32 protein-coding genes and 1 tRNA gene are annotated in these 40,539 nt (G+C 54.7%); 23 read left to right on the top strand and 10 right to left on the bottom strand.

Going from position 1 to position 40,539, the window contains the following annotated elements; all coding sequences use genetic code 11:
• Nucleotides 1-113: 113 nt before the first annotated feature.
• Nucleotides 114-671, bottom strand: a complete 558-nt coding sequence (locus tag VKV29_RS03550) for a nitroreductase family protein (RefSeq protein ID WP_324199922.1) — start codon at nt 669-671, stop codon at nt 114-116.
• A 137-nt stretch (nt 672-808) separates the two neighbouring features.
• On the opposite strand from VKV29_RS03550, the gene VKV29_RS03545 reads away from it, so the two are divergent.
• A complete protein-coding gene (locus VKV29_RS03545; protein WP_324199921.1) occupies nt 809-2,134 on the top strand; it encodes a hypothetical protein in 1,326 nt (441 codons plus the stop codon).
• Between the two features lie 13 nt (nt 2,135-2,147).
• Here the strand turns inward: VKV29_RS03545 and VKV29_RS03540 are convergent, their stop codons facing one another.
• Complete coding sequence (locus VKV29_RS03540; RefSeq protein WP_324199920.1) at nt 2,148-3,047, bottom strand: prepilin-type N-terminal cleavage/methylation domain-containing protein; 900 nt, start codon at nt 3,045-3,047, stop codon at nt 2,148-2,150.
• A gap of 290 nt (nt 3,048-3,337) precedes the next feature.
• Nucleotides 3,338-4,846 (bottom strand): anthranilate synthase component I, encoded by a 1,509-nt coding sequence (gene trpE / locus VKV29_RS03535; protein ID WP_324199919.1) that lies wholly within the window; start codon nt 4,844-4,846, stop codon nt 3,338-3,340.
• Nucleotides 4,847-5,239: 393 nt separating this feature from the next.
• Between trpE and VKV29_RS03530 the strand changes: the two genes are divergently transcribed.
• The 11 genes from VKV29_RS03530 to leuS all read left to right on the top strand — a co-directional run bounded on the left by VKV29_RS03530 (nt 5,240) and on the right by leuS (nt 20,185).
• Complete coding sequence (locus tag VKV29_RS03530; RefSeq protein WP_324199918.1) at nt 5,240-5,482, top strand: hypothetical protein; 243 nt, start codon at nt 5,240-5,242, stop codon at nt 5,480-5,482.
• An 89-nt stretch (nt 5,483-5,571) separates the two neighbouring features.
• The gene (locus VKV29_RS03525) at nt 5,572-6,435 is read left to right on the top strand and encodes a DUF1559 domain-containing protein (RefSeq protein ID WP_324199917.1); all 864 of its coding nucleotides are present in this window, start codon (nt 5,572-5,574) and stop codon (nt 6,433-6,435) included.
• A 120-nt stretch (nt 6,436-6,555) separates the two neighbouring features.
• On the top strand, nt 6,556-7,779 hold the full coding sequence (locus VKV29_RS03520) for a tetratricopeptide repeat protein (protein ID WP_324199916.1): 1,224 nt from the start codon (nt 6,556-6,558) through the stop codon (nt 7,777-7,779).
• A 212-nt stretch (nt 7,780-7,991) separates the two neighbouring features.
• Nucleotides 7,992-9,488, top strand: a complete 1,497-nt coding sequence (locus VKV29_RS03515) for a CRTAC1 family protein (RefSeq protein WP_324199915.1) — start codon at nt 7,992-7,994, stop codon at nt 9,486-9,488.
• A 27-nt stretch (nt 9,489-9,515) separates the two neighbouring features.
• The gene (locus tag VKV29_RS03510) at nt 9,516-10,745 is read left to right on the top strand and encodes a tetratricopeptide repeat protein (protein WP_324199914.1); all 1,230 of its coding nucleotides are present in this window, start codon (nt 9,516-9,518) and stop codon (nt 10,743-10,745) included.
• A gap of 47 nt (nt 10,746-10,792) precedes the next feature.
• Nucleotides 10,793-12,076: a tetratricopeptide repeat protein gene (locus VKV29_RS03505; protein WP_324199913.1), complete on the top strand. Its 1,284-nt coding sequence runs from the start codon at nt 10,793-10,795 to the stop codon at nt 12,074-12,076.
• Between the two features lie 2 nt (nt 12,077-12,078).
• Nucleotides 12,079-13,734, top strand: a complete 1,656-nt coding sequence (locus VKV29_RS03500; RefSeq protein WP_324199912.1) for a CRTAC1 family protein — start codon at nt 12,079-12,081, stop codon at nt 13,732-13,734.
• A gap of 363 nt (nt 13,735-14,097) precedes the next feature.
• Nucleotides 14,098-14,832, top strand: a complete 735-nt coding sequence (locus VKV29_RS03495) for a basic secretory protein-like protein (protein WP_324199911.1) — start codon at nt 14,098-14,100, stop codon at nt 14,830-14,832.
• Between the two features lie 114 nt (nt 14,833-14,946).
• Nucleotides 14,947-17,028 carry an excinuclease ABC subunit UvrB gene (gene uvrB, locus VKV29_RS03490; protein ID WP_324199910.1) on the top strand — a complete coding sequence of 694 codons (2,082 nt, stop codon included), beginning with the start codon at nt 14,947-14,949 and terminating at the stop codon, nt 17,026-17,028.
• A 297-nt stretch (nt 17,029-17,325) separates the two neighbouring features.
• Nucleotides 17,326-17,478 (top strand): hypothetical protein, encoded by a 153-nt coding sequence (locus VKV29_RS03485; protein ID WP_324199909.1) that lies wholly within the window; start codon nt 17,326-17,328, stop codon nt 17,476-17,478.
• A gap of 49 nt (nt 17,479-17,527) precedes the next feature.
• Nucleotides 17,528-20,185 (top strand): leucine--tRNA ligase, encoded by a 2,658-nt coding sequence (gene leuS / locus VKV29_RS03480; RefSeq protein ID WP_324199908.1) that lies wholly within the window; start codon nt 17,528-17,530, stop codon nt 20,183-20,185.
• A gap of 29 nt (nt 20,186-20,214) precedes the next feature.
• Here the strand turns inward: leuS and VKV29_RS03475 are convergent, their stop codons facing one another.
• From VKV29_RS03475 to VKV29_RS03465, 3 genes are all read right to left on the bottom strand, one after another.
• Nucleotides 20,215-20,988 carry a class I SAM-dependent methyltransferase gene (locus VKV29_RS03475; protein ID WP_324199907.1) on the bottom strand — a complete coding sequence of 258 codons (774 nt, stop codon included), beginning with the start codon at nt 20,986-20,988 and terminating at the stop codon, nt 20,215-20,217.
• Nucleotides 20,989-21,028: 40 nt separating this feature from the next.
• Nucleotides 21,029-22,048: a PDDEXK nuclease domain-containing protein gene (locus VKV29_RS03470; protein ID WP_324199906.1), complete on the bottom strand. Its 1,020-nt coding sequence runs from the start codon at nt 22,046-22,048 to the stop codon at nt 21,029-21,031.
• 305 nt (nt 22,049-22,353) lie between these two features.
• Nucleotides 22,354-22,436, bottom strand: a tRNA-Leu gene (locus tag VKV29_RS03465).
• A gap of 100 nt (nt 22,437-22,536) precedes the next feature.
• On the opposite strand from VKV29_RS03465, the gene VKV29_RS03460 reads away from it, so the two are divergent.
• The 9 genes from VKV29_RS03460 to VKV29_RS03420 all read left to right on the top strand — a co-directional run bounded on the left by VKV29_RS03460 (nt 22,537) and on the right by VKV29_RS03420 (nt 31,599).
• Entirely contained in the window at nt 22,537-23,478 is a 942-nt protein-coding gene (locus tag VKV29_RS03460) for a 1-phosphofructokinase family hexose kinase (RefSeq protein ID WP_324199905.1), read from the top strand.
• A gap of 17 nt (nt 23,479-23,495) precedes the next feature.
• Nucleotides 23,496-23,969, top strand: a complete 474-nt coding sequence (locus VKV29_RS03455) for a twin-arginine translocase TatA/TatE family subunit (protein ID WP_324199904.1) — start codon at nt 23,496-23,498, stop codon at nt 23,967-23,969.
• 78 nt (nt 23,970-24,047) lie between these two features.
• Nucleotides 24,048-24,284: a twin-arginine translocase TatA/TatE family subunit gene (tatA, locus tag VKV29_RS03450; protein ID WP_324199903.1), complete on the top strand. Its 237-nt coding sequence runs from the start codon at nt 24,048-24,050 to the stop codon at nt 24,282-24,284.
• A gap of 52 nt (nt 24,285-24,336) precedes the next feature.
• The gene (gene secG, locus VKV29_RS03445) at nt 24,337-24,573 is read left to right on the top strand and encodes a preprotein translocase subunit SecG (protein WP_324199902.1); all 237 of its coding nucleotides are present in this window, start codon (nt 24,337-24,339) and stop codon (nt 24,571-24,573) included.
• 56 nt (nt 24,574-24,629) lie between these two features.
• Entirely contained in the window at nt 24,630-27,884 is a 3,255-nt protein-coding gene (locus tag VKV29_RS03440) for an FtsW/RodA/SpoVE family cell cycle protein (RefSeq protein WP_324199901.1), read from the top strand.
• Nucleotides 27,885-28,012: 128 nt separating this feature from the next.
• Entirely contained in the window at nt 28,013-29,074 is a 1,062-nt protein-coding gene (locus VKV29_RS03435; RefSeq protein ID WP_324199900.1) for a LacI family DNA-binding transcriptional regulator, read from the top strand.
• 11 nt (nt 29,075-29,085) lie between these two features.
• Complete coding sequence (locus tag VKV29_RS03430; RefSeq protein ID WP_324199899.1) at nt 29,086-29,277, top strand: hypothetical protein; 192 nt, start codon at nt 29,086-29,088, stop codon at nt 29,275-29,277.
• A 56-nt stretch (nt 29,278-29,333) separates the two neighbouring features.
• Entirely contained in the window at nt 29,334-30,176 is an 843-nt protein-coding gene (locus VKV29_RS03425) for a DUF1559 domain-containing protein (RefSeq protein WP_324199898.1), read from the top strand.
• A gap of 94 nt (nt 30,177-30,270) precedes the next feature.
• Nucleotides 30,271-31,599, top strand: a complete 1,329-nt coding sequence (locus VKV29_RS03420; protein ID WP_324199897.1) for a glucoamylase family protein — start codon at nt 30,271-30,273, stop codon at nt 31,597-31,599.
• A gap of 148 nt (nt 31,600-31,747) precedes the next feature.
• Here VKV29_RS03420 and VKV29_RS03415 read toward each other — a convergent pair whose 3' ends face one another.
• A complete protein-coding gene (locus VKV29_RS03415; protein WP_324199896.1) occupies nt 31,748-32,221 on the bottom strand; it encodes a hypothetical protein in 474 nt (157 codons plus the stop codon).
• 350 nt (nt 32,222-32,571) lie between these two features.
• On the opposite strand from VKV29_RS03415, the gene VKV29_RS03410 reads away from it, so the two are divergent.
• The gene (locus tag VKV29_RS03410; RefSeq protein ID WP_324199895.1) at nt 32,572-33,942 is read left to right on the top strand and encodes a putative glycoside hydrolase; all 1,371 of its coding nucleotides are present in this window, start codon (nt 32,572-32,574) and stop codon (nt 33,940-33,942) included.
• A gap of 2 nt (nt 33,943-33,944) precedes the next feature.
• Entirely contained in the window at nt 33,945-36,242 is a 2,298-nt protein-coding gene (locus tag VKV29_RS03405; RefSeq protein WP_324199894.1) for a GH116 family glycosyl-hydrolase, read from the top strand.
• A gap of 316 nt (nt 36,243-36,558) precedes the next feature.
• Here VKV29_RS03405 and nadB read toward each other — a convergent pair whose 3' ends face one another.
• From nadB to VKV29_RS03390, 3 genes are all read right to left on the bottom strand, one after another.
• Nucleotides 36,559-38,154: an L-aspartate oxidase gene (gene nadB, locus VKV29_RS03400; protein ID WP_324199893.1), complete on the bottom strand. Its 1,596-nt coding sequence runs from the start codon at nt 38,152-38,154 to the stop codon at nt 36,559-36,561.
• An 88-nt stretch (nt 38,155-38,242) separates the two neighbouring features.
• Nucleotides 38,243-39,178, bottom strand: coding sequence for a hydroxymethylbilane synthase (gene hemC, locus VKV29_RS03395; protein ID WP_324199892.1), 936 nt, complete (start codon nt 39,176-39,178; stop codon nt 38,243-38,245).
• 64 nt (nt 39,179-39,242) lie between these two features.
• Nucleotides 39,243-40,313 carry a M42 family metallopeptidase gene (locus tag VKV29_RS03390; protein ID WP_324199891.1) on the bottom strand — a complete coding sequence of 357 codons (1,071 nt, stop codon included), beginning with the start codon at nt 40,311-40,313 and terminating at the stop codon, nt 39,243-39,245.
• Between the last annotated feature and the right edge of the window lie 226 nt (nt 40,314-40,539).

Here is a 40,539-nt window from a genome sequence, read left to right as displayed (position 1 = left end):
CATAGCAGCAGCGCCCTAGATGCTCGGCAAAATGCCCATATAGACGCGGAGATATGGTGCCGATTGGGGAATCGGGCTTGATCGTGATACGCACCTCTTCCATTGTTAAATCCTCACCATCCGTTATAGTGTGTTAGCTCTGATAGCGGTTTGCGCGCACGCGGAGCCGTCTCTCGTTTCTGTAAGTCTTCCGGCAAATCCTCTAGGCGCCCGGGGTATCCAACAGCGATAACCACCACAACGCGGTAGGGTTCTGGCACGTTCATGGCAGCCCTCATGGCAACCTCATCCCAGCCGGCCATCGGATGCACGACCAGTCCCTCGGCCGTTCCCTGCAGCAACAGATTCTCTGCCGCCAACCCACAGTCAAAAAGGTAAAGCGGCTGCCCGTTAATGTCCCCATCATCTTGGGGATTGGCACAGATCAACAGCAGCAGGGGAGCACGGTTTGCCCATCGCTGATTGCCGGGGTGGAGCGCCTCACGAGCGCGTGCCAGCGCCTCCGGCGCATCAATCACCACAAAGCGCCATGGCTGCGAGTTGCCAGATGAGGGCGCCCAACGTGCTGCCTCTAGCAGTCTCTGCGTCACCTCACGGGGAACTGGCCGATTGGGGTCTATGGCGCGGGGGCTGCGGCGTTGTGCCAATAACGGGTGTATCTCTAACGGCATCCACGACTCCTGACGAAATAAGACGACACGCACAAGTTCCGAAAATAGTATACACCCTCTCCGTGTTTCTTGCGTAAAAAAGCAGGAATCCGAACGGCTCGTTAAGAAGTATGCTGGTATCAGGATCGAGGCAGGGAATGAGGACTAAACACGCAGCCATTCGGTCAGCAGTTCAGAACTCGGAGCTTGAGGCAAAAACGCAACTTCTTCAGCGGATCAAAGCCTGGAAGACCGAAGCCCAGCGCGCACGTTTGCGTTGGCTAGGCTATTTTGGCGCCCTCTTTTTACCTCTACCGCTCTCTGCCATCCTTCTAGAGCAATTGGGTGCCGTGCAGGGCATCTCCCTTACGGTCGTCCCGCTCGTTCTACAGGTGCTCGCCATTGGGCTGCTGCTTGGCCTCGAACTGCTAGCCTATAAAAACCGCCGTTTCACCCAGCGAGAGCTTACCCAACAACTCGCCCACCTCAGCGATGCCACGTTACTTCCCACTCTCATCCATTCTCTCGATTCCACCCACCCTAAGCTCAACCGCCTGCTCATACAAACCTTAAAGCGCTTTTTTGCAGATACCTCGCAAGAGCTTAGCGGGCTGGCTTCGGCTGACTGGGAGCAGTTGTGCAGCTATCTCTTGTCGTTGCTTGCTGAAGGCGAGTTCGAGATGGTGCACCTGATTCTTCAAAGGCTCCCCGTCCCCGCCAGCCCTCGTGTGGCAAGCGCCTTAGCCGACTTCGTCGCCTCCGACGCGCTTTGGCCGTTGGACATTCTATGGGAAGAGGCAAAAGAGTGCTTGCATCGTCTGCTTATCTCATTCGATTTTCGCTTCGGTCTGCCGATATCGGAGGCCGTAGACCAGTGGATTCAACAGCTTCCATCGCCCTATTTCGATAATATGCTCTTCGCCCCAACCTACTCCGTCTACTCCCTACAGGCCGATGCCGTGATCGAGCCGCGCCATATGGGCCTTGCCTACTTAGCTATCGGCAAACTGCTGCCGCAGCTCTCTCCGGCAAGGTTTCAGCAGCTTTCTAAGCAAGATCGGGCAACACTTTACTGGAATCTGCTGGGAGAGCCGGTAACCTCTCAAGAAGCCTCGCTGCATCTCGCACGCCTCGGACCGCAGTATGCGCACGCCGTGCTGGATAAGATAGCTCAGGTCGGGGATACAGACGCTCTACCCTATTTGAAGCGTTTCGTACAGCACGGGATACTACAAGAATGGGTTCCCCATGAGATACGGTCAGAAGCTCATCGCGTTCTCTTACACGTTGAAGAGTGTGCGAAGCAGGAAGAGGTGGAACGCTCCCTTCTAAGGGCAAGCGCGGCGCCATCTCCTCCCACTGAGGAGATGCTGAGACCTGCGCATGAGCCGGCTCGGCGTCCTCTCGATGAAGCCCTGTTGCTGCGCAGGGTTGGTTTTGACGCCGAAACCAGCGAGCAAAACCGCACCGAGGAAAAACTCTAGGCGGGTTTCGGCACTACGGCGGCGGGTTAGGCAATGGGTTGCGCACAAGGTGATCGGGGTACTCATCTACTCGGGCGCGTCCCCACCGCATCCATTTTACGTGACCGTCGAAATAGATGTAGTTGGAGCCTCCATTATGGCGGTCATACTTAATCCAGCCTTGGTCGCCGTATTTTCCACTACCCCATCGCACCAACGCGGCCTCTCCAACCCACGTATCGTAGTCGTCTTGAGGCACATAGCCGTAGTCGGGATTGTCCGGGGCATCAAGCGCCGTGGAGTTACGTTCTGAGAACATAATGATGTTTGGGTTGGGCAGGGCATCTATCACGGCCTCCGTGGCGAAGCCGGGGAGAACGCCCTCCATTGCATACCGGCAAGATTTATGCGTGAAGATGGAGTTCAGTAGGTAACTCCACATACACAGATGATGAAGCTCCGCTTGGCACTGCTCCCCGTTTGGTGCGGCCTGGCATTCGGTACCTAAAACGGTGATGCCGCCGTTATACGCCTGCAGGTTCGTCGCCAAAATTTGAGACCGTGGCTCCGGATCGGAGGGGCAAAACCCGATAAGCCGTCCCTTCATATAGGGTTGAAAGAAGATCATCCAAGGTTTTTCGGCGTTACTGTTTCCCTGCCCGCCTCCGATACATCCGTCCACCGTCGGCGGCAGATTAGGCACCTGTGTGCCGTCATCTAGCACCCACTCCTCATGGTGATGAAAAAGGGCGCCATCCCAATCGTCCATATACATATGCGCCGCCATAGCGATCTGCTTCTCGTTGGAAAGGCAGGCCGTTTGGCGGGCGCTCTCACGCGCCTTAGCAAACACGGGAAACAGAATGGCCGCCAAAATAGCGATTATTGCTATTACGATAAGCAACTCGATTAGCGTGAAGCCTTCTCTCTTCAACAGCGTTACTCCTTTTGCCCATAGGGAAGAGATTTGAGAGAAATTATACCGAACATCGGTATTTTAGTTACCCGCCCATCATGAAATTCGGTTCTAGAGGCAGTTTGAAGATCAGGTCGGCTTCGTTCGCCCCCAACTCGGAAGGTGCCCCTCTCCCCATTGGGGATGGGGTTGGGGTGAGGGGCTACAGAGGCTGTTAGTCTCGCGGTTCTAGAGCCAATTCCTAAAGCAAGTCGACTTTGTTGGCCCCCCTATCCCTTCCTTTCCCCCGATTCGGCCTGTAGACCCACCTATTCGAGGCCATCCTCGGCCATCTCGATTGCGGCTACCAGCGCTTTCGCCTTGTTTACGCTCTCCTGGTACTCCAACGCGGGCACCGAATCGGCCACCAGTCCCCCGCCCGACTGAATATAGGCCACCTGTCCATCGGTCAACATGGTGCGGATCGTAATGGCCATATCCATATCGCCGCTGTAGCTAAAGTAGCCCAAAGCACCGGCGTAGAATCCTCGCCGTGTCCACTCCTGCTCATCTATAATCTCCATCGCACGTACTTTGGGGGCACCAGAGACCGTTCCGGCCGGGAAACAGGCACGTAGTACATCGTACACGCTTTTGTCGGGAGCCAGCTTGCCCACCACATTGCTCACAATATGCATCACATGCGAGTAGCGCTCGATCACCATCAACTCGTCCACCCGCACACTTCCGAAAACGCAGACTCGTCCGATATCGTTGCGCCCCAGATCGACCAGCATAATATGCTCCGCGCGCTCTTTCTCATCCGCCAGCAACTCCGCCTCCAATCGCGCATCCTCTTCGGGAGTTTTGCCACGGGGACGGGTGCCCGCAATCGGGCGCACACACACGGTGTCGCCATGCACATTCACCAAAATCTCCGGCGAGGCCCCGATCAGTTTGCGTTTGCCGAGGTCGAAATAGCACATATAGGGTGAGGGGTTAATGGAGCGAAGCGCCCGGTAGAGATCGAACGGTCGGGCAGAGAAAGGAACCTTAAACCGTTGCGAAAGCACGATCTGAAACGCATCGCCGGCCAGGATATACTGCCGACATCGTTCCACGGCTGCCTCGAACTCCTCCCGCGGGGTACAAGGTTCAACCACCACCTTTTGATGGGAGGCACGTGGTGGCGGAGGCGTATAAGGCGCCTGCAGACGTGTCACCAGAGAATCGATCTTGGCCATAGCCGCGTCATAGGCTGTATCGGGGTCGTCGTCCACGTGAGCGTTGCACAGCACGAGGATACGATGCCGCACGTGGTCAAAGATCACCAGGGTATCGGTGAATAGGAAGCAGGCATCGTCCACCTGAAGCTCATCGGGGTTCGTATCGGGCAGCTTCTCAAAGAAGCGAACGAGGTCGTAGCTAAAAAAACCGACGGCGCCCCCGCAGAATCGCGGGAGGTCGGACGTAGGAACAAACCGATAGCGCCCCATCAGGTCTTGAAGAACATGGAGTGGGTCTTGACCTTCCTCAAGCGCGAACCGGCGCTCGTGACCTTCTTCAAGCAGTATCACCTGCCGGTTCTTGGTGCGCAGCACAAGGCCGGGGTTCACCCCTAGGTAGGAGTAGCGAGCCAAGCGCTCCCCCCCCTCAACGCTCTCCAACAAAAAAGCACGCGGGTTTTCCCCCTCCTCTCCTAGTTCGGCAACAAGACGTTCAAAAGCAGAGACGGGCGTGAGTCTATCGGCGAGTATCTCCCGATAGACGGGTATCAGATTTCCTTTCTGCGCCAACGTGCGAAACGTCTCACGGTCGGGACGAACATGGGTAGGCATGGGCAGGGTCTATTTCCTTCTTATCTTCCTTACGCAATGAGAGCATGAGAATATTGTACTCTTTTTTTACGGGCATCCCAAAAGGGGATCACGGAGGCACCCCCTATGGGCTACTCTAAAACAAGGATGGCCCGGGGAGAGCCAAGAACAATATGGAGAAAATTGTGACCTAAGCTTGCGCTAACTGTCCTCACAGAGCAGGATTTCTATTCTTTTCTGTCGAAACTCTATTTGCGTATTTGAGCAGAGTGTGATATAATGAAAGTGTAGGCGAATGGCTATGCTTCGCACATGCAGAGCACAATATCCCTATTTGGCTTTGCAAGAAGCAGGCTTAACCTATATTTCTCATGTAGACGGAGAGGTCTGCAAGATTTCAAAGGGAGGAGTGATGTGAACAAAGAAGTAAGTCCGGCCATGATTGTCGGAGCCATCGTGGTGCTCGTGCTGGTTTTGGTTTTCCTCGGATGGCGTTACCTTCGAGGGCCAGCAGCGCGTTCAGGAAGCAATCCCTATGCACATATGCCTGCGAATATCAAAAATCCAGGAGCACCAACCTATCAAAACGGGCCGCCTAGTGAAAGCGGCGCACCCGGCGGTTCTCCTTACGCAAACATGTCTTCAGGCGGAAAATAGTAGAGGTGAGGTAAGCCTCTCCTCAAAGGCTATTTTTAACGCAACGAACCACAACTATACCACAAAATCTCAATAGAAGGAGCTGCACTATGCAACAAACAAAATCAAATTTGAACAGAGGGTTTACTCTGATCGAACTTCTCGTGGTTATCGCCATTATCGCGATTCTCGCGGCGATACTCTTCCCCGTTTTCGCCCAAGCACGTGAGAAGGCACGCGCTATCTCCTGCGCTAGTAACCTCAAACAGCTAGGGCTTGCCTTCAAGATGTACACCACCGACTATGATGAGCACTATCCATTCGGTGGTTGGCGACCCACTGATCCCACCAACGGACAACAAGATGGGACATGGGAGTGGCAAAATACGGTTGCACCCTACATAAAAAATAAAGGGCTTTATCGCTGTCCCGACTCGACCGATATGGATGAGAATCCAAACAACCCAACCGATTGGGCATGGAATCGTAATCCAGTTAGCTACCTATACAATAATCAGTGGGGCCGGAATCGCCAGCCACTTTCCGAGGCAGCTGCAGTAGCTCCAGCGGACACTTGGCTGGTACTCGATGGACACTCCGACTGGGGATGCGCTCAGACACATAATAATGCTTGTGGAGGTACTGACTGGCTGGGACGACCTCACACAGTCTGGAATATGGAAGATACCACCTTTGGGTCGGATGCTTCTCTCGTCACCGGTTGGCTCAGCTGGCAGGGCTTCACATGGGGTCTTCCTCGACACCAGCAACGTGCGAATGTCTGCTACTCTGATGGACACGTTAAGTCTATTACAATAACGCCTCAAGATCCGGCCTCTATGAGCGTTCAACAAGGCAATACCCTCTATCGCTCACCTGATAACTGCAGCGGTTGGTTCCAACAGACCTATCCCTATAACAAAGTGGCCATTCCGGAGCAGAATAACCCGGGTTGGAAATGGTGCGTCAGCTAACAAAAGTGCGTGTTAGCTAATTCAGATGGGGGAGGCTATTGATGGAATACCCATCAATAGCTTCCCAACTTTTTGGAATAGGTTTAGATTTGGTTTAGGATGCTTATAGCGGAAGATAAAATGAAGCGAAGATATGTTGTATTTGGAATAACGAGTTGCATGCTTATCGTTGTAAGTCTCCTTATTCGAGACAGTCGGTGGGCAGAAGAACGTATGCTGAAACCGCTTTCAGCAGAAGACCTGGCTTACGCTGTTCATGATCGCCCGAACGATCCGCTGGCTTTCCTCTACTACGGTTCGGCTCTCTTGAAAGCCGGTGATCTGACAGACGCTGCCTATGCGTTCACAAGAGCGACGAAACTCGATCCAAAACTCTATGAGGCCTATCTCGGACTAGGCAGCATTCAACTTCGCCTAAGGGATTATGTAGCTGCACAATCCTCTTTTCAGAAAGCCTCACAACTACGGCCGCATCAGATTGCGGCTTACCTCGGTTTAGCACAAGCCTATTATTTGAACGGTTTGCCAGAACACGCTACGGGGCCCCTTAAGAAGATTGTTGCCCTACAACCTAAAAACGATCTTGCTTGGTATACCCTTGGACAGATGTATGGAGATGCTCACGAACCCGATCAGGCGTTGCTAGCTATGCAACGTGCTGTCGCACTCAAACCCCATAACCCTGAGTACCGCATTGCTTTGGCAGAAGTTCTAATACACTATGCCCGCTACACCGATGCGGAACAACAGCTCGTACAGGCCATTCGTGACGATTACAATAATGCTTACGCACACTACCTGCTTGGATACGTGTTTGAACAGCAAGGAGATAATCCCCAACTCAGAGGCCAGGCAGAACAAGAGTTTCTTAATGCACTTGCCCGCAAGCCCGAAATGGAAGCTGCCTACTTCGATCTCGGGCAACTCTATGAACGCGATGGAGACTATAAACCTGCCATCACAAACTATCGTAAGGCATTTCACCTTAACCCTTCCGATGCCCAAGCGCTCTATCATCTAGGTCTCTGCCTCGTTCAATCAGGCAAAATTAAAGAAGGTCAGCAACTTATTAATGGCGCTCAAGCGCTTAGCCACGCCCAGCGAGAAATAGACTATATGCAAAAGCGCATTATTGCAGACCCACGCAATCCCGATCTTCGCCTGCGTATGGCGCGTATCTACAAAAAATATGGAAATTATTCAGAAGCGCTGCAACAATACCAAGTCTATAGCGCGCTTCGCCCGCCGGATCGGCGAATCGAAAAAGAGATCGCCGCCTGCTACACGAGTCTCAAAAAAGCAAGTTTGCCCAAAACATCCGTCAGCCATATAGTTCAACCATGAGTCGACTCTATCTCAATCGTCGGGAACTTCTACTCTCTGCAATTGGAGCTATAAGCTTTACGGGAGGATGTGGCCCCCGAAATCAAGCCAGCCTCCTAAAATCCTCTGGTGCTAGTACTTCTCTAACCCCTAGTGATCCGCCTTGGTTTGAGGATCGCACACTCCAAAGCGGTATTACTTTCCAACTTGGCCATCTTCCCCATCCAAGTCCGTTGAATATTCTTCAAACGATTGGAGCTGGATGTGCCCTTTTTGATTTCGATGGAGATGGCCATCTCGATCTGTTGCTTATAGGCCAAATAGGAACACGTACACCAAGCTGTGCCCTATACCATAACAATGGGGACGGCACTTTCGCCGATATTACGCAAGGCAGCGGGCTAGAAAAACCCGGCTTCTACCTAGGATGCGCTATAGGAGATTTCGATAACGATGGTCGCCCCGACATCCTCCTAACCGGTTATGGTGTGTTAAAACTTTTCCGCAATGTAGGGAATGGGAAGTTCGAGGATATCTCCAAAGATGCAGGTCTCTCCTCTCCTTCACCAACCTCCTGGCATACAAGTGCAATTTTCTTTGATTTCAATCGAGATGGTCACGTAGATTTCTACGTGGGGCGCTACGTTATCTTCAATTCGAAAACCATTCAGCTTTGCAACTATGGAAAATATAAGTCCTCCTGTGGCCCAATCTTCTATGATCCCGATTTCGGAAGTCTCTACCATAATGACGGCAAAGGGCATTTCACCGATGTGACACATGAGCTTGGGCTCGACAACGCCCATGGAAAGTGCTTAGGAGTCGCAATGGCCGATGTCAACGGCGACGGATGGCCCGACCTCTATTTAGCTAACGATGAAATGCCCGGAGATCTTCTCATCAATGAAAAAGGGAGGGCATTTCGGAATGAAGGACTGCTGCGTGGAGTGGCACTAAACGGCGCAGGCGAGATGCAAGGGGGTATGGGGGTAGACTTTGGTGATTATGATAACGATGGTCTCCTCGATCTTTTCGTTGCTACTTTCGAGGGAGAGCCGGATAGCCTCTATCATGCAACTCGCTCGGGCATCTTCGAGTATGCTTCCATTAACGCAGGTATCGATCAAGCAACTCGAAACATGGTTGGGTTTGGAACAAAGTTTATAGACATAAACAACAATGGATGGCTAGATATTGTAATTGCCAATGGTCATATTCATGACAACGAGGACCTTCTAGATAAGTTCAATCATTATCCCCAGCCCATGCAACTTTTCATGAACCAAGGTGGTCATCTCTTTATGGAGATGTCTCAACATGCAGGGCCTGCCTTCACCACCCCTATGGTCGGACGCGGGTTAGCCATAGGCGATATTAACAATGATGGCCTCCTCGATATTGTGGCCACAGATTTAGAAGGACGGCCCCGCCTCCTCATCAATCAAACCCCTAGAGCGGGTAACTGGCTCCGACTTACACTAGAAGGACGCACAAGTAATCGTATGGCATTAGGTGCATATGTCACTTTAACGGCAGCTGGCCAGACATGGACGCGCCAGTGTACCACCGGAGGAAGCTTCTTTTCGGCAAGCGATCCACGAATTCATTTTGGACTAGGCTCCGTCAAAGAGGTCGAGAAAGTTGAAGTGCTCTGGCCAAGTGGCAAAAAGACAGTCGTCCATTCGCCTCCGATCAACAAAGATATTAAGGTTGTAGAATCAGACGAGTGAAGAGAATCACATCAGGAGATCGAAATCGTGAAGCGTTCATGGGATATCATCCAAATCGTGCGTCCAATCACGATCGGCTTGCTAATTGGGGCAGGAATCCTCCTTTTCATTATAGAGAACAACGCCGCCCGAAACGCTTGGCTAGAAAATGCCTCTACTCCCGAATTGGAAGCACAAGCTGCTAATCATCCCGATGATGATCTGCTTGTACGCACACTTTGCTACCGTCTTGTCGGAGAAGGAAAAGCACCAAAAGCTACAGTACTTATGGAGCATCTTGTTGCGCGTCACCCGTCTTCAGCGGAAGATTGGTTTGGTCTGGGACGCTGTGCCGCTAACGCAAATCAGATTGTTCGTGCATATCAGGCCTATCGAAGGGCCTACATGTTAGATCATCATAACGCGCAAGCACTCGTTTTGGTTGGGCAGATCGAAACGAGAGCTGGCCTCTATGCAGATGGCCTTAGGGATATTGAAAAAGCAATGGCCATTGATCCTAAACTTAACTTCGATCACGGCGCCTACATCACCTGCCTTATACGTTACCAGCGCTGGCAAGAAGCCTGGCAACAACTTTTAGCCGCCCTAAACCAAAACCCTATGGAAACAGAACTCTATTCGGATCTCGTGGAGATCGCACCCCATGTAGGAGGATTAGCTAAGGCTGAAGAGCTTCTGCGACGACGCATTGATATGACACCCGCCTACGATACGCCGAAAATTCACGGTCTTCTCGCCTTGATTCTCCTTAAGGAAGCACACTCGCCAAACGACCTTCTTAATGCTGCCAAAGAGGCACAAAAAGAGAGTTGGTCACCGTTGAGATGCCAGGCCGGTGCGGAAATTTTTCTTGCCTGTCATGATCTCACTCACGCACAAAAGCTCGTAGAGGAAGGATTAAATATCAATCCCCTAGACACCGATCTACTTCGTATTTTGCAGACGATATATCTCATGGAACACCGAGCTATAGCGGCTCAGGACGTGGAGAAGAAAATAGCAGTCAGCCAAAATATGACACCTGAAATTATTCATCTACAGGAGCTGTTCATGAAAAATCCTGACAACCCTGCCATAGCGCTCCAACTCGCCAGAGCACTCATGCAACATGGTAACTATGCTTCTGCAGCAGAAGCTTATCTGCAAGTTCTCCACTACGATCCAAACAATCAAGAGGCATCTCACCAACTGTCCTTCTGTCGTCAAAAAGCTATAGAGGCCCTAGATGTAACCGTTCGGACGAAGAACATCACCTAACAAGGACACTACTTGTATAGCCTAAGCTCGAAATGATGAGAGGTATAATGCGAACCACTTCAACAGACGAAATAGCGGTAACAGATGACCTAGCGTCTACAGAAAAGGAGAAACCACCTTATCCTAGCATACCTAGAGCGCTTCAAATTGCGCTCCTAGTCAGCGTTCTTGGCGTCCTTGCTGCCGGACTTACTTGGTGGTTTGGCCCATGGAGCCATAAATTCCATATCCGCCATATGGGCTTTTTAGAGCTTCATTGGTACACCGAAAGCCATCCTAAAGACGGCTATGCCTGGAGAGAGCTTGGACTTCGACTGGCCCGCGACGGCGATGCGCAATTGGCCGAGCCTGCTCTCATACAGGCCACCCTCCTTAACCCAAACGATCCGGAACCACCCACGGCCTTAGCGGAGATATACATCGCCAAAAAACACTATAAAGAGGCTTTTGAGCTTCTTAAATCGGTCACGAGTCGTTTCCCAAACTACGAGCTTGCTCACGTGGACTTAGGGCGCATCTATACCCATAAAGCTTCCTATCTCCATGCCGCCGATGAGTTCCAAACCGCTGTCAAGCTCGATCCAAAAGACGCGGTGGCGTGGCGTGAGCTTGGCATCTGTTACTTACAGATGCAGCAATCGGCCAACGCCGAGCAAGCCGTACAACGTGCCCTCCAGCTCGATCCTAAAAATCCCGACTATCTCGCCTTGGCAAGTAGTGTGGATGCGGCGGTGGGCAAGATAGATCGAGCCGTGGCCGAGGCCCGCCAGGCGGCCCTTCTTGCCCCCCAAAACCTGCCTATCCAGTCTAACTTGGTGACCATCCTTCTCCAAAGTCCGCGCAACCCCTCCGACATCGCCTTAGCGGCTCAGACGTTGGACTATATAAGACAACATGCCCCCACCGCACCGCTTTTGCCCTACCAGGAGGGCCTGCTGGCGGAACAACAGGGGCACTGGCAAGAGGCCGTACACGACTTTGAACAGGCTATCCAACTTAACCCTTCCTATGATGCCGGCTACTATGCTCTTGGTCAGGCCTTCCAGCATATTGGGCGTACGGCAGATGCCGCAAAGCTGTTCGCCCTCTACCAAAAACGTCAAGACCTACGTAGGCGCATAGAAGCCCTTCAGATCGAGTTGGGAAGCAATACGAATAATCCCAAACTCTACGTCCAACTTGCTAAACTGCAACTCCAGTTACCCGACCTTGCCGGAGCTATCGAAAGCCTTCAGAATGCCCATGAGTTAGCGCCAAACGATCCCACGATCACGGCTCACCTTCAACAACTTCAGCAGATACAAAACGCCCAGGCACCTGTGGGGCCTTAGCTATGAAACATCGTATCTCGCGTCGGCTATTCCTCCTTTCTGGTCTGCTAACCGGCTGTGGAATACATCGTTCTGTATCCTCGCCACCGGAGGACCCCACTCCTATCTCGTCCCTCAAAAACACACAGTCTCCCCCCGGATCTGCCATTCGCCTCGCCGATGTTACCGAACAAGCCGGCATTCACTTCTCCCTTGGTCATGGCGGCCGTAGCCCGTTAACCATCTTAGAAACGGCCGGCGGCGGCTGCGCCTTTCTAGACTATGATGCCGATGGATGGTCAGATATTCTGCTTGTCGGCCCCTATAATCTCGCTCTCTATCGCAATCGGCGGGACGGGACTTTTGAGGATGTTACGGCGCAGAGCGGGCTTGATCCGCACCGTTATTGGATGGGCTGTGCTGTAGGCGACTACGATGGAGACGGCCTACCGGATATCTTTCTCTCCGGCTATCACTGCTATGCGCTCTACCACAACGAAGGAAAAGGACGCTTTCGTGAGGTAACCGCCGAGAGCGGAATCGAAGGACTGGATTGGAGTATGAGCGCTGCCTTTGCCGACTTCACCGGCTCCGGTCGCCTCGACCTCTTCATTGGGCAGTATGTCCTTTTTAACCGCGATACCCCGCAAATCTGTACTGTCGGCAGGGCGCATTCAGCTTGCGGCCCGGAGATATATCAACCCCTATCTGGTCATCTGTTTTTAAATCTAGACGGGAGGCGCTTCCGGGCCATCCCATGGAAAGATACCGGTAAGACATGGGGCGTCCTTGCCTCTCGCCTTCTCGATGGCCCTCATCCCGACCTCTATCTCGCCAACGACATGATGCCGGGAGACCTGTGGACCAACCAAGAAGGTCACTGGCGTAATGTAGGGGCGCTTACCGGTACGGCCTATGATGCCCAAGGCAATCTACAAGGAGGGATGGGCGTCGACTCGGCCGATTATGATAACGATGGACGCCTCGATCTCATTGTTACCACCTATTTCGCACAGGCTACGTCGCTTTACCACAACGATGGAAACGGCCTCTTTCACGTAGTCAGCAGCCTCTGTGGCATAGGGCCCCCAACGATGCCCTACGTCAATTTCGGTACCTCTTTTGTGGACTTCGATAACGACGGTTGGCTCGATCTCATCATCACTAACGGCCATGTGCGGGACAACGTTCATAGCTTCGATGCAGCACAAACCTACGCGCAACCCATCCAGGTATTTCATAATCAGAACGCTTACTTCACCGATATATCTCAGGAGTGTGGCGTTGGTAACTTGCGGCTGGTAGGACGTGGTTTGACGATTGGAGACTACGATCACGATGGGCGCCAGGATGTGTTGATCTGTAACCTCGAAGGAAGATCGGTGTTGCTTAGAAACATCTCCGATGCCCATCACTGGCTTGAAGTGGTGCTAAGCCAACCCGGCATGAACAGAGCCGCACTAGGGGCGATGGTGACACTGGAAGCTCCTACCCTACGTCGTATTGCCGAGATTCGCACGAGTGGAAGCGTGCTCTCCGCGCGGGAACCCATCGCCCACTTTGGCCTTGGCAACTACTCTGGCCCGGTTACCCTACATATTCGCTGGCCTGATGGCAAAATGCAACGTACCTCCATCGAGCGCGTAGACCGAAGAGTCACCATCATTCGTTCCGTTTAGAGCGGGAACAACCCACTACCACCCTTTCGCTCCGGCAAGGGAAAAGGCGAATTCGGGGAGGGAAAGGCTGGCGTTTCTATCGAACCAGCCCTACTACTACCCCCAAATGGTGCCGGTTTCCGGCGATGCAACCGGTGGGATCATCGGTGCCGTTGTCTCGATGCTTATCCCCCTCTTCTCCTTCCCTATTATCTTCGGCCCATGTGCGATCTTTTGTGGGTACAAGGTACAACAGAACGGAAATAGAGGGCTTGGCACGGGGCTTATGGTGGCAAATGATAACCTTTTCGACCTCTTCAACCCTTATTTATTCTTTTTGGAGCGTGGTAAGATACACATATTTACCTTAGGAGAAAAAGAAACTTGCGACGATATCGGGCTGTTTTTATTGGATTGTGGCTTCTCTCCGCCCCTCTCCTGACCGCAGCACAACAGGCCCCTTCGGGCAGCGCCGAAACCCACCGCTCCCATAAAATTACGCTTCATGTCTCTGTAGATGCCTCCGAAGCGCCTGACCTCGGCCCGTGGCTGCAGCAGGCAAAAGACCTATGCGAAGCGTGGTATCCTAAAATCACCAAACTACTGGCAAGCCCCGGCTTCATACCGCCCGATAAGGTGACACTGCGGCTGCATATGATGAACGGCGTGGCCTACACCTCCGGCAATGTCATCACCATCTCTGCCGACTATGTGCGCCACCACCCGGACGATCTTGGCATGGTGATCCATGAACTGACTCACGTCGTGCAGTCCTACCCGCCCTCCAATGCCGGTTGGCTTGTGGAAGGAATCGCCGACTATGTACGTTTTTTCTTCTACGAGCCAAAAGCGCCCAGACCCTATATTGACCTTCAAAAAGCTACCTATCACGACGCTTACCGCACCACGGCAGCCTTTCTCGCGTGGGCTTCGGCACGCTACAACAAACATCTCGTGCAACAACTGAACCAAGCGCTGCGTGAAGGTAAGTTCGATATCTCCCTCTTCCAAAAATTGACCGGCAAAGATGCAGACACCCTTTGGAACGAGTTCATCGCCGACATCAAGGCGGGAAAAGCGAAGCCATTCGTTTCTAATGCCCCAGACATGGTAAAGTAGCCTTCTTCATACCCATCCACCTAGAGCCTATAGGCAAAGAGGAAACCAACCCTAGTATAATTATGTATAGGATATAAGGTTTGCCGCTTAAGCGACAGGAAGGAGAAAGAGACGATGGGTGGGTTTCAGCTTGTTTCCGAGTACGCGCCGGCCGGGGATCAACCGCAAGCCATCGAGCAACTCGTAGAGGGGCTGAATAGGGGCATGCGCTATCAAACCCTTTTGGGCGCTACGGGCACCGGCAAAACGTTTACCATCGCCAATGTCATTCAACGGGTACAACGCCCTACCCTCGTTATCGCCCACAATAAAACCTTAGCAGCCCAACTCTGCTCGGAGTTCCGCGAGTTCTTTCCGCATAACGCCGTCGAGTTCTTCGTCTCTTACTACGACTACTATCAGCCGGAAGCCTACATTCCGCAATCCGATACCTACATTGAAAAAGATGCGCAGATCAACGACGAAATAGACCGTCTGCGCCATTCCGCAACGCAAGCGGTGCTAGAACGCCGCGACGTTATTGTGGTGGCCTCTGTCTCCTGCATCTACGGTCTCGGTTCCCCGGACGAGTATCGCCAGATCATCCTCTCTTTCCGTGTCGGCGAGTGCATAGACCGCGACGTGGCCATTCGACGCCTCATTGATATGCAGTTTACGCGAAATAACCTCGAACTTACCCGTGCCACCTTCCGTGTACGTGGCGATACCCTCGAAATCCAACCCGCCGATGAAGAGATCATCATTCGCGTCTCCTTTTTCGGCGATGAGGTCGAGAAGATCGCCCTCGTAGACCCCGTAACGGGTGAGATCATAGGGACACGCGATGGGATCACCATCTTTCCGGCATCGCACTTCGTTACCTCGCGAGAACGCCTTGAAAAGGCCATCCACTCCATTGAAGAGGAGCTTGCCGAACGCATCGCATGGTTCAAGAGCCAAGGGAGACTGCTTGAAGCTCAGCGCATTGAGATGCGCACCAAATTCGACCTAGAGATGATTCGAGAGCTAGGCTACTGCTCCGGCATTGAAAACTACAGCCGCCACCTCGATGGCCGCGCGCCTGGCACCCCACCGAACACGCTTTTTAACTACTTCCCCGACGACTTTCTGCTCGTGATAGACGAAAGCCATCAGACCCTGCCTCAAATTCGCGGTATGTACAACGGCGATAAATCTCGCAAAGATGTGCTGATTGACTACGGTTTTCGCCTCCCTTCCGCTGCCGATAACCGCCCGCTAAAATGGCATGAGTTTGAAAGCCGTATTCATCAGGCCATCTTTGTGTCGGCAACCCCGGGTCCGTTTGAACGAGAACATAGCGAGCAGATCGTGGAGCAGATCATCCGCCCCACCGGCCTGGTAGACCCCGAAGTGATCGTGCGTCCCACACGGGGTCAAATTGATGACCTTATCGGAGAGATTCGCAAACGCGTAGCGCTCGGGGAGCGCGTGCTCGTAACCACCCTCACCAAACGCATGGCGGAAGACCTCACCCAGTATCTTGAAGACCTCAATATCAAGGTGAACTACCTTCACTCCGATATCAAAACGTTGGAGCGCAATGAGATATTGCGTAACCTCCGCCTCGGAGTTCACGATGTGGTGGTGGGCATCAACCTGCTTCGGGAAGGCCTAGACCTGCCGGAGGTCTCCCTTGTGGCCATTCTCGATGCCGATAAGGAAGGCTTCCTCCGAAGTGAAACCTCGCTTATCCAGACCATCGGCCGTGCCGCACGCAACGTGTCGGGCCAGGTGATCATGTATGCCGATAACATCACCGGCTCTATGGAGCGCGCTATCGTGGAGACGAACCGTCGCCGCCAAAAACAGCTTGCCTACAACGAGGCGCACGGCATTACCCCCCAAACCGTAAAGAAGGCCGTTCGTGAGCTTATTGCAGCCGAGCGATTGGCGGAAGAGAAAGCGGAGTACTCACATCAAAACGCCTTGAGCCGCCTCCAAAAGGAGGCCGACACCATGAGCCTGGAAGAGGTTGCAACGGTGATCGCTCAGCTTGAAAAAGAGATGAAGGAGGCCGCGCGCGCCCTTAATTTTGAGTATGCCGCGGAGCTTCGTGACGAGATCGCCGCGCTGAAAAAACTGCTGCCCGCTCAAAAACTCACCCAAGATACGCCCCAAAAAGAGCGTTCGCACCCTATTTCCTACCCACAAAATGGCCGGCGCCGCACTCGATAGGTCGATAGGTGGCTTAAACTTAGAGGTTTTGGTCTATGTGGCGAAGCTCGCTCAGAAGAACGCTTTATGCAGCCGCACTGATGGGTTGTGCCCTCTTGCTGTGAGGACATCTCACCATTCGTCCTTGTCGCAATCGCGTCAGGGCGGGCTTGACAGTCTCGGTCGCCTTGATGCGGACTTGTATGTGCAGGCCGGTGACCAAGTTGGGTACCGTTTGCTGTTCGACCGTTGGCCTTGAGGGGAAGGGCGCTCTACCCCAGAAAATCTTGCGATTTTCTGGGGACCCCTGTATCGTTTTTGAGGGGGAAGGTCTACGGGGAGAACTATGCATTCGGCATCGTAGATGTGAACGACCGCCCACGATGGGATTTAGCCACCGCCATGCACGAGGCGAACCTAGAGCTGAATAGAATGCGTAACGAAGCAAAAACCTCTGTCGCCGCCAAATAGTTTTCAAGCCGCTTGATAGACCGCTCTCAAGTCGCGTATAATAGACACTATGAGCGCAGAGAACAACAGTACCGGTCAGTACGATTTTCGAGCCATAGAGCGCAAGTGGCAGCAGCGCTGGGAAGAGGCCCAACTTTTCCGCGTTGAGATTCGCCACGACCGCCCCAAATTTTATGGCCTTGATATGTTTCCTTACCCGTCGGGTGCCGGCTTAAGCGTGGGACATTGCCGTAACTACATCCCCTTAGATGTCGCTTGCCGTCTCAAAGTGTTGCAGGGCTACAACGTGCTGCACCCCATGGGCTGGGATGCTTTCGGGCAACCTGCAGAAAACGAAGCCATTAAACGCGGCCGCAATCCCAAAGAGATGGTACAGGAATACGCGGCCAACTACCGCCGTCAATTAAAACTCGTCGGCATCTCCTACGACTGGAGCCGCGAAATCAACTCCAGCAGCCCGGAATACTACCGCTGGACGCAATGGATTTTTCTGCAACTCTATAAAAACAACTTGGCCTATCGTGCAAACGCCCCCGTCAACTGGTGCCCGCAATGCAAAACGGTGCTGGCCAACGAAGAGGTTGTGAACGGTCGCTGTTGGCGCTGTGGCAGCCTGGTGGAAAAACGCCAGGTGCCTCAGTGGTTCTTTCGCATCACCGCCTATGCCGAAAAGCTGCTCGAGGGGCTTCAGCGCGTGAACTGGCCCGAAGGGGTAAAAGCGCTGCAGGCTAATTGGATCGGGCGCAGCGAAGGGGCCGAAATCGTCTTCCCCGTGGAGGGACATCCGGAGACCATTCCCGTCTTCACAACACGCCCCGATACGCTGTGGGGCGCAACCTTTATGGTGTTGGCGCCGGAACATCCTCTTGTAGATAAACTCACTACACCCGAATATCGCGCCCAGGTAGAGGCCTATAAAGAACGCGCCCAGCGTACCTCCGAGATTGACCGTCAAAACGTCGAGCGGGCCAAAACAGGGGTCTTCATCGGGTCTTATTGCATCAACCCTATCAACGGCGAACGAATTCCCATCTACATTGCCGACTACGTGCTCATGGGTTACGGCACGGGGGCCATTATGGCCGTTCCCGCTCACGATCAACGCGACTTCGAGTTCGCAAAGCGTTACGGCCTGCCCATCAGGCTGGTCTATCGCATCAGCGAGGAGCAGACGGCGGAAACCTTGACGGAGGCCCTGCCCGACGGCGGTACGATGGTAAACACCGGCCCCTTTGAAGGTTCGCCTAATACCAAAGAGACGATTGCTCGCGTTATCGCCTACCTAGAAGAGAGGGGCATCGGCCGCGGCGTTGTTACCTACAGGCTCCGCGACTGGTTGATCTCGCGCCAGCGCTACTGGGGAGCGCCTATTCCCATTATCCACTGTCCCGCCTGTGGCGAGGTGCCCGTGCCGGAAGACCAGTTGCCGGTGCTGCTGCCTCCGGTGGAGCGCTACGAGCCGACCGGTACCGGCGAATCGCCACTGGCAGGCATACCGGAGTTTGTCAATACCACCTGCCCGCGTTGTAATGGGCCTGCCCGTCGAGAGACCGATACGATGGGCGGTTCGGCCTGCTCGTCCTGGTACTATCTGCGCTTCGCCGACCCGCATAACGATAAGGAGGCCTTTAGCCAAGAGGCCGTACGCTACTGGTTACCCGTCGATCTCTACGCCGGCGGCGCAGAACACGCCGTAGGCCATCTGCTCTACGCCCGTTTCTGGACAAAGGCGCTTCATGATATGGGCTACCTGCACTTCGACGAGCCGTTCCTCACCTACCGTAATCAAGGGGCCGTACTGGCTTACACTCCCGGTCGAGAGGTGGGAAAAGAGGAGAGCGGCGAAGAAGAAGAGATCGGCGCCGATGAACCCATCGAGAACTGGAAAGTCCTCAAGCCGGAAGAGCGTGAGACGATTCCGCCCGAAAAGTGGGTCTGGCGTTGGGTACGTATGAGCAAAAGCAAAGGGAACGTAGTAACGCCCGATGAGATGGCTGAGCGCTACGGAAGCGATAGCCTACGTCTCTTCCTGCTTTTTGTGGCCCCCTATGAGGAGAATGTGCAGTGGTCTGATAAGGGCATGGAGGGCGCCCATCGGTTCGTCAACCGCATTTGGCGCATCTGGAACGAGCTGCGCCCTCACTACCGCGCCGACTGGCGCCAACATATGCCACCATTAGGCGAGTTGTCTCCCGCCGATCGCGCTCTGCGTCGAAAACTGCACCAAACGATTCGGAAGGTTGAAAGCGATATCGAGCATTTTCGCTTTAACACGGCGGTGGCGGCCCTCATGGAGTACACCAATGAGCTTTCCGCCTACCGCAATGCGGTGGCGAACCGAGAGCCAACACCGGTACAAGCTTATCTTATATCGGAGGCTTTAGAGACCCTACCCATCCTCTTCTCTCCCATCACGCCCCATATGGCCGATGAATGGTGGGAACGTTTGGGGAAAGAGGGGTTTACCTTCAACCAATGCTGGCCCGAATACGACCCTGAAGTCGCCAAAGAAGAGCAGATCACAGTGGTGGTGCAGGTTAACGGAAAGATTCGTGACAAGCTGCAGGTCTCTCCCGAAACCCCCTCTGGCGAGCTAGAGCGACTCGCGCTCGCCTCGGCCCGCGTGCAGAACGAACTGAACGGGCGCGTTCCTCAAAAAGTGGTCGTGGTGCCGCAAAAGCTCGTCAACATCGTGGTAAGCAAATAGAACGTCATGGACAGGAGGCGTAGGCGGCTCTAGGAAACCTTCTGAACCATTATCCTATCTTCAAGCAGTTCAAAGCCATCAAAAGAGCCATAGGTCGCAAGCACCCAAGCACGTAGCTCCTTCATAACGGTATCGTGAACCTCATCGGGAACGCGCCATAAGCGCGACCAGATACGCTTCTGCAAGAAGTCAACGGTTTGGCCAATCGGGGCTTGCCACTGCCATTGCAGATGTTGGGTATCCAAAACATCAACGGTCTTTCCTTGTTCTTTCAGCCACCGTGCAATTTCACTTGAATGGGCACCCTGATAGCCTGGGATCTCAAAGCGTCCTCTAAGTAGCTCATGGTACTGATGATGGATACGCGAATGCCCGCCCTGGTTCCAAACGAGCAGCAAAACCCCGTTGGGCTTGAGCACGCGAAACGCCTCGTGCAGGGCCTGCTGCCAGTCTGGAATGAGATGAAGAATGTGGGCCATAAGAACGGCATCGAAAGCCTGATGGGTTAGCCCAAGGGAGGTGAGATCGGAACGAAGAAGACGAATGGGTAGCGAGGTAGATGGCATTTTAGAGCGCAGTCTGGTCAGCATCTGTTCGGAAATGTCTACCCCCACCACCCGCACTCCGTGTACGGCCAAAGGCAGTGCAAAGCGTCCTGTGCCGGTAGCAGCGTCGAGCAGCAGGCTTTGTGGGGAGAGAGACGCGGCGCGGCAGAGGAAGGCGGCAATGCGGGTAGCGGCATCTGCAGGCAGATAGCGACTGGCATCGTAATCTTCGGCAACACGATCAAAGTTGATCGGCATGTTGGTGAATCTCCGCAGAGTATTTGGAGAGGCTCCTCTTTTAGCCGTTTCGATCATCCATTAGAAGCCTTTCCAACTCACTCTGTAGCTGTGCTTTGTCGGGCAGATAGAGCTGATATTTACTCACGAAGAGCTGGTTGTTGACGTTCTCGGTGGCATATTCTACCAGAATGTGGTCTCGATAGGCTCCCAATACGATGCCAATAGGAGGGTTATCGCCCTCGACGTTTTCCTCTCTTGCAAAGTAGTTTAAGTACATGTTCATCTGCCCGATGTCGGCAGGCTCTATCTCACCGCTCTTGAGGTCAATAAGTACAAAACACTTCAGAATGCGGTGATAGAACACCAAATCCACGTAAAAATGCCGGTTCGCCAGTGTGATCTTATACTGCCTGCCCACAAAAGCAAAACCCTTACCCAGCTCCAAAAGGAACAGCTCGAGGTTCTGAATAAGCTTCTGTTCTAAATCGCCCTCCACATAGGGCTGTTGAGGCTGTATGCCTAGAAACTCGAACACATAAGGGTCTCGGATTAGGTCTTCTGGCTGTTGTACCTCACTACCTTTTTGGGCGATCTCTAACACCTCCGCCTTGTCCTTACTCAACGCCAAGCGATGGAAGAGCATGCTTTTCATTTGGCGCTTTAGCTCCCGCACGCTCCAGTTCTCCTTCTCGCATTGCCTGGCGTAGAAACTTATCTCCAGGTCGCTGTCGGCCTTCAGAATCTCAAAATAGTGGCTCCAGGTCAATTGGTGAGACAGTGTCTCACTTTTTGGGAAGGCGAGGTAAAATTTGCGCATATAGACTAGGTTAGATCGGCTGAACCCCTTACCGAACTCAAGGGTGAGGTCTTTAGAGAGACGGTCGAGAAGTTCGCTACCGTACTCGGCCTTGATATTTCCGTTCTGTTCAAACTCCACGATATAGCGTCCGATATGCCAATAGGTCTGCAGCAAAATCGTGTTAACCGCTCGGCCTGTCTGCTCTCTCCCTCGGCGTAACAACGTACCGATTTGCTGTTTAAGCTGCTGATAATGCGCCGGGACTATCTCGTTATCCATCTCTTTCCTTTCTGTGGCTTCGCACTGTAGAATGCAGAAAAGATGATCGTTTCGCCTACTCTAAGGCTTGCAATGTCCCATCGGGACTTACTTGGCATTGTGCCTGCTTCTGTAAGGGGTACATAAAGAAATAAAAGGTTCCCATAGTACTCTCTGCTTTCACGGCGGTAACAAACGCTAGCAAGAGAAAAGAGTATAGGGAAACGGCGAACAGAGTCGCCTCGTTAAGAGGCCGACACTTAGATACTACGGGAACGAAACAAGCCTAGGTGCAGCGGTTCGATGGAGTCACCAAACAAACTCAATGCCCAGGAGAGGAGTCGAACCTCCAAGCCCTTTCGGGCACTGGTACCTGAAACCAGCGTGTTTACCATTTCACCACCTGGGCACAAGATTAAGACGAGCACAACCGGAAGACGTTTTTAGTATAACCAGATAGGGTAAAATTTGTCAAGTGGAATATCGGTGGCCGGGAGGGCAAAGTCCGCTTGATTCTAACTGTAACGCTCAATCCCTGTGTGGATAAGACCTATTTAGTAGAGGACTTTGCCATCAATAAACTTAATCGGCCTTCGCAGGCGCTTACCGTGGCCGGCGGCAAAGGGCTGAACGTGGCCAGAGTCTACACACGCCTAGGCGGTCAGGCGCTCGCAACCGGCCTGTTAGGCGGGCACAACGGGCATATCGTTCAAACCGCCCTTGCGGGTGAAGGCATCGCCCACGATTTCGTAGAGATCAGTAAGGCGACCCGACTCTGCATCAAAGTCGTAGATCCTCTGCACAAAACAGAGACGGAGATCAACGAGGTAGGGTCTACCGTTTCCGAACCGGAGATGGTTCGTTTCATGGAACATTTTGAACGTCTCTTGGCTAGCCGCCCTTTTACGATGGTGGCCTTCTGCGGTAGCTTGCCGCCCGGCATAGAAGTCGGCTGGGTGAAAACGATTTTGAGGCGTGCTCAACAGGCCGGAGCCAAAACCGTACTGGATAGCAGTGGTGCAGCACTGCACGAAGGGGTTTCGGCCGGCCCCTGGCTGGTAAAGCCGAACCGCGTGGAACTGGAGGAGCTTTGGGGGCATTCGATATCGAGCGTGGAAACGGCTCGATGCGCGGCAAGTGCGCTGCGGAAGAGATACGAAGTTGAAGTTTTTCTGTGTACGTTAGGGGCAGACGGTGCTCTGTGGATTACGGAAAAGGAGGCCTATCAGGTAAAGGCCCCGCCGGTGAATGTGATGAGCGCCGTTGCTTCCGGCGACAGTTTTTTAGCCGGCCTGCTATTGGCCTTAGAAAAGGGCGATTCCGTCGAGAACGCTTTGCGCCTGGCTGCCGGGGCAGGAGCCGCCAACGCCGAGGTTTTAGGTGCCGGCTTCTGCGATGCAGCCACCGTGCAGCGACATGCCCAACAGGCGCAGGTTTTACGGCTAGCGTAGTGGGGAGATAAGGAAAGATGCTTGCATTTCTAGATAGTCCGGTACAACTTATTGCCGTAGCGGTTGTGCTGCTGATCGTTTTTGGGCCTAACAAGTTGCCGGAAATACTGGGGCAGCTCGGCAAGGCCATGCGCGAGTTCCGGCGCTATACCTCCGAGCTAAGCAACACGTTGAATACGAGCTACTACGATAGCTCTTACCAACCAACCCGATACGACAGCTATGGCAACCCCATTCCGGATCAACAGAATAACAACAACGGCTATTCTAGCTCCTCGTATCGGCCACCGTACGACGGAGTGAACATGTATTCGGCCTACAGCAACATCAATGAGCCGCCAAAAGGCGATGCTGCCGCGCCCGCGTTGGCGCCGACCGAAGAGGAGAACGGCTCTCAAGGGATCACGGAGGGCGCCATGGGACCTTCGTTGCAGGAAAACCCGCAGGTTGCTATTCGACCGGCGGAAGGAACGGTGCCGCGCAAGGAGTAGATCGGGTTTGTGGCCGAAATGTGCCAAAATTCCGTAAACAAAATAGGCTAAGAACGTTGTGAAGAGGGGAATAGAGAGATGATCGCCAATATCTTTACGAATGACTGGGGATGGCTTATCGTCCTGGTAGTCATTGTGGTACTCTTCGGAGGCTCCCGCATCCCAGAGTTGATGCGAAACTTGGGCAGGGGCAAGCGCGAGTTCGAGAAAGGTCTCCGCGGTGAAGATGAGGATGACGAGCTGCGCCGGGAGCGCGAGCGAGAAGCCGAAATCCGACGCCGCGTTGAAGAAGAGATGCGACGTGAGGGGCATTAAAGCCCTTTCCATACACCAAATAAAGCCTTCATAGGAGATTGAAGAAGAAAACATGGCCATTGTGCATGGTTTGTTGGGTGTGCTTATCTTTGTGCTCTCGGTGGCGCTCATCTACGTCATCACCATTCAGGAGAGCAAAATTGATGGACTGCAGGGCCAGATAGGCTCGGCCTCTGTCTCGACCTTCAAAGGGAAAGCCGGCAAAGAGGAACTGCTGAACTCGATAACGGCACGGCTGGCAGCGGTCTTGTGCATCTGCTTACTGTTGTATGCCATTCTTGGGCGTTAGCTCCAAGCCATAAGAAGGTAGAAGCCGCATCGGTGGCTCCGTAGGAACCGCTATATATGGAGGGGCAGCAGAGCAGACGCCGTCAACGCCTTATTGAGCGACGGCTTAGTCTATCGGCTTGTGCGCTGCTGCTCTGTGTTTTTCTTCTGGTGTTTTTTGCCCGTTGGCGTGCCGAGATTCCGGCCAACACTCTGCTCGTCAACCAGGTTAGCGCCGATACCCTGGCCTTGTCGTTGAACATAGACATCGGCATTGCCCAGCAGATCGTAGCCTATCGCGAGGCACACCGCGGGTTTTCGAGCGTGAATACGCTGCTGGGTATACCGCTTTTTCCAAAGAGCCAATGGCCCTCGTTAGAGGAACGCCTTTCTGCCTCCCACCTCGATTGGCATACGGCCAACCCCACACAGTTCGCCGCCGTGCTCCACATCCCCTTCTTCCAAGCGGAACGACTTGTAGCCTTTCGCGATTCCCTGCTTACCCAGCTCTCCCCAGAGCGCGTGAGACGCCTCACTCCTCCGTTTCTCATCGAAAAAGCTACTCTATTAGACCCCACCGTCAAGCCGCTTCTAAAAAACTACCTCGTAAGGCGTCCCTCCACCGTTTTTTGGCACTTCTGGATCGTGGCCGGGCTGCTCTGTCTCCTTCTCTTTCTTCTACCCCCTTGGCTACGTAATCGCGGTCGGGTGTTCGGCGATCCGTTCCTGGTACCTTTGGCCATACTTCTATCCGGCTTTGGAGTAGCCCTCCTGTTTAGCCTTCGCGATCCCTTGCGCGACTCGGAAGACTATCTGCATCACGCCTACGGCATCCTTTTGGGAACGGTTCTGTTGGTTCTTTGCGCTCGAATTGCGCCGGAGCGACGCCGCCAGTGGCTGCAGCGCTATCGGTATCTGTGGGGGCTTGGGGCGGCCCTATTGCTGCTGCTACTGTGGCTCTTCGGCCGGGGGCCGGGCGGAGTTAGAGTAACCTTGCTTGGGTTTCAGCCCGTGGAGATCGTGCGCCTGCTGGTCATCTTCTTTCTTGCAAGCTATCTGGGCGAACGCGCCATCGATCTGGCGGAAAAGACCTCTAAAAAAAGAGGCCGCCAACTCCCTTCGTTGGCCGACCTCGGCCCCGTTGTGGTGCTATTCGGATTCACGCTGGTTCTTTTCTTAGTTATCAAAGACCTCGGGCCGGGGCTTTTACTTTTCGGAGCCTTTATTCTCATGCTGATGCTAACCACCGGAAACAACGGCTATCTTTGGAGTGGCCTTATCCTCATGGGCATCGGCAGCTATATTGGCTACCATTTCCGCATTGGGGTTTTTCCGGTCAGGGTGGATATGTGGCTGCATCCCTGGAAAAACGCACACCCTCAAGGAATGCAGCTCGGCCAGGCACTGTGGGCTTTCGGCTCCGGCGGGTGGAGTGGCACCGGCTTGGGGCTTGGCATGCCGCGCGTTTTGCCTCGCGGGGAAGACGATCTGGCCTTCGTGGCCTGGAGCGAAGAGGCAGGCTTCATCGGGGCTTTCCTAGTGGTGCTGGTCTTTTATGCGCTCATTGCGCGAGGACTAGCCATCGCTCGCCAGGCCGCAAACTCCACCGATCGGGCGCTCGCCTGCGGCCTTACCGCGATTTTGATCATGCAGGTGCTGCTTATTTTAGGAGGAGTCACCGGCCTTACACCGCTCACGGGCATTTCGCTTCCCTTCCTCTGTTATGGCGATAGCGCCCTCCTTTCCAGCTTTGTCCTCATCGGGCTATTGTTGGGCATCTCGGCGACGCCTCGCCGTGTAGAGGAGGCCGAGCCTTTACGTCCTGCACTGCTTTCCGTTTCCAAAAAGCTGGAGCTTGGAGTTGCCTTTTTGCTACTTAGTGTCATCGGTTTGGGACGATTAGGGCAGACAATGGTGTTCCAGGCCGATCTGTTTGCTACTCACCCCATCTACACACCCGATCGAGATGGCGTGGTGCGCGCCCACTACAATCCACGCCTATTGGCCATCGCAGAGCGCATTCCGCGCGGCACCATCTACGACCGGCAAGGCCGTGTTTTGGCCACCTCTCGCCCCACCGAGATATTGAAGCTTGTGCCCGACCGACAGCGCGCCGCACAGCTGATTGCACAACACAGCCGCTTCTACCCGCTTGGGCCGTGTGCGGCTTCCCTCATCGGCGTGGTGAACCCGGCAATAGGAGGCCCATCCGGCCTTGAAAAGGCGTACGACACCGTGTTACGCGGCTATAACCACCTCTCAGACCTTATCCAAGACTATCGCGCAAAAGACCTTCCGGGCTATCGCCCCCGCAGAGGCGGCGATCTGTACCTCACCGTGGATGCGGCCCTGCAGAGCATCGCCTACAATGCACTTGCCGCCGTGGCCGATAAGTTGAGCGGTAAGGGGGCCTTGGTCGTATTACAGCCGACGACCGGTGATGTGCTCGCAGCCGTAACGCTTCCCTCGTTCAATCCCAACGCACTCACTCCCATCTCCTATCATCAGACGCTTGTCATGGGGAATGGAGGCCCCCTCTTCGATAGAGCGCTTGACGGCTTTTATCCACCGGGTTCCACATTAAAGGTCGCCACAGCGGCCTGCGCGTTGGATCATCTCCCAAACGCCCTTCACATCGCCGTGCCCTGCAACCGAGTGGCCACGATTCGGTGGCACGTGGGGAAGAAGGTGTATTCGCGAACCGTTCACGATGATCCGCACGACCCTGCTTTCGGCACCATCACCATGCCTGAGGCGTTTCGGGTGTCGTCCAACATCTATTTTGCCACATTGGCCACCCGCATCGGGCCGCAGATGTTTCACGATAGTTTGCAGGAGGATATGGGGTTCAGCCATGTGCCCCCATTGACCGATTTCTACGCCGATTTGGCCGACCTCGGCTACGGTCAGGGACGCATGTTGGCCTCTCCGATGGAGATGGCCGTACTAGCCGCCTCCGTGGCTAACGAGGGCAAGCGCATGAAACCTCGCCTGGTGGCAAGCCTGAAGACGTTTCAACCAGGAGAGCGACGTGAAGAGTTGCCCCCAATGCAGGTGGGGCAGGCCATGACCGCCCAGACCGCAGCCACTCTCCAAGGGTTAATGCGCGGAGTGGTGACAAACGGTACGGCAGCGGGAATTTTTAACGATATCGCCGAGCCGGTGGCAGGAAAGACCGGCACGGCCCAAACGGGTATTTTAGGCGCCAAGCCCCATTCTTGGTTCATCGGTTTTGTTCGTCCCTATGCTTTTGCCTGCGTGATCGAAAACGGTGGCTACGGTCGTTCGGCAGCGGCTGTTGTCTGTCACAACTTTCTACGCCGCCTCTATTAGGCCGTCTGGGGCCGTGGATAAATTTTTTTTGCAAAATGATGCCGAAAATGTTGACAACAGGAACGCCGGTATGTTATAATGCTGTTAGCTCAACCGGTTAAGCGACTTGGAGGGACGCTTAAAAAGCAATGGCACGACGAATTACGATGCAGGAGATAGCGGAGAAGGTAGGCCTCTCTAAATCTACCGTCTCCTATGTGCTTAACGGCCGCGGAGATGCCGTGCGCATTCCCAAGGAGACGCAAAAACGCGTCTTCGAGGTGGCACGCTCGTTGGGCTACCACCCAAACGCCTTGGCGCGCGGGCTTGCCCATCAACGAACCTACACCATAGCCGTAGTCATGCAGTATCCCCTCCTCTTCGCAGGCTGGTCGGGGTTCACCAATGAGCTGCTGCACGGGGTCACAGACGCCGCCATCACCTTGGAGTACGACCTCATGCTGCATACGCGCAAAACCACACCGGATTGGCAGTGGGAAGAGCAAGATACCGTCTCCTCCGAGGCCGCTCGTCTCATGGATGGTCGTGTGGATGGGGCGCTTTTGCTGCGGGATGTGGACGACCCGCTTGCCGAGATTCTCTATGCGCACAACTTCCCTGCCGTCCTCATGTTTACGCACACCACCAAGCCGCACATCTGGTACGTGGATTGCGATAACACAACGGGCGCCGTTTTAGCCGTCGAGCACCTGCTACGTTTAGGGCATCGCAGGATTCTTCATGTATCTGGATCGCCCCATTCCGGTGCCGCTCAAGAGCGCATCGAAGGCTACCGTTGCGCCATGGAACGGGCCGGCATAGCCATAAAAGAGGAGTGGATTCAAGAGGCAACATCGCCAACAGCCGACTTCTCGCAGATCGCCGCCCTCTTTCAGCTCTCTGCCCAAGAGCGGCCAACGGCAGTGTTCGCCTGGAGCGACGATGTGGCCGTACGTCTCATGCAGATTCTGCGTTCGTTGGGGCTACGGATACCTCAGGACGTGGCTATTGTGGGCTTCGACTCCACCGGCATATGCGACCACGTGGAACCGCCCCTCTCCAGTGTGCGACAACCCGTCTACGATATGGCCCATAAGGCGGTTGAGCTGCTGCATGCGCGCTTGCGTGGAATGCGCGTAAAACAGTTTCAAATCCGGGTAGCTCCTACACTCGATGTTCGGCGATCGTGTGGGGCCTACTTGATGTCATGAGGGAGTGAGAGATGAAAAAAGAGATACATCCCGGCATTGTCGCCGCCATCGTGATCGTGCTTGTTGTGATCCTCGGTTTTTTGGCGCTTCGTATGTTTCACAGCCCTGCGGCAGGCAAGGCGCTAACACCACAACAAGCCGGGTTGGGCAAACCGGTTTTGCCCTCCATTCCGCCGCAACCGGCCCGCACAGGGCAACCTTAGAGCAAAAAATTTCTTTCCGTGTGCACATTCAAACCAAACTCAAGGAGATGAAACCAATGAAAGTCGTTTCTACCGCTAGGCAGCGTAGGCTCGGGCGATATGGGTTTACGCTGATCGAACTTCTCGTGGTTATCGCCATTATCGCCATCCTCGCGGCGATCCTCTTCCCCGTCTTCGCCCAGGCCCGCGAGGCGGCCCGACTTACAAGCTGTCTCTCTAACATGCGTCAGATCGGGCTGGGGATAACCATGTACTCCCAGGATTATGATGAGTTCTTACCGCTTGTGCGCGATGTCGACTCCACCTACATCGAGGGAAACTGGAAACACCTCATCAACCCCTACATCAAAAACTATCAGATATTCCGTTGTCCCTCCAACCCGGCCTCGCAGGTTTACGACGAATCGGCCGGTCCTACCACCCCGCCCTACAACCCCAACCTCCCGAAAACCTATCGGGGCTACTTCTACTATCGGGCCTTCTTCAAGTCCTCCGCGCCCATAGGCTCCGGCGATTGGTGGGCAGGCAACCAGTACAGCTCGGTTGCTTTCGACTATCCGGCCAATACGCTCATTGTGGGCGAGAACAAGGATGTCTATCCAGACTACGGCCCGTGGATGGCGGTAATACCCAACGTGGGGCCGAATGCTTGGGGGCCAAGTGGCTCGAACTGGGGTGCTAAACACCGTGGCAGCGACCGGGCGGTAAACCTTACCTTCATGGACGGCCATGCCAAGTTCACTACATGGGATGCCACCTGCCAACAATCTAATCCCGATGGCACCAATATGTGGGCCTATAACCCGACCAACATGAACTTCGGTGGCATGGACTTAAGCTGGCTCAATACCTTCTGCACAACCTTGCAGCAGACGGAAAGCAGCGGTCAACTGCAGTAAAAGTAAACCTGCACTTCAGGAAGGCTCCCTCGTCTCTCGTTGGTGGGAACCGAGGGAGCCTTCACTACTCAAAAAACAAGGAGGGCAAAACGTTTTGAGAGTTCCAAAAGGATATCTCTCCGCTATCCTACTCGGAGGGCTTCTGTTGATGCAGGGAAGACAAATCTCCGCCGCTCCACAACATACTACACCAAGACGATGGTTTACAGGCTCGTATCTTACCGATCCCCTATTAACCGAGGTAGAGCAACGGGCGTTTCGATTTTTCTGGGAACAGACCGATCCCAACACAGGTTTGGTGAAGGATCGCGCCAGCAACATAGGCCCCACAGACACCTACACTGTTGCCAGTATCGCCAGCACGGGCTATGCACTCGCCGCTTTGCCCATCGCAGTGCAACACCACTGGATAACGCCCCAGCAGGGCTATCAACGCGCCCTAGCGACGCTGCGCTTCGTTGTGAATCGCATGCCCAATGTACACGGCTGGTACTACCATTTCGTGGATATGCACACAGGCAAGCGGGTCTGGAACTGTGAGCTTTCCTCCATAGACACGGCACTGCTGCTGCTCGGGGCTTTGTCGGCCGGGGCGCAATGGCCTGGAACGGAAGTACAGCACCTTGCCAATACCCTATATGCCCGGCTTGACTGGCAATGGATGCTAACCAATGGAGGGCAGGAGCCACAAAAACAGGTGCTCTCTATGGGCTGGAAGCCAGAAAGCGGCTTTTTGAACGCCAACTGGGATAGCTACTCCGAGGGCATCATGCTCTACCTACTGGGGATCGGAGCCTCGAAGAACGCGCTACCGGTAGCCTGTTGGTGGGCGTGGAAACGCCCACGATATACCTATCATGGCCTCACCTCCTTCGTAGGAGGGCCTATTTTCCTGCACGAAATGCCCTATGAGTTCTTTGATTTTCGTGGTTGGCGCGACCGCGATGGGTGGGACTATTGGAGAAACGCCGCTAATGGCGTGAAGATCAATCGGCTGTTTTGTCTTGACCATAGGACGGAGCGCAAAACCTATGCCGCCGGCATGTGGGGATTAAACGCCTCCGACGGCCCAGATGGCTATAACGCCTACGGCGTGCCCAAGCCGGAAGACGGGACGGTCTCGCCGACCGGGGCCATCGCCGCCGTGCTTTTTGAACCAGACCAGGCCTGCGCCATCGCTCACGCCATGTACTCGCAGTTTCATGAGCGACTTTGGGGGCGTTACGGTTTTAGCAACGCCTTCAACCTGGATAGGAACTGGTTTGATAAAGATGTCATCGGTATTGATTTGGGTATGGCACTTTTAGGCATCGAAGATGCACGCACCGGTTTTGAGTGGCGACGTATCGCCGCTCTGCCCTCCACAAAACGAGTGTGGCTGCGCATCGGCTTCAGCCGAAACGATGTTACCAAAGGCAGATAGGCTCTACCCTGTCAAAGGCAAAAAGACGGCCACTTTGCTCCCAAATAGGAGGTCAGGCACGACTGGCCTGCTATAAGCATATCGCTTGCAAAAACGGGTAGGATGAGGCCTCCTACCCGTGGGCCCGGTAGACGATGCGCTTACGCCCCTAGAAGCCGTAATAGTATCCCTGATCCCCATAGAGGGTCTGAATGTAGCACACCTGACCGAGATGGTAGCACATGTTCCAGTAGGGACCAGTGATCCAGTAGGTCAAGGTGCCATTCTCACCCCACGGCAATTGCACCGGATCGTCGAGATGTTCGGAGGGGAAAGCCAGAATGGCATGGGCAAGTGACTCGGTCTCGGCCCGTAAGCGCGCCAGAGCTTTCTCTATGGTGTCAAACTCCATGCGAAATCGGTCGGACTGCTCCCGACTCCATTCGGGCTGGCGTCTTTCCGTGAGCGTTTTGGCGGCAAAGCCGTTCAAGTACGCGCACTCTTGAACCAGATCGAGCACCGTGCGGCCTTTATCCAGAGGGCTCCAGGTTTGTTTGTCGGGTGGGGTGGCCTCGGCATGGCGGATGAGGTCATCGGCCCCCTGCCGAACCAGTTTGGCAAACAGTTCTTGGATCGTCGGCATGTGCCTACTCCTTTAAGGAATGGATGTCACGTGACACTTCGCGTGGTCTGAAGCCAGTGGCTTCCCGTAGATACCCACAGCTACGCGAACAGGGTCTGGGTGGCCTTGTGCCTACCCCCTACTTGCGGCGGGCCGGAACCATGCGATTGTCAGAGCGACAGAAAATAGGATACAATAAAAAGTCGCTTTTTGTCGAGTAATTCCCAAAAATTTTTCTTCTCTCCCCAATGCTCCGCTAAACCGAGGCACATCGCGTGCCTTGCCCTCAGGCGAATGCGGTTATACCACCGGCAGGAGTTCCTCATCAGGTTGCCGAATTGAGCAGAGGAATGTTGAGGAAGTACGCTTTTATGCCAACTCAGAGGGTCAGGAGAAAACTTCGTGCCTCCCTTTTCAGCAGCCTCTTCCTGTTGGGGCTGACCTATATGGCACCATCCTCTCCGACCATAGCACAGGCTCAGAACGGCTTTCAGCCGCTTACCCCGGTGCGTCCCGCCTGCCCCGTGCGACTTGGAGGTGTTTTCACCATGGGCCTTGGTGCAGACAGAGACCCTTTGGAAGCCTCCGCGCAAAACGGTACAAAGCTTTCGTCCGACAGCGCCAAATGGATCGGGGACAACTGCGACGTCGTGGCCATTAGCCCAAACTGCTTAGAGCCGCAAACCTACCCTACCATTAGAAAAGAGCACCCACTTTTCAGCCCTCTCCTCTACGTCTACGCCTCCTGCCTATCGGAAAACCCCAACGCGGAAGGCAATGTAGGCGGTTGGACGCCGGCGATGGAGGCGCACGTGCTTACCGATGCTAATGGCAAAGAGATTCCCTACCCTACACCAGGAGGCCATTGGATGGATTTCGGTAGCATCGCCTGGGCGCATTTATGGCGAGATCGGGTGCTTCAGCTCGTTGGTCAATATGGAGCCGACGGCGTGGTGGCGGCCGAACTGCCCATCAACAACACATTCCTACCACAAACACCTGGCAAATATCCAAATTTTGCCGCCAGAGCCGAAGCCACCCTCCGTTGGCTTCGGGCAGCTCGCGCCAAAGGGAGGTTCTTTATGGTGCCGGAGGCCCTTGGATTCGATAGGCCTGCCGGCCACCCCACTCTTCCGCCCCCTCTCCAAGCCGACGCACCTGCCCTTAAAAATCGCCTCTGGGACGACTACTTTCCCTACATAGATGGAGCGTGGGTAGAAGATTGGGTTGAACCCTACTGGACAGGTAAACCGCTCCCAGAATCGGAGTGGGAACGCCAGCAGGAGGCCGCGGAACGCTATTCGCTGAACACCCTTTTCTTCATCGCTGCCGGGGCCTACCATAACCCTGCCGAACTGGAGTATGCCTTGGCCAGCTTTTTGCTGATCGAGCATCGGCAGGGCCGTGTCGCTTTTCAGCCGATGCCGCTCTACCCAGGCCAACGCAACGATGTCGGCTTTAGCCTTCGCATTATGCGCCAGGAAGTGGAACACTATTCAAACTACTTCAACGTGCCCCTCGGGCTTCCACTGCAAGAGCGTCACAAAGTGCCTACTACCGGTGGCATGGTGTGGCGCCGAACGTTCCAAAACGGAGCCGTCTATGTGAACCCCTCTGACACGCGCACCTTAACCCTCAACTTCGGCTCACCGATGCGGCGGCTTAACAATCACCTCGTTCGCAAAATCGTTCTGCCGCCTCACAGCGGCGCCATCCTTCTCTACCAGCCTCCAGGAGACTGACAATGGACAACAACGCTTGGCCGGTTCTCTCTCGTTATGCTCACGAACACACACAAGCTATTGCCCTTCCTGTCGGCGGCATCGGCACCGGGTTCTTCGCCCTCGGTGGCCGCGGACAGCTGACCGAATGGCAGCTTATGAGCCGCCCTAACCGCGGCTGGCGCCCACCCTATGCCCACCTGCTGCTTCGCACTCAGCGCAACATTGGGCAGCAAGAGGAGATCAAGTTGCGGGTGCTTGAGGCGCAAAGCGATGCCGATCTCGGTGCCGATTTCGGTGCCCCTGGCACGCTTATGGGCGTCGCCCGCTTTCCTCACGCTCGTTTTGAAGCCGCCTATCCTTTCGGCCGCGTGATTCTGGAAGATAAGAGCGATGTGCCGGTGCGCGCAGTCATCGAGGCCTTTAACCCGCTTATTCCCCACGACACCCCCAACTCCAGCCTCCCCTTCGGCCTTCTCACCATCACGCTTACCAACATCACTCCCCTGCCCGTTCATGCCACGCTCACCCTCCTGATGACCAACATCATCGGCACCGATGGCATCGTATCCGACCTAAAAGACAATGTTACGGAAACGGCTGAGGCCGCCGGCTGGCGTGGGATGAAGTTCTATAAAGCCCGTGAGCTGCGCACCGCCCAAAACGGCACCATGGCTTTCCTCACCGACGCACAGGAGGTGCACATTGCACGCCGTTGGCCCTTCCAGGGCAGTCCGTGGAATGGAGAGGCTTTGGGGATTATCGACTCGCTCCTTCAAACCGGTCGCTTACCCGATGCCGATCCGAACGTGCCCTGCCCCCCGTCGCCAAATGATACCTGGCATAGCTCCCTCACCATGGTGCTGCCACCTCTCGCTTCTAATGAAAGCCGCACCGTGCATCTCCTCATTACCTGGCACTTTCCGCTGCGCAACCTTCAAGAGGAGGGCTGGTGGTCACCTGAAGCAGGCCAAGACCCCATCCAAACCAACTGGTACGCCACCCAATTTCAGGATGCGCTGGACGTGGCGCGTGGTGTCATTCCACGCTTGCCGGATTTACGCGAGAAAACCATCGCATTCGTGAAGAGCGTTGTGGAGCATCCTGCTCCTCATGCATTACGCGAGGCAGCTCTTTTCAACCTCACCCCTCTGCGCACCCATACCTGCTTTCGGCTTGCCGACGGCACCTTCCTAGGCTGGGAGGGTTGCGCCGGCCAAAGTGGCTGCTGCATCGGCAGCTGCACCCATGTTTGGAACTACGAGGTTGCAACCCTGAGCCTTTTTCCAGACCTCCATCGAAGCATGCTCGAATCGCATCTTAACTACGGTGTTGTGCAGGATGGAGGCGAGCGGTTTCGTCTCTCTCTGCCCCTCATTAACCCGACCTGGTATGGCGCCGCTGCCGATGGGCAGATGGGGCTTATCGTTCGCGTCTACTCTCAATATCTCAACGATAAGGAGCACGACGGCGAAGCCTGGCTGCGAAAGGTCTACCCCACCGTAAAACGCATGCTGGCGTTTGCATGGCTTCCCGGAGGCTGGGATGCGGATAAAGATGGCGTGATGGAAGGCTCCCAACACAACACCTACGACGTAGAGTTTTTCGGTCCGAACCCGCTCTGCACCGGCTGGTATCTTGCTGCCTTAGAGGCGACGGCGCGCATGGCCGAGATCGTCGGCGATGCCGATTTTGCCAACACCTGCCGAGAGTTGCGTAAGAAGGGCGCCTATTGGGTAGATAACAACCTCTATAACGGCCAATACTATCAGCAGCAGATCACCGCCCCTCCCGCGCAGCCGGCCCCCATGACCGCCGTCACCGGTGAGTATCATAATCCCCATCCGCAGTTTCAACTCGGCGAAGGCTGCCTTATTGACCAGCTTGTGGGTCAATACCGTGCAAACCGCTGTGGGCTGGGCGATCTTCTGGATCGTTTCCACATTCGTCAAACGCTCGCTTCCATTTTTCAGTACAATCACCATGAGAGTCTGCGCGATCACTACAACAACATGCGCACCTTCGCCACGCCGGAGGAGGCCGGAACCGTTATCTGCTCCTACCCTCTCGGCCATCGCCCGGAACGCCCCTTCCCCTATTTTGGAGAGTGCATGACGGGCTTCGAATATCAGTTCGCCGTCCTGCTTCTGGACTATGGGATGCGCGATGAGGCCGTACGGGTTGTGGAGGCCGTACGCAATCGGCATGACGGCAAAAAACGCAACCCCTTCAACGAGCCGGAATGCGGCAGCTACTATGCCCGCAGCATGGCCGCTTGGGCGCTTCTCAAGGCGTGGGAAACTACCTCCAAGGCGATATAATATTTTTCAAAGGCAAACAACTATATGGCAACAGACGGCCCATCAAATTGGGGTTTTGAAGTGTGCTGCTCTATTCAAAAAATCGAAAGATTTCTAGGAACCCTTCATTTGCTCTCACCTTGTTTGGGGAAACGTGCCTCTCCCCAAGCTTTGCTTTCTTCATGTCGGCTTTTAACTCCTCCAAGCCTAACTTTCTTCAAGCGGAATCTCTCCCCAACAGAATGTGCAGTCTGCATTGTGAATTGTAACAACTTTAGCAATAAGCACATAAAGAGAATAGGTGATTTTCTTTAACTTGAATCAGCAAAAAGTTTATTTAATCGACTTGATTCACCAATACCGTATCGTGGCGTTCGCTCTCCACAGGTTCCGGATAGTCCAAAACGTAGTGCAGACCGCGGCTCTCATGCCGCTGCAAGGCCGATTCCACAATTAACCAAGCGACCTGGGCAATGTTGCGAGCTTCCCATAACGCCATGTCGGAAGCTAGCCCCACCTTAAGCAAATTTAAAGCCGCCTCTATCTGCTCCCGTGCCTGCAGCAGCCCGGCGGTCGTGCGTACAATGCCCACATTGCGTTGCATGATCTTCCTGATCCGTCGAACGACTTCTTGCCCCTCCGACACTGCCATCGGCTCCCCTAACTGCTCCTCTATCTCCGCAAAAGCCTCGTTCTTCTCTTCCTCCGTCAGCGGTTCAGAGGCAAACTGTAGGCTATGGGTTGCCGCCCGATGCCCAAAAACCATCGCCTCCAACAGCGAGTTAGAGGCCAACCGATTCGCCCCATGCACGCCTGTACAGGCCACCTCACCGGCAGCGTAAAGACGCCTAATGGGCGTGGCACCGTGAAGATCGGTGACAACTCCACCGCACTGGTAGTGTTGAGCCGGCGCTATGGGAATGAGATCGCGGGAGATGTCAATGCCCACCTCCAAACAGCGCGCATAGATGGTTGGGAAGTGGCTCTTAAGCTTCTCCTCAGGAATATGCCTGGCATCGAGATAGACACAGTCTACTTCACGCCGCTGCATCTCACTGACAATAGCCCTCGCGACCACATCGCGCGGCGCCAGCTCTTTCAGAGGGTGATAGCGCTCCATAAACGTCTCTCCATCCTTATGGCAAAGCTTTCCTCCCTCCCCACGCAACGCTTCGGTAATGAGAAAGGCACGTGCCTTAGGGTGGTACAGTGTGGTAGGATGGAACTGGATGAACTCCATATTGGCTATCGGGGCCCCAATGCGCCATGCCATCGCCACTCCATCGCCCGTGGCGACCTCCGGATTGGTGGTGTGTTCGTAAACTCGTCCGCATCCACCGGTTGCCAAAAGAGTGGCCCGAGCGCGGAAAGCAACATAATTCCCAGTCCCTTCATCCAGAGCCAAGACGCCAGCACAAACTCGATGCCCTCCAAGCCGGCGCACCAGCAGCTCACAGGCAAAGTAGTGTTCGAGTATCTCCACCGAGGGCTGCTTGCGCACGGCCTCCAGCAACGTCCGTTCGCACTCCCATCCTGTGTAGTCGGCCGTATGCACAATGCGATTCCGAGAGTGACCGCCCTCCCGCCCCAACGCCAATATCTCCTCGCCATCCGGGCCTATCTCCGTATTGAAACGGGCGCCTAAGGCAATAAGGTCGCGAATGCGCTCCGGCCCCTCGCATACCAAAATCTCAACCGCATCGGGATGGCAAAGGCCGGCACCGGCCACCAACGTATCGTTGCGATGAAGCTCCAAAGAATCGTCCTCACCTAAAGCGCCTGCGATACCCCCTTGCGCCCAACTGCTGTTTGCATCGGTGCGCGATTTCTTGGTCAATAGGGTAACGTGCCCATAGGGCGCCAGCCGCAAAGCGTAGGTTAGCCCGGCCAGCCCGCTGCCTATCACCAGATAATCCGTGTCAAGAACCTTCATCGTCCTCTCTCCTCAACCTAATAGAACGGCCCCGATCACTCTTCGAATCGGGTGCCTCCGTAAAGCACCCTCGCCCTCTTTTTGAAAATCAGGGATGCTCCTCGATCAAAGCCTTCGCCCCGTGTTCGAGCATCCTACGGGCCAACGTCGTCCCCACCTCCCTTGCACGAGAGCGAAGCCCGGCGTGCGTATCAAAGAGCCGCTGCCTTCCATCCGGGCTTATCACAACCGCATCGAGCACTACCCAATCCCCATCAAGATAGGCCGAAGCGCCCATCGGAACCGTGCAGCCACCGCCCAAAGCCGCCTGGAAGCTCCGCTCCGCCTCCAAGGTGCAGGCCGAGTCGGTGCAGTGCAACGTGGCAAAGAGAGCCATAAGGTCTGCTCTATCTGCCCTCGCTTCCACGGCTAAAGCCCCCTGCCCAGGGGCCGGCAGGCAGACCTCTTTAGGGAGAATCTGCGTGATCAGCCCCTCCCACTCCGCTCCCAGCCGATGGAGGCCGGCGTAGGCCAAAATCAGAGCATCGCACTGCCCCTCTTTCAATTTACGCAGGCGGGTATCGAGGTTGCCGCGCAGCTCCACAAACCGAAGGTCAGGCCGGATATAGGCCAGTTGTGCCCGCCGTCGAGCGCTGCTTGTGCCGATAACGGAGTCCTTCGGCAAAACCTCTAAACTGCAGGCCTCCCGCGCGATCAACACATCATTGGCGGCCTCCCGCGGCGGAATGCAGATAATAGAAAGACCGTCCGGCAGCTCGGACGGTAGGTCTTTCGCGCTATGTATGCCCACATCTATCGCACCCTGCAGCAGAGCCTCTTCTATCTCCTTCACAAACATTCCTTTGGTGCCCACCTGCGTGAACGGTCGGTCACGCTGCTTATCGCCGGTGGTTTCAATAACAACCAGCTCTACCTCAATCTGAGGATGAAGCTGTTGTAACCTATCCGCCACCCACCGGGTTTGTGTTCGTGCCAAGAGGCTGCCGCGGGTGCCAAACCGCACCTTTTGAACGGGCGTTTCCACAGGACTTCTTCTACCTCATCTTTTTCTACGCATCACATAGCCCAGAAGCTTCGCGGAGAGGCAACTAACGACTTAACTCATCACGATAGTCGTAGTGGCGCGTATGCGCTTCCTCTAGGTATGCTGCCAGCAGATCGATGGCGCCCTGAATGTCCTCCACGTGCGCCATCTCGTTTACCGTGTGAACATAGCGCACCGGCACCGAAAGCGTAAAGGAAGGCACTCCACCTCGGCTGCGTTGTATTCCACCGGCATCCGTGCCCCCTCTTGGCAGCATCTCCAACTGATACTTAATTTGCCGCTGTTCGGCCACATCGCGGAAATGGCGCACGAGCTTTGGATGGCAGATCAGGGAGGAGTCGACGATCTTGATGGCGACCCCCTCGCCCAAACGGGTCACCTGCTCCGATTCGGGAGCGCCGGGAAAATCAACCGCCAGCGTAACATCCAAAGCGATCCCAATATTCGGCTCTAGGGCGAAGGCCGCCGTGGTGGCACCTCTCAGACCCACCTCCTCTTGCGTGGTGGCTACCGCGAAGATATGGGCGGGCACGCGCTTTTCTAGTTTACGAAGGGCTTCGATCATCACAAAAACCATGAGGCGATCATCTAAGGTCTTGCTCACGACCATGTCGCCCATGCGTGTGCAGGCGCGATCCATCGTCACCATATCACCGATCTCCACCAACTCCTTCACCTTCTCACCGGGCAGGCCTAAATCCACAAACATATCCTCTATTTTTAAGGCCTTGTTGCTCTCCTCCGGTGTCTGCAGGTGCGGCGGTTTGGTGCCCGGCATCAGCACCCCCGGCAACCGCTGACCCGAACGACTGTGCACAAACACACGTTGCGACACTAGATTACGAGGGTCCCAACCACCTACCGGCAGAAGTTTCAGGAAGCCACGGTTATCAATATGCTTGACCATGAAGCCTATCTCATCCATATGCGCCGCGATCATCACGCGCGGCCCTCCCTCCTCACCGCGCCTGTGACCGATAAGATTGCCCATGGCATCTACATCGAGAGTGTCTACCAGAGGCCTAAGGGCTTCGGCCACCACTTGCCGTATCGGCTCCTCACGACTTGGAATCCCCGGTGTTTCGCATAGCGTTTTTAGCAGTTCGAAATTCAAGGGCTTTCCCCTGCCTTTCTTTGAAAATTTGAACTAATAGTACCCGCATTCAAGCGACGTACCCTATAGTTTGCCCTTTAGGACTCCGATAATAGAGGGGAAAGCCATCTCTGGCCTGAATCCTCCCACGGAGGCGATCCCATTCGATGCTCATTAGAGAGTATGAAGCCAACTCCCTAAAGGAGTGTCTCACGCAGATACGCAACGAGCTTGGCCCGGAAGCCAT

Source organism: Chthonomonas sp., assembly GCF_035294165.1.
GTDB lineage: Bacteria > Armatimonadota > Chthonomonadetes > Chthonomonadales > Chthonomonadaceae > Chthonomonas.
The sequence above is the reverse complement of the archived record's forward strand: the minus strand, read 5'-3'. Positions and strand labels throughout refer to the sequence as shown.

Bases quoted from the DNA above. Each gene is read 5' to 3' on its own strand.
- VKV29_RS03550 (WP_324199922.1), bottom strand. From the start codon at position 671: ATGCCGTTAGAGATACACCCGTTATTGGCACAACGCCGCAGCCCCCGC.
- VKV29_RS03545 (WP_324199921.1), top strand. From the start codon at position 809: ATGAGGACTAAACACGCAGCCATTCGGTCAGCAGTTCAGAACTCGGAG.
- trpE (WP_324199919.1), bottom strand. From the start codon at position 4,846: ATGCCTACCCATGTTCGTCCCGACCGTGAGACGTTTCGCACGTTGGCG.
- VKV29_RS03525 (WP_324199917.1), top strand. From the start codon at position 5,572: ATGCAACAAACAAAATCAAATTTGAACAGAGGGTTTACTCTGATCGAA.
- VKV29_RS03520 (WP_324199916.1), top strand. From the start codon at position 6,556: ATGAAGCGAAGATATGTTGTATTTGGAATAACGAGTTGCATGCTTATC.
- VKV29_RS03505 (WP_324199913.1), top strand. From the start codon at position 10,793: ATGCGAACCACTTCAACAGACGAAATAGCGGTAACAGATGACCTAGCG.
- VKV29_RS03500 (WP_324199912.1), top strand. From the start codon at position 12,079: ATGAAACATCGTATCTCGCGTCGGCTATTCCTCCTTTCTGGTCTGCTA.
- uvrB (WP_324199910.1), top strand. From the start codon at position 14,947: ATGGGTGGGTTTCAGCTTGTTTCCGAGTACGCGCCGGCCGGGGATCAA.
- leuS (WP_324199908.1), top strand. From the start codon at position 17,528: ATGAGCGCAGAGAACAACAGTACCGGTCAGTACGATTTTCGAGCCATA.
- VKV29_RS03475 (WP_324199907.1), bottom strand. From the start codon at position 20,988: ATGCCGATCAACTTTGATCGTGTTGCCGAAGATTACGATGCCAGTCGC.
- VKV29_RS03470 (WP_324199906.1), bottom strand. From the start codon at position 22,048: ATGGATAACGAGATAGTCCCGGCGCATTATCAGCAGCTTAAACAGCAA.
- VKV29_RS03455 (WP_324199904.1), top strand. From the start codon at position 23,496: ATGCTTGCATTTCTAGATAGTCCGGTACAACTTATTGCCGTAGCGGTT.
- tatA (WP_324199903.1), top strand. From the start codon at position 24,048: ATGATCGCCAATATCTTTACGAATGACTGGGGATGGCTTATCGTCCTG.
- secG (WP_324199902.1), top strand. From the start codon at position 24,337: ATGGCCATTGTGCATGGTTTGTTGGGTGTGCTTATCTTTGTGCTCTCG.
- VKV29_RS03440 (WP_324199901.1), top strand. From the start codon at position 24,630: ATGGAGGGGCAGCAGAGCAGACGCCGTCAACGCCTTATTGAGCGACGG.
- VKV29_RS03435 (WP_324199900.1), top strand. From the start codon at position 28,013: ATGGCACGACGAATTACGATGCAGGAGATAGCGGAGAAGGTAGGCCTC.
- VKV29_RS03430 (WP_324199899.1), top strand. From the start codon at position 29,086: ATGAAAAAAGAGATACATCCCGGCATTGTCGCCGCCATCGTGATCGTG.
- VKV29_RS03425 (WP_324199898.1), top strand. From the start codon at position 29,334: ATGAAAGTCGTTTCTACCGCTAGGCAGCGTAGGCTCGGGCGATATGGG.
- VKV29_RS03415 (WP_324199896.1), bottom strand. From the start codon at position 32,221: ATGCCGACGATCCAAGAACTGTTTGCCAAACTGGTTCGGCAGGGGGCC.
- VKV29_RS03410 (WP_324199895.1), top strand. From the start codon at position 32,572: ATGCCAACTCAGAGGGTCAGGAGAAAACTTCGTGCCTCCCTTTTCAGC.
- VKV29_RS03405 (WP_324199894.1), top strand. From the start codon at position 33,945: ATGGACAACAACGCTTGGCCGGTTCTCTCTCGTTATGCTCACGAACAC.
- nadB (WP_324199893.1), bottom strand. From the start codon at position 38,154: ATGAAGGTTCTTGACACGGATTATCTGGTGATAGGCAGCGGGCTGGCC.